Below are 52,645 nucleotides of genomic sequence, written 5' to 3'. Positions count from 1 at the left end.
GGCCAGCCGACCTGGTCGTACGCGCTGGCCGGCCGGCTGGTCGAGCTCGGCCGGGCCGCGCTCGCCGGGCGGGCCCCGGCCGGGGTCTACCACGGCACCGCGAGCGGCCGCACCACCTGGTGCGGGCTGGCCCGCGAGACCTACGCGCTGAGCGGCCTGGACCCGGAGCGGATCCGTCCGACCACCTCGGAGGCCTTCGTCCGCCCGGCCGTCCGGCCCGCCTTCAGCGTGCTGGCCCACGACCGCTGGGCGGCCGCCGGGCTGGCACCGCTGCCCGAGTGGCGGGCCATGCTGGCCGAGGCCCTGGGCCGGCCCGTCTTCGCCGAACTGGCCGCCACGGCCCGGACCACGGAGAGCGACAGACCTCGGTGAAGAAAGCACTGACGAAGGTGGCTGCCGCGCTACCGCCGGGAACCCTGGCGGTAGCCGGCGGCACCGTCGTACTGGGCGCCGCCTCCTACATCCACCTCGGAGTGGCGGGCCACAGCCTGTCCGTCGAGGACATGGCGAACGTCTCACTGCTGTGGACGATCGTGATGTCCGTCGGCATCGGCGTCTTCTTCCCGATCGAGCAGGAGCTCACCCGGATCGTCGCGGCGCGCGCGGCGCTCGGCCACGGCGCCGCCCCGGTGCTGCGCCGGGCGACCCTGCTGACCGGCGGCATCCTCGCGGTGGTCCTGGCCGTCCTCGGCGCCGCCTCCGGCCCGATCGCCGACAAGGTGTTCCACGGCGACCGCTCGCTGGTGCTGGCGCTCGGCGGCGCCTTCCTCGGCATGGCCGTCTGCTACCTCACCCGCGGCGTCCTGGCCGGCCTCGGCCGCTTCGGCGCGTACGGCACCCAGCTCGGTCTGGACGGTGGCCTGCGGATCGGACTGGCCTTCGGCTGCGCGGTGGCCGGGGTGCACTCCGCGCTCGCGTTCAGCCTGATCCTGGCCGTCGCGCCGGTCCTCGCGACGATCGTCACGCTGCCGCCGCTGCTGCGCGCGGTCAGGCCGGGCCCGAAGGTCCCCTGGCCCGAGCTCTACTCCGGGCTCGGCCTGCTGATCCTCTCCACCCTGCTGTCCCAGCTCGTGGTCAACGCCGCGGTGATGAGCACCAAGCTGCTCGCCCCGACCGAGTCCGCGCTGATCGCGGCGCTGCTCAACGCGCTGGTCCTGGCCCGGGTGCCGCTGTTCGTCTTCGGCTCGCTCCAGGCCTCGCTGCTCAGCGGCCTCTCCAAGGCGATCGCGATGGGGGACCGGGCCGCGTTCACCGGGATGCTCACCCGGATCGGCGCCGTGGTGGGCCTGCTCGGCGTGGCGGGCGGGATCCCCGCCACCCTGCTCGGCCCCTGGCTGATCCAGGTGCTCTTCGGAGCCGCGCCGGTGCTCGGCCGCCTCGACTTCTTCTGGTTGTCCCTCGGCACCGTGGCGTACATGTTCGCGATGGTCCTCGGCCAGGCGCTGATGGTATTCAAGCGGCACAACCTCCAACTGCTCTGCTGGGCGGTGGGCAGCGCCGTGCTGGCGGGGGTCACGTTCATGCCGGGCGAGGTGTCCACCCGCGTGATCCTGGCCTACGTGGCGGGTTCGGTGGCCACCGTCATCGGTATGCTGGCCGCACTCCGGCTGAGCTTCGCCCGTTCGGTGACGAACTCCGCCGGGCCTGCCCGGCAGCAGGGGGACGAGGCCGTCGCTGTGCTGAGCAGCCGGACGGCCGACGAATGACCGTGCCCGCCCCCCATCCGCAGGACACCGCGCACGAGCGCGGGCCAGACCCCATCCATGGAGCCTCCGTGTCCCAGTACGACGATGTTTGGCTGGTGATCCCGGCCTACAACGAGGGCCAGGTGATCGCCGACGTTGTGGAGGGGGCGCGAAAGACGTTCCCGAACATCGTGGTGGTCGATGACGGCAGCGGCGACGACTCGGCCAAGCACATCATGGAGACCGGTGCGCACCTGGTGCGCCACCCGGTCAACCTCGGCCAGGGCGCGGCCCTCCAGACCGGCCTCGCCTACGCCCTGGCCCAGCCGGGCGCCAAGTACTTCGCCACCTTCGACGCGGACGGTCAGCACCAGACCGCGGACGTCGAGAAGATGGTGGCGCTGCTCCGGGAGGGCGACACGGACGTCGTCCTCGGCTCGCGCTTCATCGAGCAGAACGGGCAGGTGCCGTGGATCAAGCGGGTCGTCCTGCGTACCGCGGCGACCGTCAGCCCGACCGCGCGCAAGCTCAAGCTGACCGACTCCCACAACGGCCTGCGGGTGCTGACCCGCGAGGCCGCGGGCCGGCTGCGGATCACCATGAACGGCATGGCGCACGCGTCGGAGATCGTCAGCTTCCTCGCCGGCTCCGACCTCCGGGTCGCCGAGCTCCCGGTGGACATCCTGTACACCGACTACTCACGCGCCAAGGGTCAGTCCCTGATCAACGGCGTCAACATCATCTTCGACATCTCGCTGCGGGAGCGTAGCCGCCGATGAAATTCTTCTGGATCCAGCTGGTTCTCATTCTCGGCTCGGTCACTCTCGCCTTCATGTTCATCCGGCGTTGGGACCGTGCCAACACCCGCGCCTGGAAGCGCATCGCGTTCTCGGTCTTCGTGCTGGTGAACATCTACGCGGTGCTGCGTCCCACCGACGTGACCTGGCTGGCCCACCAGCTCGGCGTCGGCCGGGGCACCGACCTGGTGCTGTACGTGATGGTGCTGGCGATGGGCTTCCTGACCCTGAACACCTTCCTGCGCTTCCGCTCCCTGGAGAAGAAGCTCACCGACCTGGCGCGCACCGTGGCGATCAACGAGGGCGCCAGGCTGAACGAGGAGCGCTTCGACCTGGACCTGCCGGTCTCGGCTCCGGTCGACCGCAGCAAGGCCTGATCCCGTGGCGACCTTCGAGTTCATGCTGCCGTACTACGGCGACGTGGCACTGATGCAGGCCGCGGTGCGGAGCATCCTCGCGCAGACCGACCGGGACTTCCGGCTGACCGTCATCGACGACGGCCAGGAGCCGGACGTCCCCGGCTGGTTCGCCTCGCTCGGCGACGACCGGGTGAGCTACCTGCGCAACGAGCAGAACCTCGGCATCACCAGGAACTTCCAGAAGTGCGTGGAGCTGTCCACGGCCGACCACGTGGTCATCATGGGCTGCGACGACCTGTTGCACCCGCACTACCTGGAGACCGTCCGGGAGATCGTCAGGGTCAACCCGGACCTGGGCATGGTGCAGCCGGGCGTCGAGGTCATCGACGGCGCCGGCGAGGTCAGCCGCTCCGGCCTGGCGGACAACGTCAAGGAGAAGATCTACGCGCCGACCGTCAAGGGCCGGCGGCTGATGGGCGGGGAGGAGCTGGCCGCGAGCGTGCTGCGCGGCAACTGGCTCTACTTCCCGTCGATCTGCTGGCGGGGCGAGGCGCTGCGCGCGGTCAGCTTCCGTGACGAGTACTCGGTGATCCAGGACCTGGCCCTGGTCGTCGACCTGCTGGAGCGCGGCGAGCAGATGATGGTGGACAACACGACCGTCGTCTTCCAGTACCGCCGGCACGCCGTCAGCGAGTCCTCGGTGCAGGCCTTCTCCGGCACCCGGTTCACCGAGGCGGAACGGTACTTCAACGCGGTGGCCGAGCGGATGGACGCCCGCGGCTGGCCGAAGGCCGCCCGCGCGGCCCGGTTCCGCAGCGCCTCCCGCCTGCACGCGCTGACCATGCTGCCAGGCGCGCTGAAGCGCGGCCAGCGGGGCGGGGCCAAGGTCCTGGTCCGGCACGCGCTGACCGGCGGGCAGCGGCACGAAGGCTGAGCCACCCCCACGACCGGCTCCGACGCGGTGACACCTGAGGGTGAACCGCCGTTTCGGAGCCGGTCGTTGTGGTCTGTGAAGGGTGAACGCGCTGGATGCGCGGGATCGGCGCGTGGCAGACTTCCGGTGCGATCCGAGGACCGACGGGACGAGCCCGGGCCCGTGACGCCGCCGCTTGCCGGCCGTGACGAGATCGTCAATTCACACAAGTAGGGAAGTGTCCCGAGTGCAGCCGCTGATCGACTCTGCCCACACCTCCGACGGGCAAGGCCGGAGTGAGGACGGCGGCGGGAACGCGCCCGACAGCCCGGCCCCGGCGGTGCCCGCCCGGCTGCGGGAGCTGGCCGCCCACCGCTGGTTCTGGCCGGTGGCCCTGCTGCTCGGGTACGGCGCGCAGGTGGCCTTCCGCCTGGTGCTGTCGATCCACAACTACTTCCCGTCGGTGCACGCCGACGAGGACTCGTACCTGGTGATCGCGCGGGTGCTGGCCGGCCGGCCGACCACCGAGATGCCGGTCGGCGTGGTGATCCCCGGCGGGTACCCGCTGCTGATCTCGCCGGCCCTGCGGATCGCCGACAACCCGGCGACCGCGTACCACCTGGTCATGGGCATCAACGCGGTGCTCAACGCGCTGGTGTTCCCGCTCGTCGTGGTCGCGGCGCGCCGGCTGGGCCTGTCCCGGCCGCAGGCGTACCTGGTGGGCACCGCCGTGGCGCTGGTGCCGCCGGTGATCTTCTACTCCCAGTTCGTCATGTCGGACACCGTGCTCCCGGTGCTCCTGCTGGTCTGGGTGATCGCGATGCACGGCTGGCTCTCGCCCGGCTCGCCCCGCCGCCGCGCGCTGTACGCGGCGGCGATGGGCCTGGCGGCCGGCTACACGATGGCCACCCACGACCGCGGCGGCGTGGTGGTGGCGCTGACCGCGCTGGTCCTGCTCGTGGTGCTGGCCGTCGGCTGGGCGCCGCGGCTCGCCTCGCTGGCCGGCGTCGGTGCCCTCGGCGTGACGTACCTGGGCGCGAAGCTGCTGGCGCGCTTCGTCGAGGCCCAGTTCAAGGACGTGCCGCCGAGCACCGTCGGCAACAAGGTCTTCGAGAACCTCGAGGACAGCAAGTACATCGGCACGATCATCGCCAGGACCTTCGGGCAGCTCTGGTACTTCATGACCTCCACGTACGGCTTCGGGGCGATCGCCTTCGTGCTGTGCGTGGTGGCCCTGTTCCACCGCCGCTTCTCGGTGGCCGACCGGGTGGTCGCGTTCTGCATGACCGCCATGCTGTTCGGCACCGCGCTCGCCTCCGCGGCGGGCCTGGCGGACACCGAGCGCGTCGACAACTGGGTGTACGCCCGGTACTGCGCGGTGCTGGTGCCGCTGTTCCTGCTGGTGGGCCTGGTCGCGCTGTTCCGGGCCGGGGTCCGCACGCTGCTGTGGGCGGCGCTGGCCGGCGCGGTGGTGATCGGGATCATCCAGGTGTCCGTCAGCGGGTACGCCGGCTCCGCGCTGAAGGAGTGGGCCGTCCCGTGGACCGTTCCGGACGCGATGTTCCTGGCCTCGTCCTGGGACAACCTGCACATGGCCCGCACGACCGTCGGCGCGCTGGCGGTGCTGGCCGCCTGTCTGCTGCTGCGGGTGGCCGGCGGGCGGCGGATCGTCGCCGCGGTGGTGGGCTGCGTGACGGTCTTCGCCGCGTACGCGACCGTCACGATCACCGACAACGTCGCCGAGCCGCACTCCAGGACCCGGTCGTACGAGGCCGTGGGCCTGGTGAAGGAGGCCGGCCTGCACAAGGGCGACAACCTGATCCTGGACTGGGACTTCGACTGGGGCGCCCGGATGGCGCTGGCCTACGAGGTCTACTGGGGCCGGGTCTGGACGGACAACGTCAAGGGCGGCAACACCCCGCCGGAGACGGCCACCGCGATGCTGCTGAAGCTCGGCGAGGGCGCCGCGCCGGAGGCCACCTGGCCGAAGCCGGAGCCCGGCTGGCACGTCGCGAAGTACAGCCGGGCGCACGGCTGGGTCCTCTGGCGCAAGGGCTGATCCGCGGATCCACCCCATCGGGGCCGGTGAGGAGCACCTCACCGGCCCCGATTGGCATCCGGGCTGCTCCCTGTGGCAGTATGTCCAAGTTGCTCGGTTGAGTTGCCGATGCTGCGCGCCTCCCGCCGGGAGGACCGGAAGCGAGTCCCACGTACTCGTCGTTCCCGTGATGGCCGTCAAGCGTGAGTTCTACGCCACGGCAGCTGCGGGGCGAAAGTACGGGAATCTTCCGGGAAGCGTGAGCGGGGCCTCGACCCGGCGCCCCCACCCCGAAAGTTCGAAACCGACGAAGTGATTCGTTGGTTTTTTGCAAGCGCGAGTGCGACACGCCCGAGCGCGGGGGTCGGAGGGTGGTCGCGCAGTGACTAAGGACAAAGGACTACTGAGTAGCCATGGCGGGACAGAAGATCCGCATCCGGCTCAAGGCCTACGACCACGAGGTCATCGACTCTTCGGCGAAGAAGATCGTCGAGACGGTGATCCGTACTGGTGCGCAGGTCGCGGGCCCGGTGCCGCTGCCCACTGAGAAGAACGTGTACTGCGTCATCCGCTCGCCGCACAAGTACAAGGACTCGCGCGAGCACTTCGAGATGCGTACTCACAAGCGTCTGATCGACATCCTCGACCCCACGCCGAAGACGGTTGACTCGCTGATGCGTCTCGACCTGCCGGCTGGCGTCGACATCGAGATCAAGCTCTGAGAGGCGCACCGAAGATGGCTAAGCAGATTAAGGGCATCCTGGGCGAGAAGCTCGGCATGACCCAGGTCTGGGACGAGAACAACCGGGTCGTCCCGGTGACCGTCGTCAAGGCTGGGCCCAATGTCGTGACCCAGGTCCACACCGCCGACAGCGCGGCCGGCTACGACGCCGTCCAGATCGGCTTCGGCGAGATCGACCCCCGCAAGGTGAACAAGCCCCTCGCGGGCCACTTCGCCAAGGCCGGTGTCACCCCGCGCCGCCACCTGGTCGAGCTCCGTACCGCGGACGCGTCCGAGTACACCCTCGGCCAGGAGATCACCGCCGAGCTGTTCGAGGCGGGTGTCAAGGTCGATGTGACCGGCACCTCCAAGGGCAAGGGCTTCGCCGGTGTCATGAAGCGTCACAACTTCAAGGGCCTCGGCGCCGGTCACGGCGTGCAGCGCAAGCACCGTTCGCCCGGTTCCATCGGTGGCTGCGCCACCCCGGGCCGCGTGTTCAAGGGCCTGAAGATGGCCGGCCGGATGGGTCACGAGCGTGTGACCACCCAGAACCTGACCGTGCACGCGGTTGACGCGGAGAAGGGTCTGCTCCTTATCAAGGGTGCGATCCCGGGCCCGAACGGTGGCCTCGTCCTCGTCCGCACCGCGGCGAAGGGGCTGTGAAGGATATGAGCACCATTGACATCCTGTCGCCCTCGGGTGACAAGACCGGCAGCCTCGAGCTGCCGGCCGAGATCTTCGACGCGAAGGTCAGCGTTCCGCTGATGCACCAGGTCGTCGTGGCGCAGCTCGCTGCGGCCCGTCAGGGCACCCACAAGACCAAGACTCGTGGCGAGGTCCGCGGCGGCGGCAAGAAGCCGTACCGCCAGAAGGGCACCGGCCGCGCCCGTCAGGGCTCGACCCGTGCGCCGCAGTTCGCCGGCGGTGGCGTCGTGCACGGTCCCGTGCCGCGCGACTACTCGCAGCGGACCCCGAAGAAGATGATCGCCGCCGCCCTGCGCGGTGCGCTCACCGACCGGGCCCGCCACAACCGCATCCACGTCATCACCGACGTGACCGCGACCGAGGCGCCGTCGACCAAGGCCGCCAAGGGCCTCTTCGGCAAGATCACCGAGCGCAAGAACGTCCTCCTGGTCGTCGAGCGCGAGGACGAGCTGGGCCTTAAGTCCGCTCGCAACCTGCCGAACGTGCACATCCTGGACGCCGGTCAGCTGAACACCTACGACGTGCTCGTCTCCGACGATGTGGTCTTCACCCAGGCCGCCTTCGAGCGTTTCGTGGCCGGTCCGGCCGCGTCCGCCAAGGCCGTGGCTGCTGAGGGCGAGCTCGAAGGGAGCGCCGCCTGATGGCTGCGGAGATCACGAGCAAGACGTTCACGGACCCCCGTGACGTCCTGGTGAAGCCGGTCATCTCGGAGAAGAGCTACTCGCTCCTCGACGAGAACAAGTACACGTTCGTCGTGTCGCCCGGTGCCAACAAGACCCAGATCAAGCAGGCCGTCGAGGCGGTCTTCTCGGTCAAGGTCGAGTCCGTCAACACGCTCAACCGTCAGGGCAAGCGCAAGCGCTCCAAGACGGGCTTTGGCAAGCGCAAGGACACCAAGCGCGCCATCGTGACGCTGGCTGAGGGCAACCGCATCGACATCTTCGGTGGTCCGGTCTCCTAACGGAGATCGTGATCGTCGATAAGGACGAGGACGAGAGAGCCAAATGGGCATCCGCAAGTACAAGCCGACTACGCCGGGCCGTCGTGGCTCCAGCGTGGCCGACTTCGTAGAGATCACGCGGTCCACGCCGGAGAAGTCGCTGGTTCGCCCCCTGCACAGCAAGGGCGGCCGTAACAACGCCGGTCGGATCACCGCTCGCCACCAGGGTGGCGGCCACAAGCGCGCCTACCGCGTGATCGACTTCCGTCGTCACGACAAGGACGGCGTGCCGGCCAAGGTCGCGCACATCGAGTACGACCCGAACCGCACCGCGCGCATCGCGCTCCTGCACTACGCGGACGGCGAGAAGCGCTACATCATCGCGCCGCGCGGCATCGCGCAGGGTGACCGGATCGAGAACGGCGCTGGCGCCGACATCAAGCCGGGCAACAACCTGCCGCTGCGCAACATCCCGGTCGGTACCACCATCCACGCGGTGGAGCTGCGTCCCGGCGGCGGTGCCAAGCTGGCCCGCTCGGCCGGCTCCGGCATCCAGCTGCTGGCGCGTGAGGGCAAGATGGCGCACCTGCGCATGCCCTCCGGCGAGATCCGCCTGGTCGACGCGCGCTGCCGCGCGACCGTCGGCGAGGTCGGCAACGCCGAGCAGTCGAACATCAACTGGGGCAAGGCCGGCCGTATGCGCTGGAAGGGCGTCCGCCCGACCGTGCGTGGTGTGGCCATGAACCCGATCGACCACCCGCACGGTGGTGGTGAGGGTAAGACCTCCGGTGGTCGCCACCCGGTCTCGCCGTGGGGTAAGCCCGAGGGCCGTACCCGTCGCCCGAACAAGGCGTCGGACAAGCTCATCGTGCGCCGCCGCAAGACCAACAAGAAGCGCTAGGAGCAGGTCAGATGCCGCGCAGTCTCAAGAAGGGCCCCTTCATCGACGGCCACCTTCTCAAGAAGGTGGACGCGCAGAACGAGGCGGGTACCCAGAACGTCATCAAGACCTGGTCCCGTCGCTCCGTGATCTTCCCGGCCATGCTCGGCCACACGATCGCGGTGCACGATGGCCGTAAGCACGTCCCGGTGTTCGTCACCGAGTCGATGGTCGGCCACAAGCTCGGCGAGTTCGCGCCGACGCGCACGTTCCGCGGTCACGTCAAGGACGACCGCAAGTCGAAGCGTCGCTAGTCGCCAGCGAGATTACCGACTCAATGACTTACACCAGCAAGGGGACAACCATGGAAGCCAGGGCCCAGGCGCGGTACATCCGCGTCACGCCCATGAAGGCCCGCCGCGTGGTGGACCTCATCCGTGGCCTGAACGCCACGGAGGCCCAGGCGGTCCTGCGTTTCGCTCCGCAGGCCGCCACCGTGCCGGTCGGCAAGGTGCTCGACAGCGCCATCGCCAACGCCGTGCACAACTACAACCACAACAACGTGGACGACCTCGTCATCAGCGAGGCGTACGTTGACGAGGGCCCGACCCTGAAGCGGTTCCGTCCGCGCGCCCAGGGCCGTGCCTACCGGATCCGCAAGCGGACCAGCCACATCACCGTGGTCGTCAGCAGCAAGGAAGGGACCCGGTAATGGGCCAGAAGGTTAACCCGCACGGGTTCCGCCTCGGCATCAGCACGGACTTCAAGTCCCGCTGGTACGCCGACAAGCTGTACAAGGACTACGTCAAGGAAGACGTTGCCATTCGTCGCATGATGACGAAGGGCATGGAGCGCGCCGGCATCTCCAAGGTCGAGATCGAGCGCACCCGCGACCGCGTCCGCGTCGACATCCACACCGCGCGCCCCGGCATCGTCATCGGTCGCCGTGGCACCGAGGCCGACCGCATCCGCGGCGACCTCGAGAAGCTGACCGGCAAGCAGGTCCAGCTGAACATCCTCGAGGTCAAGAACCCCGAGCTGGACGCCCAGCTCGTGGCTCAGGGCGTCGCGGAGCAGCTGTCCTCGCGCGTCTCCTTCCGCCGTGCCATGCGCAAGTCGATGCAGGGCACCATGAAGTCCGGCGCCAAGGGCATCAAGGTCCAGTGCTCCGGTCGTCTCGGCGGCGCCGAGATGAGCCGTTCGGAGTTCTACCGCGAGGGCCGTGTGCCGCTGCACACCCTGCGCGCGAACGTCGACTACGGCTTCTTCGAGGCCAAGACGACCTTCGGCCGCATCGGCGTGAAGGTCTGGATCTACAAGGGCGACGTCAAGAACATCGCCGAGGTCCGCGCTGAGAACGCCGCTGCCCGCTCGGGCAACCGCCCGGCCCGTCCCGAGGGTGGTCGTCCCGCCCGCGGTGGCGAGCGCCGTGGTGGCGAGCGCGGTGGCCGTGGCCGTCGTCCCGCCGCTGCCGAGGCCCCCGTGGCCGCGGCCGCCGAGGCGCCGGCTGCCGAGAACACCGGAACGGAGGCCTGACTCCAATGCTGATCCCCCGTCGGGTCAAGCACCGCAAGCAGCACCACCCGAAGCGCCGCGGCGCTGCGAAGGGTGGCACCGAGCTCGCCTTCGGCGAGTACGGCATCCAGGCCGTCACCCCGGCCTACGTGACGAACCGGCAGATCGAGTCCGCTCGTATCGCCGTCACCCGTCACATCAAGCGTGGCGGCAAGGTCTGGATCAACATCTACCCGGACCGTCCGCTCACCAAGAAGCCGGCCGAGACCCGCATGGGTTCCGGTAAGGGTTCGCCCGAGTGGTGGATCGCGAACGTGCACCCGGGTCGGGTCATGTTCGAGCTGTCGTACCCCAACGAGAAGGTGGCTCGTGAGGCGCTGACCCGCGCAGCTCACAAGCTCCCGATGAAGTGCCGGATCATCCGGCGCGAGGCAGGTGAGAGCTGATGTCGGCCGGCACCAAGGCTGCTGACCTCCGCGAGCTGGACAACGAGGGTCTCGTTGCCAAGCTCCGTGAGGCCAAGGAGGAGCTGTTCAACCTCCGCTTCCAGGCGGCGACCGGGCAGCTCGACAACCACGGACGGCTCAAGCTCGTCCGTAAGGACATCGCGCGGATCTACACCCTGATGCGCGAGCGCGAGCTGGGCATCGAGACGGTGGAGAGCGCCTGATGACTGAGAACACCAACGAGACGCGCGGTTTCCGCAAGACCCGTGAGGGTCTCGTCGTCAGCGACAAGATGGACAAGACCGTCGTCGTCGCCGTCGAGGACCGCGTCAAGCACGCTCTGTACGGCAAGGTCATCCGCCGTACGAACAAGCTGAAGGCGCACGACGAGGCGAACGCCTGCGGCATCGGCGACCGGGTCCTCCTCGCGGAGACCCGCCCGCTGTCCGCGACGAAGCGCTGGCGCGTCGTCGAGATCCTCGAGAAGGCCAAGTAACGAAGTTGATGCGGTACGGCCGTATGTGCACCAGGCCCCTCGTGGGCGCTGGTGTGAGCAGCGGCCGGCCCGTCAGCTCTCGTTGACGATCAGGAGAAAGCTGTGATCCAGCAGGAGTCGCGACTGCGTGTCGCCGACAACACGGGCGCGAAGGAAATCCTTTGCATCCGCGTTCTCGGTGGTTCCGGTCGCCGCTACGCCGGTATCGGGGACGTCATCGTCGCGACCGTCAAGGACGCGATCCCCGGCGGTTCGGTGAAGAAGGGTGACGTCGTCAAGTGCGTCGTCGTCCGTACCGTGAAGTCGCGTCGTCGTCCGGATGGCTCGTACATCCGCTTCGACGAGAACGCCGCGGTCGTTCTGAAGAACACCGATGGTGACCCCCGTGGTACCCGCATCTTCGGCCCGGTGGGCCGCGAGCTGCGTGACAAGAAGTTCATGAAGATCATCTCGCTTGCGCCGGAGGTGCTCTAACCCATGGCGAACAGCATGAAGATCAAGAAGGGTGACCTGGTTCAGGTCATCACCGGCAAGGACCGCGGCAAGCAGGGCAAGGTCATCCTGGCCATGCCCGCCGAGAACAAGGTCCTGGTCGAGGGTGTGAACCGGGTCAAGAAGCACACCAAGCCGGGCCCGGGCACTCAGGGTGGCATTGTCACCGTCGAGGCCCCGGTGCACGTCTCCAACGTCCAGCTGGTCGTGGAGAAGGACGGCAAGAAGGTCGTCACCCGCGTTGGCTACCGCTTCGATGACGAGGGCAACAAGATCCGCGTTGCCAAGCGAACCGGTGAGGACATCTGATGTCTGAGACGACTGTTGAGAAGGTGACCCCCCGTCTCAAGGAGCGTTACAACTCCGAGATCAAGGGTCAGCTGCAGGAGCAGTTCTCGTACGAGAACGTCATGCTGACGCCCGGCCTGGTCAAGGTCGTCGTCAACATGGGTGTCGGCGAGGCCGCCCGTGACAGCAAGCTGATCGAGGGCGCGATCCGCGACCTGACCGCGATCACCGGTCAGAAGCCGGCCGTGACCAAGGCTCGCAAGTCCATCGCGCAGTTCAAGCTGCGCGAGGGCCAGCCGATCGGCACCCACGTCACCCTCCGTGGTGACCGCATGTGGGAGTTCCTGGACCGTCTGGTGTCGCTGGCCCTGCCGCGTATCCGTGACTTCCGTGGCCTCTCCCCGAAGCAGTTCGACGGCCGTGGCAACTACACCTTCGGTCTGACCGAGCAGGTCATGTTCCACGAGATCGACCAGGACAAGGTCGACCGTCAGCGCGGTATGGACATCACCGTCGTGACCACCGCTCAGACCGACGACGAGGGCCGGGCGCTCCTGCGCGCTCTGGGCTTCCCGTTCAAGGAGGCGTGAGCCAATGGCGAAGAAGTCCCTCATCGCGAAGTCCGAGCGCAAGCCGAAGTTCGGCGTCCGGGCCTACACCCGGTGCCAGCGCTGCGGCCGTCCGCACTCGGTGTACCGCAAGTTCGGCCTGTGCCGTGTCTGCCTCCGTGAGATGGCGCACCGCGGCGAGCTGCCCGGCGTGACCAAGAGCTCCTGGTAATCAGGGCGCTTTAGGGCACCCAGCGACGCAGAGGTGCCCGATCCCACACCGGCCCGTTTTGGGCCTGCCGTACGGATTCCCGTAAGGTAGTGGGGTCGGGCCCCCTGCCGCGGCTTCCCCATGGATGTCCGTGGCCCTCCTTCGAGAGGGCTCGCACCCAGTCTTACTACGTCGTAGGTCCCCTGTGCTTGTGCCCCTGACGAACTCGGAAGAGTGCGGCAGGGGGACCTGGTGCGGAGAAACCACGGCGAGAGAGGCCTGAGGCCATCATGACCATGACCGACCCCATCGCAGACATGCTCACGCGTCTGCGTAACGCGAACTCGGCGTACCACGACACCGTGGCGATGCCGGCCAGCAAGATCAAGGCGCACGTCGCCCAGATCCTGCAGCAGGAGGGGTACATCTCCTCCTACAAGGTTGAGGAGCCCACTGAGGGCGAGGTCGGCAAGAAGCTGACCATCGAGCTCAAGTTCGGCCCCAACCGTGAGCGCTCCATCGCCGGCATCAAGCGCATCAGCAAGCCGGGTCTGCGCGTTTACGCAAAGTCCACCAACCTGCCGAAGGTTCTCGGCGGCCTGGGCGTGGCGATCATCTCCACGTCCTCCGGCCTCCTGACCGACAAGCAGGCCGCCAAGAAGGGCGTAGGCGGAGAAGTTCTCGCCTACGTCTGGTAATTCGGGAAACGGAGGTACAGCAATGTCGCGCATTGGACGGCTGCCCATCCAGGTCCCCGCTGGCGTGGACGTCACCATCGATGGCCAGGCGGTCTCGGTGAAGGGCCCGAAGGGCACCCTCACCCACGTCGTCGCCGCGCCGATCGAGATCGGCAAGGGCGAGGACGGCACTCTGGCTGTCACCCGCCCCAACGACGAGCGTCTGTCGAAGGCCCTGCACGGCCTGACCCGCACGCTGGTGGCGAACATGATCACCGGCGTGACCACGGGCTACCGCAAGTCGCTGGAGATCAGCGGTGTCGGCTACCGAGTTCTGGCGAAGGGCTCCGACATGGAGTTCCAGCTGGGCTACAGCCACCCGATCCTCGTCGAGGCGCCCGAGGGCATCTCCTTCGTCGTCGAGTCGGCCACCAAGTTCCACGTGGACGGCATCGACAAGCAGAAGGTCGGCGAGGTCGCTGCGAAGATCCGCAAGCTGCGCAAGCCCGACCCGTACAAGGCCAAGGGCGTCAAGTACGCGGGCGAGGTCATCCGCCGCAAGGTCGGAAAGAGTGGTAAGTAAGCGATGAGCGTCTCTGTCAAGATCGGCAAGGGCAACGCCTACAAGAGCGCCGCTCGCAAGCGCCGCGCGATCCGCGTTCGTAAGCGCGTCGTCGGCACCGAGGTGCGTCCGCGTCTCGTCGTGACGCGCTCGAACCGCCACATGGTCGCCCAGGTCATCGACGACGCCAAGGGTCACACCCTGGCGTCGGCGTCCACCCTCGACGTGTCCATCAAGGGCGCCGAGGGCGACAAGACCGAGCTGGCCAAGAAGGTCGGGAGCCTGGTCGCCGAGCGCGCCAAGGCCGCCGGCATCGAGTCGGTCGTCTTCGACCGCGCGGGCAACCGGTACGCCGGCCGCATCGCCGCCCTGGCGGACGCGGCCCGCGAGGCCGGGCTCGACTTCTAAGCCGCTCGTCGACTCTGTCGGCGGACGTAAACGAGAGAGGTAAATCCAATGGCTGGACCCCAGCGCCGCGGTAGCGGCGCCGGTGGCGGCACCGGTGGCGAGCGGCGCGACCGTAAGCGTGACGACCGGGGCAACGCCCAGGTCGTCGAGAAGACCGCTTACGTCGAGCGCGTCGTCGCGATCAACCGTGTCGCCAAGGTTGTCAAGGGTGGTCGTCGTTTCTCCTTCACCGCGCTGGTCGTGGTGGGCGATGGCGATGGCACCGTGGGTGTCGGTTACGGGAAGGCGAAGGAGGTTCCGGCCGCCATCGCCAAGGGTGTTGAGGAGGCCAAGAAGAACTTCTTCAAGGTCCCCCGTATCCAGGGCACCATCCCGCACCCGATCCAGGGTGAGAAGGCCGCCGGCGTCGTGCTGCTGAAGCCCGCCGCCCCCGGTACCGGTGTTATCGCCGGTGGTCCGGTGCGCGCCGTCCTGGAGTGCGCCGGCATCCACGACATCCTGTCGAAGTCGCTCGGCTCGGACAACGCGATCAACATCGTGCACGCCACCGTGGCCGCTCTGAAGGGCCTCGTGCGCCCCGAGGAGATCGCCGCGCGTCGTGGCCTGCCGCTGGAGGACGTGGCCCCCGCCGCTCTGCTGCGGGCGCGTGCTGCTGGGGTGAGCGCCTGATGGCTCGCCTGAAGATCACGCAGACCAAGTCGTACATCGGCAGCAAGCAGAACCACCGTGACACCCTGCGTACGCTTGGTCTCAAGCGCATGCACGACGTCGTGGTGAAGGAGGACCGTCCCGAGATCCGCGGGATGGCCCAGACGGTCCGTCACCTGGTGACGGTTGAGGAGGTGGACTGATCATGGGCGAGAACCCGATCAAGATCCACAACCTGCGTCCCGCCCCGGGTGCCAAGACCGACAAGATCCGTGTGGGTCGTGGTGAGGCCTCCAAGGGTAAGACTGCCGGTCGTGGTACCAAGGGCACGAAGGCCCGCTACCAGGTTCCGCAGCGCTTCGAGGGTGGCCAGATGCCGCTCCACATGCGCCTGCCGAAGCTGAAGGGTTTCAAGAACCCGTTCAAGATCACCTTCCAGGTCGTCAACCTCGACAAGCTGGCCGAGCTCTACCCGCAGGGTGGCGCCGTCACGGTCGAGGACCTGGTCGCCAAGGGCGCGGTTCGCAAGAACTCGCTCGTCAAGGTGCTCGGCACCGGCGAGGTCTCGGTCGCCCTCCAGGTGACGGTGGACGCCGTCTCCGGTTCGGCCGCCGAGAAGATCAAGGCCGCCGGCGGTACGGTCACCGAGCTCGTCTGAGCCCGCTGACTCCGGCTTACGGGCCCCGCACCTCCTTCGGGAGGTGCGGGGCCCGTTCCGTTTCCCCGGCCGCGAAAGGCGCTCGTTCTTTTGTGTGGCAAACCCGGGCATCCCGTACCCCGTGAGTGGGGGAGCGGCCGTACGCGCTTCTTCCGAGTGGCTGCGCACTGTTAGAGTCCGTGGAGTTCCCTTGTAGGCTGCGCGTAGGCTCGCCTGTGCCGTCTGTACGGGAGCCCGTACCGCAAACTCCCCATTCAGGACCGACCCTCCCGCCGACGACGTGCGGGAGGCGCAGGAGGCACCGTGCTCAGTGCGTTCGCGCGGGCGTTCCAGACGCCCGACCTGCGCAAGAAGCTGCTGTTCACGCTGGGCATCATGGTGCTGTTCCGGCTGGGCTCGCACATTCCGATGCCGGGCGTGAGCTTCACGGCCGTGAACGAGTGTGTGAAGGACACGAAGAACAGCGGCCTCTTCGGACTCGTCAACCTGTTCAGCGGGGGCGCGCTCCTCCAGCTGACGATCTTCGCCCTCGGCATCATGCCGTACATCACGGCGAGCATCATCCTCCAGCTCCTCACCGTCGTGATCCCGCGACTGGAGATGCTGAAGAAGGAGGGACAGGCCGGCCAGGCGAAGATCACCCAGTACACCCGCTACCTGACGATCGCGCTCGCCGTGCTCCAGGGCACCGGCATCGTGGCGACGGCCTCCAGCGGCGCGCTGTTCGCCGGCTGCCCGCTGGCCAACCAGATCGTGCCGGACACCGGCGTGTTCCGGATCGCGGTCATGGTGCTCACCATGACCGCCGGCACCACGGTCATCATGTGGCTGGGCGAGCTGATCACCGACCGCGGCATCGGCAACGGCATGTCGCTGCTGATCTTCACCTCGATCGCGGCGCAGTTCCCCTCCAGCATGTGGAACATCAAGACCACCGGCACCATCGGCGGCGGCTGGGTCGAGTTCCTCTCCGTGGTCGCGGTCGGCGTCATCGTCGTGATGCTGGTCATCTTCGTCGAGCAGGCCCAGCGCCGGATCCCGGTCCAGTACGCGAAGCGGATGATCGGCCGCCGGGCGTTCGGCGGCACCTCGACCTACATCCCGCTCAAGGTGAACCAGGCCGGTGTCATCCCGGTCATCTTCGCCTCGTCGCTGCTGTACATCCCGGCACTGGTGGTCCAGCTGACCAACAGCCAGGCGGGCTGGGCCACCTGGATCAGGACGAACTTCGTCAAGGGTGACCACCCGATCTACATGGCCACCTACTTCCTGCTGATCGTCTTCTTCGCCTTCTTCTACGTCGCCATCTCCTTCAACCCCGAAGAAGTTGCCGACAACATGAAGAAGTATGGTGGGTTCATCCCGGGTATCCGGGCCGGCCGCCCGACGGCCGAGTACCTGAACTACGTGCTGACCCGAATCACGTGGCCGGGTTCGCTCTACCTGGGCCTGATCGCGTTGATCCCGATGATCGCCCTGGTCGCCTTCGGACAGCAGACCAACTTCCCGTTCGGCGGCACCAGCGTGCTCATCGTCGTCGGCGTCGGACTCGAAACTGTGAAGCAGATCGAGAGCCAGCTCCAGCAGCGCAATTACGAAGGGTTCCTCCGCTGATGCGTATCGTCCTCGTTGGTCCTCCCGGGGCCGGGAAGGGTACTCAGGCGCACCTGCTCGCCAAGACCCTGTCCATCCCCCATATCTCTACCGGTGACCTGTTCCGCGCGAACATCAGCCAGGGCACCCCGCTGGGGCTCGAGGCCAAGAGCTACATGGACGCGGGACACCTGGTACCGGACGAGGTCACCATCGGGATGGCCAAGGACCGGATGCTCCAGGAGGACGCCGTCCGCGGCTTCCTGCTCGACGGCTTCCCCCGCAACCTGGGGCAGGCCAAGGCGCTGGACGAGTTCCTCGCCGAGCAGGGCATCAAGCTGGACGGCGTGCTGGACCTGGAGGTCCCGGAGGACGAGGTCGTCCGCCGGATCGCCGGCCGTCGCCTGTGCCGCAACGACGGGGGCCACGTCTTCCACGTGGACTACAACCCGCCGAAGGCCGAGGGCGTCTGCGACGAGTGCGGCGGCGAGCTGTACCAGCGCTCCGACGACACCGAGGAGAAGGTGCGGACGCGCCTGGAGGTCTACCACACGGAGACCGAGCCGATCATCGACTACTACGCCCAGCAGGGCCTGGTGGCGACGATCTCGGCCCTCGGCAAGGTGGACGAGGTCACCGCCCGCTCGATCGAGGCGCTGAAGCAGGACAGCTGAGTCTCTCGGCGAACGTACGACGGCACGGCCGGATCGCCCGCCCAGCGCGGGTGGCCCGGCCGTTTCGGCGTCGTACGGTGGTAGCAGTGGTAATCCGGACTTGGAAGGCGTGACCAGATGGTGGAGATCAAGACCCCCGAGCAGATCGCGAAGATGCGAGCGGCCGGGCTGGTCGTCGCCGAGGCCCTGAAGGCCTGTCGCGAGGCGGTCGCCCCCGGGGTGACCACCCAGGAGCTCAACGACATCGCGGACAAGGTCATCACCGGCCACGGCGCCACCTCGAACTTCCGGGCCGACCACGGCGGGCTCTGGTTCCCCGGTGTGATCTGCGCCTCGGTGAACAACGAGGTCGTGCACGGCATCCCGGGTGAGCGGGTGCTCCAGGAGGGCGACGTCATCTCGATCGACTGCGGCGCCATCCTGGACGGCTGGCACGGCGACGCGGCCATCACCGTGGCGGTCGGCGAGGTCCGCCCCGAGGTCGAGATGCTGAGCCGGGTCACCGAGGGCTCGATGTGGGCCGGCATCGCCCAGATGAAGAAGAACAACCGCCTGGTGGACGTCTCGAAGGCGATCGAGGGCTACATCCGCCGGCAGCCGCTGCCGCCGAAGGGCAAGTGGGGCATCACCGAGGGCTACGGCGGCCACGGCATCGGCACCGCGATGCACATGGAGCCGCACGTGCTGAACTACGTCGAGCGCGGCCGCGGCAAGGGCCCGAAGCTGGTCCCCGGCACCGTGCTGGCGATCGAGCCGATGGTCTCGCTGGGCACCCCGCACACCGCCGTGCTGGAGGACGACTGGACGGTCGTCACCAACGACGGCACCTGGGCCTCGCACTGGGAGCACTCGGTGGCCGTCACCGAGCAGGGCCCGCTGGTGCTGACCGCCTTCGACGGTGGCAGGGCGGAACTGGCCAAGCTGGGCATCACCGCAGCTCCGGACCCCCTCGCGTAGTCCCGGCGGCGCCCAACTGCCGTCGCTGACAAGGGATCAGAGCCCTGGAGGTTTGGACCTCCAGGGCTTTTGTCCTATTTTTATGCGCTGGCAGTGGTCAGTAGTGGCTTTACGAGCAGCAGGAGAGAACGTGCTCAAGGGATTCCGCGACTTCATGATGCGCGGCAACGTCGTCGACATGGCGGTCGGTGTCGTCATCGGGGCCGCGTTCACCGCGGTGGTGACCGGTTTCGTGTCCGCCTTCCTCACCCCGCTGGTCGGCGTGGTGGTCGGCGCGGCCGGCGACTTCAGCTCGTACCAGGCGCACATCGCGGGGGTGACCTTCCCGTACGGGCAGTTCCTCAACGTGCTGATCGCGTTCCTGATGACCGCGGCGGTGCTGTACTTCTGCGTGGTGCTGCCGATCACCAAGGCGACCGCGCGCTACATGCCGAAGGCGCCGAAGACGCCGAAGCGCCCGTGCCCGGAGTGCCTGACCGAGATCCCCCTGGCCGCCCGCCGCTGCGCGGCCTGCACCGCCCACGTGGACCCGCTGACGGCCACCGTCGGGGCCTGACGTAGCAGATGTGACGGCGACCGCCTTCCGGGGCCCCGTTTTGGTCCGCCGGACGCGCTGGCGTAGGATGGACCGTCGGCTCACTCGTAGCGTGCTTCAGCACGCCCTCTTCCCCTCGGGGGCGGGGTGAACCCAGGTTCGCACGAGCGTTCCGCATACGGTAGCCGGTCCCGGAAGGTGGATCTCGCAGTTCATGGCTAAGAAGCAAGGCGCCATTGAGATCGAGGGCACCGTGATCGAGTCTCTTCCGAACGCGATGTTCAAGGTCGAGCTGCAGAACGGTCACAAGGTCCTCGCGCACATCAGTGGCAAGATGCGCATGCACTACATCCGCATCCTGCCGGACGACCGGGTCGTCGTGGAGCTCAGCCCCTACGACCTCACGCGCGGCCGGATCGTCTACCGCTACAAGTAAGAACGTCAGATCTAGACCCGGAGAACCTGAAACATGAAGGTCAAGCCGAGCGTCAAGAAGATCTGCGACAAGTGCAAGGTGATCCGCCGTCACGGCCGGGTCATGGTGATCTGCGACAACCTGCGCCACAAGCAGCGCCAGGGCTGATCGCCCCCAGCATTTCTCGTAGTACTTCGCGCGACGCGAAAACGTCATAAGCGGGCTGCCCGATCCGTCCCACAGGGAACGGACTGCCACCCCCGGTCAGAGGCCGGGGCTCCCTCACCGTGAGGTGTCGGAGTAGGCAGCACGCAAGACCTCTGAAAAAGCACAGGAGCCTTGAATGGCACGCCTCGCCGGCGTTGATCTCCCCCGTGAGAAGCGGATCGAGATCGCCCTTACCTACGTGTACGGCATCGGCCGTACCCGCGCCCAGCAGACCCTGGTCGAGACCGGTGTCAACCCGGATGTCCGCGTTCGCGACATCTCCGAGGAAGACCTCGTGAAGCTGGGCCAGTACATCGACGCCAACTACACGGTCGAGGGTGACCTCCGCCGTGAGGTGGCCGCCGACATCCGCCGCAAGGTCGAGATCGGCTGCTACGAGGGTCTGCGTCACCGTCGCGGCCTGCCGGTCCGCGGCCAGCGCACCCACACCAACGCGCGTACCCGCAAGGGCCCGCGTCGCGCGATCGCCGGCAAGAAGAAGCCGGGCAAGAAGTAGTCCGTCCCGTAACCGGACATCCCTCCGGCCCGCGGGTCAGCGGACCGACCACCTCAGTAGGAGAACAGACTTATGCCCCCCAAGGGTCGTCAGGCTGCCGGCGCGAAGAAGATCCGCCGCAAGGAAAAGAAGAACGTCGCTCACGGCCACGCGCACATCAAGAGCACGTTCAACAACACCATCGTTTCGATCACCGACCCCGCGGGCAACGTGATCTCCTGGGCCTCCGCCGGCCACGTCGGCTTCAAGGGCTCGCGCAAGTCCACCCCGTTCGCCGCGCAGATGGCCGCCGAGGCCGCTGCCCGTCGCGCGCAGGAGCACGGCATGCGCAAGGTCGACGTCTTCGTGAAGGGTCCGGGCTCCGGCCGCGAGACCGCGATCCGTTCGCTCCAGGCCACCGGCCTGGAGGTCGGCTCGATCCAGGACGTCACCCCCACCCCGCACAACGGCTGCCGTCCGCCGAAGCGCCGCCGCGTCTGACGCAGCGCCTTCGGGCACGCAGTTCTGCTCAACCTCGTACGGGGTCCCACGCAGTGATTCGTCGCTGCCTGCGGGACCCCGTACGCTTGGTCCTGTCGGCATCAAATAGTGGGTGCCGAAGACAACTGGAGGGTTCTTCCCCATGCTTATCGCTCAGCGTCCCTCGCTGACCGAAGAGGTCGTCGACGAGTTCCGCTCGCGGTTCGTGATCGAGCCGCTGGAGCCGGGCTTCGGCTACACCCTCGGCAACTCCCTGCGCCGCACGCTCCTGTCGTCGATCCCGGGTGCCGCTGTCACCAGCATCCGCATCGACGGCGTCCTGCACGAGTTCACCACCGTGCCGGGCGTCAAGGAGGACGTGACCGACCTCATCCTCAACATCAAGCAGCTGGTCGTCTCCTCGGAGCACGACGAGCCGGTCGTGATGTACCTGCGCAAGCAGGGCCCGGGCGTCGTGACCGCCGCCGACATCGCCCCGCCGGCGGGTGTCGAGGTGCACAACCCCGAGCTGGTCCTCGCCACCCTGAACGGCAAGGGCAAGCTGGAGATGGAGCTGACCGTCGAGCGCGGTCGCGGCTACGTCTCCGCCGTCCAGAACAAGGCCTCCGGCCAGGAGATCGGCCGCATCCCGGTCGACTCGATCTACAGCCCCGTGCTGAAGGTCACCTACAAGGTCGAGGCCACCCGTGTCGAGCAGCGGACCGACTTCGACAAGCTGATCGTCGACGTCGAGACCAAGCCCGCCATGCGTCCGCGCGACGCCATGGCCTCGGCCGGCAAGACCCTGGTGGAGCTGTTCGGCCTCGCCCGCGAGCTGAACATCGACGCCGAGGGCATCGACATGGGCCCGTCCCCGACGGACGCCGCCCTGGCCGCCGACCTGGCGCTGCCGATCGAGGAGCTGGAGCTCACGGTCCGCTCCTACAACTGCCTCAAGCGCGAGGGCATCCACACCGTGGGTGAGCTCGTCGCCCGCTCCGAGGCGGACCTGCTCGACATCCGCAACTTCGGTGCGAAGTCGATCGACGAGGTCAAGGCGAAGCTGGCCGGCATGGGCCTGGCCCTCAAGGACAGCCCGCCCGGGTTCGACCCGACCGCTGCCGCCGACGCCTTCGGCGCCGACGACCTCGACGACTCGCACTTCGCCGAGACCGAGCAGTACTGAGAGACTTGACCGCGGGGGCGGTTCTCCGGAACCGCCTCCGTCGTCGTGAAAGTCGTGCGGGCACAGTGCCCGTACGCCCGCTGTGGTACCTGGTACGGCCGCAGTCGGAGATTCGAGGAGTAATTCCATGCCGCGTCCCACCAAGGGTGCCCGCCTCGGCGGCGGCCCGCACCACGAGCCGCTGCTGCTCGCCGGTCTGTGCCGGGAGCTGTTCCAGTACGGCCGCATCACCACGACCGAGGCCAAGGCCCGTCGGATGCGCCCGCTGGCGGAGAAGCTGATCACCAAGGCGAAGAAGGGCGACATCCACAACCGTCGCCTGGTGCGCAAGACGATCACCGACATCGCCGTGCTGCACACCCTCTTCACCGAGATCGCGCCGCGCTACGAGAACCGCCCGGGTGGTTACACCCGTATCACCAAGATCGGTCCCCGTCGTGGCGACAACGCCCCGATGGCCGTGATCGAGCTGGTCGAGTCGCTGACCGTCGCGCAGACCGCCGTCGGCGAGGCCGAGGGCGCCACCAAGCGTGCCGTCAAGGAGGCCGAGGCCAAGGCCGAGGCCCCCAAGGCCGACGAGGCCGAGGCCGAGCAGGCCTGACACCTCCAAGGTGTTCGCGGGCCCGTTTCCCCACTACCGGGGGAGCGGGCCCGTTCCCGTCCCCTTGGCCGACCAGAGCAGTCCGGGAGAAGAGAAGCAGTGGTCAACGATTGCGCCGAGCAGCCCCCGGTGAAGGACGGCCCGGCCGACGGGTACGTCCGGGTCCGGCTCGACCTCGCCTACCAGGGCGCCGAGTTCTCCGGCTGGGCCCGCCAGAAGGGCGGCCGCCGGACGGTCCAGGAGGAGATCGAGACCGCGCTGCAGATCGTCACGCGCAGCTCCGAGGCGTTCCCGCTGACCGTGGCCGGCCGCACCGACGCCGGGGTGCACGCCCGCGGCCAGGTCGCCCACGTCGACCTGCCCGCCGAGCTGTGGGCGGCGCACCGGGAGAAGCTGCTGCGCCGGCTGGCCGGCCGGCTGCCAGGGGACGTCCGGATCTACCGGGTCGGCGAGGCGCCGGCCGGCTTCGACGCCCGCTTCTCGGCGATCTGGCGCCGGTACGCGTACCGGGTCGCCGACCACCAGGGCGGGGTGGACCCGCTGCTACGCGGCCACGTGCTCTGGCACGACCGGCCGTTGGACCTGGACCGGATGAACGCGGCGGCGAAGCTGCTGCTCGGCGAGCACGACTTCGCCGCGTACTGCAAGAAGCGCGAGGGCGCGACCACCATCCGCACCCTGCTGGAGCTGCACTGGGACCGCGTCCCGGTGGACCCGTACGCCGCCCAGGAGGGCTCGCTCGCGGTCGCCACCGTCCGGGCCGACGCGTTCTGCCACAACATGGTCAGGGCGCTGGTCGGCGCGATGCTGCTGGTCGGCGACGGGCACCGGCCGGTGGAGTTCCCCGGGGAGGTGCTGGCCGGCGGGGTGCGCAACTCCGCCGTCAACGTGATCAGGCCGTACGGGCTCACGCTGGAGGAGGTCGGCTACCCGCCGGACGACAAGCTGGCCGAGCGCAACCGGCTGGCCCGCCGGATGCGCACCCTGCCCGGGCAGCCGGTGGCCACCGGGGATTACGGAGTCGAGGGCTAAATCCGTTTTGGTCGGGCGCGTCCGCTTGGGACAATCGTTCCCATGGGACACGTCGAGATTTCGCACCTGGAGTACTACCTGCCGGACGGGCGCGTGTTGTTCGACGACGCGTCCTTCCGGGTCGGCGAGGGCGCCGCGGTCGCCCTGGTCGGCGCGAACGGGGCCGGCAAGACCACCCTGCTGAGGATGATCGCGGGGGACCTCCAGTCGCACGGCGGCTCGGTGACGATCAGCGGCGGGCTCGGCGTGATGCGCCAGTTCGTCGGCACCACCGGCCGCGAGGACCAGCAGGCCACCCCGGGCGCGCTGCCGGCCGACGCCTCGGTGCGCGACCTGCTGGTCTCCGTCGCCCCCGAGCGGATCGCCAAGGCGGCCCGCGCGGTGGACGCCGCGGAGCTGGCGATGATCGCCCAGGACGACGAGAAGACGCAGATGGCCTACGCCCAGGCGCTCTCCGACTGGGCCGACGTCGGCGGCTACGACTACGAGACCGACTGGGACGTCTGCACCATGGCGGCCCTCGGCACGCCCTTCGACAAGGCCCAGTGGCGCGGCCTGAACACCCTCTCCGGCGGCGAACAGAAGCGGCTCGTCCTGGAGGCGCTGCTGCGCGGCCCGGAGGAGGTCCTGCTCCTCGACGAGCCGGACAACTACCTGGACGTCCCGGCCAAGCGCTGGCTGGAGGAGGCGATCAAGGCCACTCCGAAGACCGTCCTGTTCATCTCGCACGACCGCGAGCTGCTCTCGAAGACCGCCGACAAGATCATCAGCGTCGAGACCGGCGCGGCCGGCAGCAGCGTCTGGGTGCACGGCGGCGGCTTCGACAGCTTCCACGAGGCCCGCAAGGCCAGGTTCGAGCGCTTCGAGGAGCTGGGCCGCCGCTGGGACGAGGAGCACGCCAAGCTCAAGAAGCTGGTCGTCACCCTGCGTCAGGCCGCGGCCGTCAGCCACGCCCTGGCCACCCGCTACGCCGCCGCGCAGACCCGGCTGAAGAAGTTCGAGGAGGCCGGGCGGCCGGAGGAGCCCCCGCGCGAGCAGAGCATCTCCATGCGGCTCAAGGGCGGACGCACCGGCGTGCGCGCCTTCACCCTGGAGCGGCTGGAGCTCACCGGCCTGATGCGGCCCTTCGACCTGGAGGTCTTCTACGGCGAGCGGGTCGCGGTGCTGGGCGCCAACGGCGCCGGCAAGTCGCACCTGCTGCGGCTGCTGGCGGGCGACGAGACGGTCGCGCACGGCGGCAGCTGGAAGCTGGGCGCCCGGGTCGTGCCCGGCCACTTCCGGCAGACCCACGCCCACCCGGAGCTGTTCGGCCGTACCGTCCGTTCGATCGTCGAGGAGGAGCACGCGCTCAGCCGCGGCGCCGCGATGGGCGCACTGCGCCGGTACGAGCTGGACCGCCAGGAGGAGCAGAAGTTCGAGTCGCTGTCCGGTGGGCAGCAGGCCCGGCTGATGATCCTCAAGCTCGAACTCTCCGGTGTGACGGCCCTGTTGCTCGACGAGCCGACCGACAACCTGGACCTGGAGAGCGCCGAGGCCCTGCAGACCGGCCTGGAGGCCTTCGAGGGCACCGTGCTGTGCGTCACCCACGACCGCTGGTTCGCCAAGACCTTCGACCGTTTCCTGGTGTTCGGCGCGGACGGCCGGGTGTACGAGTCGTCCGAACCGGTCTGGGACGTGACCCGGGTGGAGCGCGAACGCTGAGTGACGACCCGGGGGGTTCCCGGCGATTTTTGACCGCTCCGGGTCGTGCCGGTAATCTGGACGCTTGATGTGCGTATTGGCTCGCTCTATCTCACGTGAGAGGTCGGTACGCCGGAGACATCAGGTCGTCGACCAGCGGTCCCCCTTGAATTGCGTCCAAGGTTGGCCAGGCTGATCTTCCGTCCCGGTGCTCCTGTCAGGACTCACTCACTGAAAAGCGAAGGCTACGACCGTGCGTACGTACAGCCCCAAGCCCGGCGACGTCCAGCGTCAGTGGCACGTCATCGACGCGAACGACGTCGTGCTCGGCCGCCTGGCCTCCCAGGCCGCCAACCTCCTCCGGGGGAAGCACAAGGCGATCTACGCGCCGCACGTTGACACTGGTGACTTCGTCATCATCATCAACGCCGACAAGGTGCACCTGTCCGGCAACAAGAAGACCCAGAAGCTGGCCTACCGCCACTCGGGCTTCCCGGGCGGTCTGCGCTCGGTGCGCTACGACGACCTGCTGGCGAACAACCCGGAGAAGGCCGTCGAGAAGGCCATCAAGGGCATGATCCCCAAGAACAGCCTGGGCCGCCAGATGCTCTCCAAGCTGAAGGTCTACTCGGGCGACCAGCACCCGCACGCTGCCCAGCAGCCGGTGCCGTTCGAGATCACCCAGGTCGCGCAGTAATTCGGCCACCAAGCCCCCCAACACTGAAAAGAGCTGAGGAACACCGTGGCCGAGACCACTGAAACCCTTGAGGTCGAGTTCGACGACGCCGTTGAGGCCGTCGAGGGCGAGTACACCTCCGAGGAGAGCTACACCTCCGAGTCCCTGGCCGGCCGCTTCGGCGAGGCCGTCCCCGGCGCCGGCCTCGGCCGTCGCAAGGAGGCGATCGCCCGCGTGCGCATCGTCCCCGGCACCGGCCAGTGGAAGATCAACGGCCGCACCCTCGAGGGCTACTTCCCCAACAAGGTGCACCAGCAGACCGTGAACGAGCCCTTCAAGCTCCTCGAGCTGGACGGCCGTTACGACGTCGTCGCCCGCATCAGCGGTGGTGGCACCTCCGGCCAGGCCTACGCGCTGCGCCTCGGCGTCGCCCGTGCCCTGAACGAGGCCGACGTGGACAACAACCGCGCCGCCCTGAAGAAGGCCGGCTTCCTGATGCGTGACGCCCGCGCCGTCGAGCGCAAGAAGGCCGGTCTCAAGAAGGCCCGCAAGGCGCCGCAGTACAGCAAGCGCTAATCGCCTCCCCGGGGGTGCGGCCCGCCCTGGCGGCGCACCCCCTGGTTGCGCGAAACCGTCGCCCCGGAGTACCCCGTGTACTCCGGGGCGACGTGTTCCCCGGCTACTGTGCGGCGGCCGGGATCATCGGTTGGGTTCCGAGCAGTGGTGATGGAGGAACGGGACAGTGGGACGACTCTTCGGTACGGACGGCGTGCGCGGGGTGGCCAACGAGGGCCTGACGGCGGAGCTGGCGCTCGGCCTGTCGGTCGCGGCGGCCCATGTGCTCGGCGAGGCCGGCGCCTTCGAGGGCCACCGGCCGGTCGCGGTGGTCGGCCGTGACCCGCGCGCCTCGGGCGAGTTCCTGGAGGCCGCCGTCATCGCCGGTCTGGCGAGCGCCGGCGTCGACGTCCTGCGGGTCGGTGTCCTGCCCACCCCGGCCGTGGCCTACCTCACCGGCGCGCTCGGCGCCGACTTCGGCGTGATGCTGTCCGCCAGCCACAACGCCATGCCGGACAACGGCATCAAGTTCCTCGCCCGCGGCGGCCACAAGCTGGACGACCGCATCGAGGACGCGATCGAGACCCACTACCGCAAGCACACGCTCGGCGACGAGGACTGGAACCGCCCGACCGGCGCGGCCGTCGGCCGGGTGCGCGAGTACACCGAGGGCTTCGACAAGTACGTCGCCCACCTGATCGGCGTGCTGCCCAACCGCCTGGACGGCATCAGGGTGGTCATCGACGGCGCCCACGGCGCGGCCGCCTACGTCGCCCCCGAGGCCTTCGCCCGGGCCGGCGCCGAGGTGGTCCACACCCTGGGGGCCGAGCCCACCGGCCTCAACATCAACGACGGCGTCGGCTCCACCCACCTGGACCGGCTGCGCGTCGCGATGCAGGAGCACCGGGCCGACCTGGGCATCGCCCTGGACGGCGACGCCGACCGCTGCCTGGCCGCCGACGCGGAGGGCAACGAGGTGGACGGCGACCAGATCATCGCCATCCTCGCGGTCGCCATGAAGGAGGCCGGCACCCTGCGCGGCAACACCGCGGTGGCCACCGTGATGTCCAACCTGGGATTCAAGCTGGCGATGGAGCGCGAGGGCGTCGAGCTGGTGGAGACCTCCGTCGGCGACCGCTACGTGCTGGAGGCGATGAAGGAGCGGGGCTTCGCGCTGGGCGGCGAGCAGTCCGGCCACGTGATCCTGCTGGACCACGCCACCACCGGCGACGGCACCCTGACCGGCCTGATGCTGGGCGCCAGGCTGGCCGCCACCAAGCAGCCGCTGGCCGACCTGGCCGCCGTGATGACCCGGCTGCCGCAGGTGCTGATCAACGTCAAGGGCGTCGACAAGTCCCGGGTGAGGACCAGCACCGAGCTGGCCGCCGCGGTCGCCGAGGCCGAGGCCGAGCTGGGCTCCACCGGCCGGGTGCTGCTGCGCCCGTCGGGCACCGAGCCGCTGGTCCGGGTGATGGTCGAGGCCGCCGACCCGGCGCAGGCCGAGACGGTCGGGCAGCGGCTGGCCGAGGCGGTGCGCGCCCACCTGGGCTGAGCCCCGGACTCGCCGAAGGGCCCCCGCGACGCGGGGGCCCTTCGGCGTGCGGTCAGAGCTTGCGCAGCAGCGCCCGGCGGACCTTGTGGTCCGCGCCCTTCTGGAGGATCAGGGTGGCCCGGCCGCGGGTCGGCAGCACGTTCTCCAGCAGGTTGGGCTTGTTGATGGTGCGCCAGACCTGCCGGCCGTACTCCATCGCCTCCTCCTCCGGCACCTCGGTGAAGCGGCGGAAGTAGGAGCTCGGGTCCTGGAAGGCGGTCTGCCGCAGCTTGCGGAAGCGGTCCAGGTACCAGTGCTCGATGTCGTCGGTCCTGGCGTCGACGTAGATCGAGAAGTCGAAGTAGTCGGCCACCGCGAGGCGGGTGCGGCCGTCGGTGCCCGGCAGGGCCGGCTGGAGCACGTTCAGGCCCTCGACGATCAGGATGTCCGGTCGCTCCACGGTGAGCCGCCGGTCCGGCACGATGTCGTACACCAGGTGCGAGTAGACCGGCGCGCTGACCCGCTCCTTGCCCGCCTTCACGTCCGCGACGAAGCGCGTCAGCGCCCGGCGGTCGTACGACTCCGGGAAGCCCTTGCGGGCCATCAGACCGCGGCGGCGCAGCTCGGCGTTGGGCAGCAGGAAGCCGTCGGTGGTGACCAGTTCGACCCGGGGGTGCTCCGGCCAGCGGGCGAGCAGCTCCTGGAGCAGGCGGGCGGTCGTGGACTTGCCGACCGCGACGGAGCCGGCCACGCCGATGATGAACGGCGTGCGGGTGCGCTCGGTGTCCGGGGTGTCCAGGAAGGTGCCCAGCGTGCCGCGCAGCTCGTGCGTGGCGTGGATGTACAGGTTCAGCAGCCGGGACAGGGGCAGGTAGACGTCGCGGACCTCGTCCAGGTCGAGGGCGGTACCGAGGCCGCGCAACTGCTCCACCTCCTCGGCGGTCAGCGGCAGCGGCGTACGCTCGCGCAGCGCGCTCCACTCGGCCCGGCTGAGGTCCACGTAGGGAGACGGTGACGGGCCGGGCGTGGCGGCGCCCCGCGTACAGAGTTCGGTCAGCACATGCTCCATTGTGAGCCGTCGCGGCGTTCACGGTGGTTGTGGTGTCGGTCACGCAGCGTTCCCGCGAGGCGGGAAAACGGCCACAGAACCGCCCTTATGCTGGCACGCATGTGCGGAATTGTTGGATACGTGGGCGCTCAGGCCGCCCTCGACGTAGTAATCGCAGGCCTGCAGCGCCTGGAATACCGGGGTTACGACTCGGCCGGTGTCGCGGTGCAGGTCCAGGACTCCGACGGGCAGTGGAGTCTGGCCACCGACAAGCGGGCCGGCAAGCTCGCCAACCTGGAGAAGTCGCTCGCCGAGTCCCCTCTGCCCGGCGGCACCACCGGCATCGGCCACACCCGCTGGGCCACCCACGGCGGCCCGACGGACGCCAACGCCCACCCCCACCTGGACGACCGGCAGCGGGTGGCCGTGGTGCACAACGGCATCATCGAGAACTTCGCCCAGCTGCGCGCCGAGATCGCCGAGCGCGGCCACACCCTCCGGTCCGAGACCGACACCGAGGTCGTCGCCCACCTGCTGGGCGAGGCCTACGCGGGCGACCTCGCCGAGGCCATGCGGGTGGTCTGCCGTCAGCTGGAGGGCGCCTTCACCCTGGTCGCCGTGCACGCCGACGCGCCGGACGTGGTCGTGGGCGCGCGCCGCAACTCGCCGCTGGTGGTCGGCCGCGGCGAGGGCGAGAACTTCCTCGCCTCCGACGTCGCCGCCTTCATCGCGCACACCCGCGAGGCGATCGAGCTGGGCCAGGACCAGGTGGTCGAGCTGCGCCGGGAGGGCGTGACCGTCACGAACTTCGACGGCACCCCGGCCGACGTGCGCGAGTACCACGTCGACTGGGACGCCTCCGCCGCCGAGAAGGGCGGCTACGACTACTTCATGCTCAAGGAGATCGCCGAGCAGCCGAAGGCCGTCGCCGACACCCTGCTCGGCCGGATCGGCACCGACGGCCGGCTCACCCTGGACGAGCTGCGGATCTCCGACGCCGACCTGCGCTCGGTCGACAAGGTCGTCATCGTGGCCTGCGGCACCGCGTTCCACGCGGGCATGATCGCCAAGTACGCGATCGAGCACTGGACCCGCATCCCCTGCGAGGTCGAGGTCGCCTCCGAGTTCCGCTACCGCGACCCGATCATGGGCCCGGGCACGCTGGTCATCGCCATCTCGCAGTCCGGCGAGACCATGGACACCCTGATGGCCCTGCGTCACGCCCGTGAGCAGGGCGCCAAGGTGCTGGCGATCTGCAACACCAACGGCTCGACCATCCCGCGCGAGTCGGACGCGGTGCTGTACACCCACGCCGGTCCCGAGGTCGCGGTCGCGTCCACCAAGGCGTTCCTGACCCAGCTGGTCGCCTGCTACCTGGTCGCCCTGTACCTGGGCCAGGTGCGCGGCACCAAGTGGGGCGACGAGATCTTCGCCGTCATCAAGGAGCTCGGCGACGCGCCGAAGCAGGTCGAGCAGGTCCTGGAGACCATGGAGCCGGTGCGCGAGCTGGCCCGCTCGCTGGCCGACGCCCGCTCGGTGCTGTTCCTCGGCCGCCACGTCGGCTTCCCGGTGGCCCTGGAGGGCGCGCTCAAGCTCAAGGAGCTGGCGTACATGCACGCCGAGGGCTTCGCGGCGGGCGAACTCAAGCACGGTCCGATCGCGCTGATCGAGGAGGGGCTGCCGGTCGTGGTGGTCGTGCCCTCGCCGCGCGGGCGGTCGATCCTGCACGACAAGATCGTCTCCAACATCCAGGAGATCCGGGCCCGCGGCGCCCGCACGATCGTGATCGCGGAGGAGGGCGACGAGGCCGTCGTCCCGTACGCGGACCACCTGATCCGCATCCCGGCCACCCCGGTGCTGCTCCAGCCGCTGGTCGCCACCGTCCCGCTCCAGGTCTTCGCCTGCGAGCTGGCCACGGCCAAGGGCCACGAGGTCGACCAGCCGCGCAACCTGGCGAAGTCGGTCACCGTCGAGTAGTCCGGCGCTCGTCGGCGACGGCGCCCCTGCGGTGGCTGCGACCTACCGCAGGGGCGCCGTGTCGAGCGTGAAGGAGAACGGGGCGGGGAGGTCGATCGGCTTGCCGAACGGGACCGGCTCCTTCTCGCTGTAGTCGTCGCCCTCGGGGGCGGTGAACAGCGTGACCGTACCGGCGCTGCGGTCCACCAGCAGGTAGCACGGGATACCGGCGGCGGCGTAGCCACGGCGCTTCTGTTCCCGGTCTCGGCGCGGATTGGTGGACGTGACTTCGAAGACCAGCAGGACGCCGGCGGCTTCCGCCCATGAGTCGGCGTTCAGGAAGTGTCCGACCGGGCTGACGGTGCCGTCGGGGATGAACCGGCCCGTCGGCACGATCAGACCCTTGTTGCCGGAGAGGTCGAGGTCGGTCGCGGCCTTGCGGAAGAACTGCTTGGCCAGCAGGGAGAACGCGGCTTCGTGCTCTCCGTCCGGCGGTGGTGTCACGACGATTTCCCCTTCGATGAGCTCTGCCTTGTAGCCGGGCGGCGTGTCCAGCTCCAGGAACGCCTGGAGGAGGTTGCCCCGGCCCAGCGGGCCCTCGACAGCTGGCATGGCGACCATGGCCCTTCTCCCTCCTGTGGGTCCGTGCCGAGCCACAAGGTAGGCGTACGGACCGACACCGGCGGGGAATCGAAGTGGTTGTCACTCGAAAGTGTGCCGCAGGCCCGGCTCCCGCGGGGCGGAGACGCGGGCTAGCGTCGGTGACAGCCGACCGCTGAAGGAGCTCCCGCATGCGTCATGCACACCGTGTGGACACCGTCCGGGCCGCCGAGGCCGCGTTGATGGCGCGGCTGCCGGAGGGCGTACTGATGCAGCGGGCGGCCGCGGGGCTGGCCGCGACCTGTGCGCGGCTGCTGACCCGGCGTCGGGGGCGGGTGTACGGCAGCCGGGTGACGGTGCTCGCGGGCAGCGGGGACAACGGGGGTGACGCCCTGTACGCCGGGGCCGCCCTGGCCCGGCGCGGGGCGCGGGTGACGGCGGTGCTGCTGGCGCCGGAGAAGACGCACCCGGGCGGGCTGGCCGCGCTGCGGGCCGCCGGCGGGCGGGTGACGGTGGAGCAGGAAGTCGGCCTGGCCGACTTCTCGCGCGCCGACCTGGTGCTGGACGGCATCGTCGGCATCGGCGGCCGGGGCGGGCTGCGCCCCGGGGCCCGGCCGTACGCGCGGGCCGGGCGGTCCGGGACCGTGGTGGCGGTGGACCTGCCGAGCGGGGTGGACGCCGACACCGGCGAGGTGCCCGGCGCGGCGCTGCGCGCGGACGTCACGGTCTGCTTCGGCACCTACAAGCCCGGACTGCTGGTCGACCCGGGGGCCTCGTACGCGGGCGCCGTACAGCTGGTCGGCATCGGTCTCGAACCGCCCGCGGCGGAGGTGACGGCGCTCCAGCACGCGGACGTGGCGGCGCTGCTGCCGCAGCCGGGCGCGGAGAGCGACAAGTACCGCCGCGGCGTGGTCGGGGTGGCGGCCGGTTCGGCGACGTACCCGGGGGCGGCGCTGCTGGCGGTGGCCGGGGCACTGCACGGCGGCGCGGGCGCCGTCCGGTACGTGGGCACGGCGGCCGAGGAGGTGGTGCGGCGCTTCCCCGAGGTGCTGGTCACCGAGGGCGGGCCGGCCGGGGCCGGGCGGGTGCAGGCCTGGGTGGTCGGTCCCGGCGGTGGCGAGGGGGCACGGCAGTCGCTGACCGAGGCGCTGGCGAGCGACGTCCCGGTGCTGGTGGACGCGGACGGGCTGACCGAGCTGGGCCGGCTCGGCCCGGACGCGCTGGCCGGCCGCACCGCGCCCACCCTGCTCACCCCGCACACCGGCGAGGCCGCCCGGCTGCTCGCGGGCGCCGAGGGCGGCCCGCCGCCGGCCGCCGACGACCTGGCCGCGGCCCGGCTGGCCACCGCCCGCCGGCTGGCGGCCGCCTATCGCGCGACGGTGCTGCTGAAGGGCTCCACCACGGTGGTCGCCGATCCGGGCGGGGCCGTCCGGGTGAACCCCACCGGCACCTCCTGGCTGGCCACCGCCGGCAGCGGCGACGTCCTGGCCGGGTTGGCCGGCTCCCTCCTGGCGGCGGGCCTCGCGCCGCTGGACGCCGCGTCGGCGGCCGCCTACCTGCACGGCCTGGCCGGCCGCGAGGCGGCGGGCCGGCCGGGCGCCCCGACCACGGCGCTCGCGGTGGCCGGGGCGCTGCCGGCGGTGTGGCGGGCGGTCCGCGAGGGGTGACCGACGGAACCGGACCATCCGGTCAGGGCGTCCTGGACAGGGTGAACGGGCGGTCCGCCGCAGGCCGGCGCGTCGTGGGGGGCCGCCGCGCCGACGGGCCGTTCGGCGAGGACTCCGGGACGTCTGGGAGACTGACCCTGATGACAACTGCGAACACGACCGGCACGGCCACCCTCACCGAAGGCGTACGGGCCGAGGCGACCATCGATCTCGCCGCCCTGCGCGGCAACCTCGCGGCCCTGCGCGAGCGCGTCGGCAGCGCGGCGGTGATGCTCGCGGTCAAGGCGAACGCCTACGGCCACGGCGCGGTGGAGTGCGCCCGGGAGGCGGTCGCGAACGGGGTCGGCTGGCTCGGCTGCGCGACGCCGGACGAGGCGCTGGCGCTGCGGGCCGCGGGCATCCGCCCGGAGCAGGCCCGCGTCCTGTGCTGGCTGTGGACGCCGGGCGGGCCGTGGCGCGAGGCGCTGCGCGCGGACCTGGACGTCTCGGTCAGCGGGCAGTGGGCGCTGGACGAGCTGCTGCCGGCCGTCCGCGAGACCGGCATCCCGGCCCGGGTGCACCTGAAGGCCGACACCGGTCTGGGCCGCAACGGCTGCCAGCCGCACGACTGGCCGCGACTGGTGGCGGACGCCCGCCGGGCCGAGGCCGAGGGGCTGCTGAGGGTCGTCGGCGTCTGGTCGCACTTCGCCGCGGCGGACGAGCCCGGCCACCCGTCGATCCAGGCCCAGCTGGACTCCTACCGGGCCGCGCTGGCCGTGGCCGAGGCGGCCGGGCTGCGCCCCGAGGTCCGCCACCTGGCGAACTCCCCGGCCACCCTGCTGCTGCCCGAGTCGCACTTCGACCTGGTCCGCACCGGCCTGGCCGCGTACGGGCTGTCGCCGGTGCCCGAGGTGGGTTCGCCGGCCGACTTCGGGCTGCGCCCGGTGATGGCGCTGACCGCGAGGCTGGCGCTGGTCAAACACGTCCCCGGCGGGCACGGGGTCAGCTACGGCCACCACTACACGACACCGGGCGAGACCACCCTGGGCCTGGTCCCGGTCGGCTACGGCGACGGCATCCCGCGGCACGCCAGCGGTACCGGCCCGGTGCAGATCGACGGCAAGTGGCGCACGGTGGCCGGCCGGGTCGCGATGGACCAGTTCGTGGTGGACCTGGGCGGCGACACCCCGGCGATCGGCGACGAGGTGCTGCTGTTCGGCAACGGCGAGCACGGCGAGCCCACCGCCGAGGACTGGGCCCGTGCCTGCGGCACCATCTCGTACGAGATCATCACCCGGATCGGTGCCCGGGTGCCCCGCCGCTACCTGGGCGGCAGCCACGCCGAGGGCCCGACGGCATGACCGACGCGCCGGCCGAGGGCAACCCGGTCGCGGCGGTGGCCAGGGTGGCCGGCGCCGCCTCCGGGGTGAGCCGGGCCGGTGTGATCGGGATCTCCGTCGGTGTGCTGGCGGCCGGAGCGGCCGCGGGCGTGGCGATCGAGCGGCTGACCGTCGGCCGGGCGATGCGCCGCCGGGCCCGGGCCGAGCTGGACGCGAAGGCCCCGTTCGGCTCGCTGCGCGGGCGCCCGAGGAGGGTGGCCGCACCGGACGGCACCGAGCTGTACGTGGAGCTGGACGGCACCGGCTGGGACGAGCCGGACGGCGCCGGCCCGGGGGCGGACGGTCTTCGTCCCGGAGGCGGGCGGGCGGTTGACGGCGCCGGGCCGCTGACCGTGGTGTTCTGCCACGGCTACTGCCTCAACCAGGACAGCTGGCACTTCCAGCGGGCCGCGCTGCGCGAGGGCATGCGGCTGGTCTTCTGGGACCAGCGCAGCCACGGCCGCTCCGAGCGCTCCCGCTCCTACCTGGCGGGCGAGCCGGCCGGCATCGACCAGCTGGGCGGCGACCTCAAGGCGGTGATCGACGTCGTCGCCCCGACCGGGCCGCTGGTGCTGGTGGGCCACTCGATGGGCGGCATGACGGTGATGGCGCTGGCCGACCAGCACCCGGAGCTGTTCCGCGAGCGCGTCGCCGGGGTCGCGCTGATCGGCACCCTCGCCGGGGACTGGAACGAGGTCAGCCTCGGCCTGCCGAGGGCCGGCGCGAAGCTGTTCAAGAAGGTCGCACCCGGGGTGGTGAAGCTGCTGGGCCGCCAGGTCGACCTGGTCGAGGCGACCAGGCGGCTGGGCTCGGACGTGGCCGCCGTCTTCTACCGGAGGTTCTCCTTCGGCGGCCGGGACGTCGACCCCGGTGTGGTGCGCTTCGCCGAGCAGCTGCTGGACGCGACCCCGATCGACGTGGTCGCCGAGTTCTACCCGGTGTTCGGCGCGCACGAGAAGTACGAGGCGCTCGCCGCCCTGCGCGGCCTGCCCGCGTTGGTACTGGCCGGGACGAAGGACCTGCTGACGCCCTCGACGCACAGCGAGGCGATGGCCGAGCGGCTGCCGGGCGCCGAGCTGGTGCTGGCCGAGGGCGCCGGGCACCTGGTGATGCTGGAGCGCCCCGAGCTGGTCGACCACGAGCTGGCGCGGCTGCTGCGCCGGGCCGCCGGCTTCGCGGGGGCGGCGCCGCTGCCCGCGGCCGTCCTCGACCTGGCGGGCCGACGGCCCCGGGACCCTGACCCCGCCCTCGACCCGGCGGCCGATCCGGCCTGAGCCTCCGTGGGGCCCCGCCCGCCGCAGCGGGGCGCGCCGATGTGGCACGGTAGCGGTGGCGGCCGGTGGTCGGTGCGCCGGTACGGACCGAAGGGCAAGACACGCGCATGGGCTCGCACGCCACTCTCACCGTCCCCACCCCGGAGCGGATGGGCCGGCTCGGCCGGGAGCTGGCCGCGTTGCTGCGGCCGGGTGACCTGGTGCTGCTCTCCGGCGAGCTGGGGGCGGGGAAGACCACGCTGACCCGGGGCCTGGGGGAGGGCCTGCAGGTCCGCGGGGCGGTGACCTCGCCGACCTTCGTGATCGCCCGGGTGCACCCCTCGCTGGTCGGCGGCCCGGCGCTGGTGCACGTGGACGCGTACCGGCTGGGCGGGGACCTGGACGAGATGGAGGACCTCGACCTGGACGTCTCGCTGCCCGAGTCGGTGGTCGTGGTCGAGTGGGGCGAGGGCAAGGTCGAGCGGCTCTCCGAGGACCGGCTGGAGGTCCGGATCGAGCGCGCCATCGGCGACACCGCGGACGGGGACGACCAGGACCCGCGCCGGGTGCTGCTGACCGGCATCGGCCCGCGCTGGGCGGACGTGCCGCTGGCGGACCTCGGGTAGCGGCCGCGCCGGGTCGCCGGCATCTTGCCGACAGGCTGTCGGGAAGGTGTTGCGGGCGGGGCGCCGGGCGTGGTGGGATGGGTGCTGCGGTTAGGTCTGCCTAACTAGGGAGGCGCCATGTCGAGCACCACCCCCGCCCCGCAGCGGCCGGTCCGCGCCGCCGGGGCCGGAGAGTCCGCCCACCGCGCTCCGGGAGAGCCGATGCGGGCGCTGCTGGCCGCCCGCGCGGCCGCCGAGGCGGTGTCCACCCCGCCCGAACCGCGGCCCGGGCACGACGAACGGCCCGAGGCGCAGGCGCCCCGGGCCGCGTGAGGCCGGTTCTTCCGGGCCCGGAACCACCTGGGCGGTTCAGGGCCGTCCCGGATCAGGCGACCACGACCACCTTGGTGTCCTTCGGCGCGAAGTCCCAGAGCAGCTGCCCCTCGGCGCGGCCGCTGCGGATGCCGCCGGTCTTCGCGCTCGGGTCGGTGGTCGGCGTCGCGCCGTCCACCGCGGCGCTGAAGCCGAACACCACGCCGTTCTGCTGCGCGAAGCGCACCACGTGCTCGATCTGCTTGCCGTCCGTCCCGGTGGTGGTCGGGGTGCGGCTGTACACCGCGTAGCTGCCCGGAGTCGGCTCGACCGAGCCCGGGGTGACCGGGAAGGCGGCCGCGACCTGCGGGTTCTTCTTCGGGTCGACCAGCCAGACGTAGTGGCTGCCGATCGAGTAGACCACCCGGGGGCCGGTGCCCGTGGTGGTCGGCACCGGCGGGACGGTCGGGGTGGCCGAGGCGGTCGGCGCCGCGGTGGTGGCCGTGCCGGTCGCGCTGGTGGTCACGGTGGGCTTGGCGCCGCCCGCCCGGTCCTGGGCGCCGTTCGCCTGGAAGGCCAACAGGCTCACCACCGCCAGGGCCCCCAGGGTCAACCCCGTGACCACCACTCCAGGACCCATCTTCGCCACGTTGCCGCTCCCGCCGCCGTCCCTTTACGTACGGCCCCATCGTGCCAGGTTCATCCTGTCGGGTCGCAGCGCCTCGGATGTGTGTTCCCGGGTGGTACACCCGGCCGATCGGCCGGTCGGCCCAACGTCGGTCTAACCTTGACCCCGTGCTGCTGCTCGCGTTCGACACCGCTACCCCCGCCGTCACCGCCGCCGTCCACGACGGCACGGCTGTCCTCGCCGAGACCCACCAGGTCGACGCCAGGCGCCACGGCGAACTGCTGCTGCCCACGATCGACCAGGTGCTGCGGGCCGCCGGTGTGGACAAGCACCGGCTGACCGGCATCGCGGTCGGCGTCGGCCCGGGCCCGTACACCGGCCTCCGGGTCGGCCTGGTGACCGCCGCCGCGCTCGGCCACGCCCTCGGGCTGCCGGTGCACGGCGTCTGCACCCTGGACGCGATCGCCTTCCAGGCCCGCGCCGAGGGCCTGGCCGGCCGGCCGTTCACGGTGGCCACCGACGCGCGCCGCAAGGAGGTCTACTGGGCCTCGTACGATGCCGAGGGCCGCCGCACCGAGGGCCCCGGCGTGGACCGTCCGGCCGAGCTGACCCCGCGGGAGCGCTCCGTCGGCGCCGGCGCGGTGCTCTACCCCGAGGCGTTCCCCGGCGCGCACGGCCCCGAGCACGTCTCGGCCGGCGCCCTGGCCGGCTTCGCCGCCGCCGAGCTGACCGCCGGGCGCGAGCTGCTGCCGAACGTCCCGCTGTACCTGCGCCGCCCGGACGCCCAGGTCCCGGCGGGCTACAAGGCGGTGCTCCCCGCGTGAACCACGGCACCACCCTGCGCCCGATGCGCTGGTGGGACATCGCCCCGGTGCTGGAGCTGGAGCTGCGGCTCTTCCCGGAGGACGCCTGGTCCGCCGGGATGTTCTGGTCCGAGCTGGCCGAGTCCCATCCCGGCGGCACCCGCCACTACACCGTCGCGGCCGCCCCGGACGGCGCGATCGTCGGCTACGCCGGGCTGATGGTGATCGCGGGCGAGGGCGACGTCCAGACCATCGCCGTCGACGACCGCCACCAGGGCGGCGGCCTCGGCACGGCGCTGCTCACCGACCTGATCCGGGAGGCCGCCCGGCGCGAGTGCGCCGAGCTGCTGCTGGAGGTGCGGGTGGACAACCCGCGCGCCCAGCGGCTGTACGAGCGCCACGGCTTCGAACCGGTGGGCATCCGGCGCGGCTACTACCAGCCCGCCAACGTCGACGCGCTGGTGATGCGCCTCGACCACCCGAGCACTGACAGCACTGACCCGAAGGACATTGAGGACACCCGCCATGGCTGACGAACCGCTCGTCCTCGGCATCGAGACCTCCTGCGACGAGACCGGCGTCGGCATCGTGCGCGGCACCACGCTGCTGGCCGACGCGGTCGCCTCCAGCGTCAACGACCACGCCCGCTTCGGCGGCGTCGTCCCCGAGATCGCCAGCCGCGCGCACCTGGAGGCGATGGTCCCGACCATCCAGCGCGCCCTGGACACCGCCGGGGTCAAGGCGAGCGACCTGGACGGCATCGCCGTCACCGCGGGCCCCGGCCTGGCCGGCGCGCTGCTGGTCGGCGTCAGCGCCGCCAAGGCGTACGCCTGGGCGCTGGACAAGCCGCTGTACGGGGTCAACCACCTCGCCTCGCACATCTGCGTCGACCAGCTGGAGCACGGCCGGCTGCCCTCGCCGACGATGGCCCTGCTGGTCTCCGGCGGGCACTCCTCGCTGCTGCTCAGCGAGGACATCACCAGCGACGTCCGCCCGCTCGGCGCGACCATCGACGACGCGGCCGGTGAGGCCTTCGACAAGGTCGCACGGGTGCTCGGCCTGGGCTTCCCCGGCGGTCCGATCGTCGACCGCACGGCCCGCGAGGGCGACCCGAAGGCGATCGCCTTCCCGCGCGGCCTGAGCGGCAGGAACGACCCGGCGTACGACTTCTCCTTCTCCGGCCTGAAGACCGCCGTCGCCCGCTGGGTGGAGGCCAAGCGCCGGGCCGGCGAGGAGGTGCCGATCGCCGACGTGGCGGCGTCCTTCCAGGAGGCGGTCACCGACGTGCTCACCCGCAAGGCCGTCAAGGCGTGCCGGGACAGCGGCGTCGACCACCTGATGATCGGCGGCGGCGTGGCGGCCAACTCGCGGCTGCGCGAGATGGCCCAGCAGCGCTGCGACCGGGCCGGCATCCGGCTGCGGGTGCCCCGGCCCGGCCTGTGCACCGACAACGGCGCGATGGTCGCGGCGCTGGGCGCAGAGATGGTGTGGCGCGACCGCGCGCCGTCCTCGCTCGACCTGTCGGCGGACTCCTCGCTGCCGGTGACCGACGTCCACGTCCCGGCCGCACACCTGGAGCACGGCGACGTCCACGGCCAGGCCTACCAGGCCCTCGGCGGCGGCGCCTGATGACCGTCGCCGCGATGTGGGAGGCCCGGGCCGCGGCCGGCCGTGGGGCCGAACTCGCCGCCTGGGCAAGGGAGTCGGCGCTGCCCGCGCTGCGCGGAGCGGCCGGTCTCGAACGCCTCGAACTGCTCACGGCCGCGGGGGAGCGGGTGCTGCTGATCAGCTGGTGGAGCGGCGAGCCCCGGCCCGTCGCCGACCCGCCGGCCGAGCTGCTCGGCCGACCGGTGCACCGCTGGTCCTTCAGCAGCGAACACGTCGAGTAACCCCGGATCGGGAACCGCGGCGGCAGCCGTTACCGTGCATAGCCGAGAGAGCTGGACGGGAACCGGGAGCGCGCTGCGGTGATCAGGGACGGGCGGAGCAGGACCAGGACGTACGCGGTGGGGGCGCTGGCCCTGCTGGCCTTCGCCACCGCCTGCGGCGACGGCGGAGGCGGTGGCAGCGCCGCCCCGGCCACCACGGCTGCCACGACCGGGCCGGGCACGCCCCCGCCCACCGGGGCCGCGCCGGCCGGCGCCGCCCCGACCACCCCCGCCCCGGCCGGCGCCGGCGCGGCGGCCTGGGCCAAGTGGAACCTCACCCCGCTCGCCCCCGCTCCCGCGCCGCCCGCCGACAAGCCCGTCAAGCTCGAACGGACCGGCCCGGTACCGGTGTTCAGCGAGGTGAAGACGAACGACAAGGTCGTCTTCATCACCATCGACGACGGTGCCGAGAAGGACCCGAAGTTCGTCGAGATGCTGACCGACCTCAAGGTGCCGATCTCGATGTTCCTGACCCGGGACATCGTCAAGAACGACTACGGCTACTTCAAGCCGCTCCAGGCGCTGGGCAACCACGTCCAGAACCACACCGTGGACCACCCGGTGATGAGCAAGATCCCGGCGGAGAAGCAGAAGTCCGAGATCTGCGACGCGCAGTCCGCGCTCACCCAGCAGTACGGCACCGCCCCGCTGCTGTTCCGGCCGCCCTTCGGCGACGGCGCCAGCACCCCGACGCTCAACACCTCGGTCCAGCAGTGCGGCCCGCGCGCGATGGTGCTGTGGCGCGAGTCGATGCAGATCCACGACATGCAGTACCAGTCGGGGGACAAGAAGCTGAAGTCCGGCGACATCATCCTGGCGCACTTCCGCGGCCCCAAGGAGCTCAAGGGCGCCACGATGACCCAGATGTTCGGCGACCTGCTGGCCCGGATCCAGGAGCAGGGCTTCTCGGTGGCCCGGCTGGAGGACTACATCCAGGCGCCCGCGTCGTAGCTCAGACCGGCTGCCCCAGCATCATCAGCGGGCCGTGGTCGGTCCGGCTGAGGATCACCGTGACGGTGTTCGGCCCGGAGGGCTTGAGCTGGCGGCGCAGCTCCTCCGGGGTGATCGCCATCCCGCGCTTCTTGATCACCACCGTGCCGACCGCCCGCTCGCGCAGCAGCGCCTTCAGCTTCTTGATGCCGAACGGGAGCACGTCGGTCAGCTCGAAGGCGTGCGCGTACGGGGTGGCGACCAGCTCGTCCGAGGTCAGGTAGGCGATCTTCGGGTCGATCAGCCGGCCGCCGACCTGCCCGGCCACCTCGGCCACCAGGTGGGCCCGGATCACCGCGCCGTCCGGCTCGTACAGGTAGCGCCCGACCGGGCCGGCCGGCGGGTCGGGCAGGTCGCCCCCGGTCAGGCCGGCGCCCTGCGGCAGCAGGGTGGCGCGGTGCGGGTGCGCGGCCCGGGTGCCGAACCAGAGCACCGCCTCCTTGACGTCGCCGTGGTCGGAGACCCACTCGGCCTCGGCGTCCCGCGGCACGGCCTCGTGCGGGATGCCGGGGGCGACCTTCAGGGCGCCGACCGGGGTCCGCCGGGCGGCCTCGATCGCCCAGGAGAGCGGCGGGGCGTACGCTTCCGGGTCGAACACCCGGCCGCGCGAGGTGCGCCTGGCCGGGTCGGTGAACACCGCGTCGTAGCCGGTGACGTCCACCTCGGCGACGTCCGCGCAGCGCACCTCCACCAGCTCGGCCAGCCCCAGCGCGGCGGCGTTGGCCGCGGTGGCCGCGCAGGCCGCCGGGTCCTTGTCGACGGCCAGCACCTCGATGCCCGCCCGGGCCAGCGCCAGCACGTCCCCGCCGATGCCGCAGCACAGGTCCGCCAGCCGCCGTACGCCCAGCCCGGCGAACCGCTGCGCCCGCCACTCGGCCACGCTGCGCCTGGTGGACTGCTCGACCCCGTTGGGCGTGAAGTACATCAGGTCGGCGTCCGCCCCGAACTTCGCCCGGGCCCGCTGCCGCAGCCGCGCCTGCCCGAACGCCGCGGACACCAGCTCCGCCGGGTACTCCCGGCGCAACCGGGTCGCCAGCGCCAGCTCCTCCTCGGGGGTGAACTCGCGCAGCTCGGCGAGCAGGGCCTGGCCCTCGGGCGTCAGCAGGGGCTGGAGGTTCTCGGTGTCCACGGGGCCATTCTCGCGGGCAGCGGCCGGTTCACCGCCACAGGACGCCCGAGGAGAGGACCACGGGCAGCGCGAACGGGGAGAGCGCGGCCGCGAACGGCAGGAGCCGGTAGCCGGACCGCCGGCTGCGGAAGGCGACCACCAGGCCCGCCGCCAGGGCGACGACCGGGGCGGCCAGCATCCCGATGCCGAGGAAGGCCCACCCGAGTCCGTCCCCGTCGTCCCCGTGGCCGGGGCCGTTGCCGAGGGAGGCGACGACGAAGAAGGCGACGAACGGCAGTGCGGCTCCCAGGAGGGGCAGCGACAGTACGGCGAGGGCCGCGTCCTTGAGCCGGGACGGGCCGATGCGGGCCGGGATCGGAGTCATGGCAGGGAGTCTGTCCGGGCCGGGACCGGCCGCACATGAGTACGACTACTCATCCCGGAACCAGGGATCTCAGGGCGCGCCGTTGGCACTCTGGTTGACTGAGTGCTAACCCGGCCCTATGGTCGTCCTTGGCACTCCCCACCGGGAGAGTGCTAATGCGACGACGTGTGTCTGACCCCCGCGACGGCAGGCCCGCAGGATCGCCCTACCCGTTAGAAAACCCCGTAATCTCCGAAGGGGAGCTCGGACGTGACCACCAGCAGCAAGGTTGCCATCAAGCCGCTCGAGGACCGCATCGTGGTCCAGCCGCTCGACGCCGAGACCACCACGGCCTCCGGCCTGGTTATCCCGGACACCGCCAAGGAGAAGCCCCAGGAGGGCGTCGTCCTGGCCGTCGGACCGGGCCGCTTCGAGGACGGCCAGCGTCTGCCGCTCGACGTCGCCGTCGGTGACATCGTCCTGTACTCGAAGTACGGCGGCACCGAGGTGAAGTACCAGGGCGAGGAGTACCTCGTCCTCTCGGCTCGCGACGTTCTCGCCATCATCGAGAAGTAAACGCAGCATCGAGAAGTAAGTCGTTCCGACCCGCCCCGGATCCGTGTCCCAAGTGACAGGGGCCCGGGGCGTGGTTGTTGGTTCACGTAGTTCGGCGGCCGGTGGGCCGGCCGCAGCCCCGAGGGAATAGGGAACATGGCGAAGATCCTGCAGTTCGACGAGGACGCCCGCCGCTCGCTGGAGCGCGGTGTCAACAAGCTGGCCGACACCGTCAAGGTGACCATCGGCCCCAAGGGCCGCAACGTCGTCATCGACAAGAAGTTCGGCGCCCCGACCATCACCAACGACGGTGTCACCATCGCCCGCGAGGTCGAGCTGGACGACCCGTACGAGAACCTTGGCGCGCAGCTCGTCAAGGAGGTCGCCACCAAGACCAACGACGTCGCGGGTGACGGCACCACCACCGCCACCGTGCTGGCCCAGGCCCTGGTCAACGAGGGTCTGCGCAACGTCGCCGCCGGTGCCGGCCCGGCCGCCCTGAAGAAGGGCATCGACAAGGCCGTCGCCGCCGTCTCCGAGCACCTGCTGTCCGTCGCCCGCGAGATCGAGGGCAAGGACGACGTCGCCGCCGTCGCCTCCCTCTCCGCGCAGGACACCCAGGTCGGCGAGCTGATCGCCGAGGCGATCGACAAGGTCGGCAAGGACGGTGTCATCACCGTCGAGGAGTCGAACACCTTCGGCGTGGAGCTGGACTTCACCGAGGGCATGCAGTTCGACAAGGGCTACCTGTCGCCGTACTTCGTCACCGACGCGGAGCGGCAGGAGGCGGTCCTGGAGGACCCGTACATCCTGATCAACCAGGGCAAGATCTCCTCCATCCAGGAGCTGCTGCCGCTGCTGGAGAAGATCCTCCAGGGCGGTGCCTCCAAGCCGCTGCTGATCATCGCCGAGGACGTCGACGGCGAGGCGCTGTCGACCCTGGTCGTGAACAAGATCCGTGGCACCTTCAACGCCGTCGCCGTCAAGGCCCCGGGCTTCGGCGACCGCCGCAAGGCGATCCTCGGCGACCTGGCCACCCTGACCGGCGGCACGGTCATCTCCGAGGAGGTCGGCCTCAAGCTCGACCAGGTCGGCCTGGACGTGCTGGGCACCGCCCGCCGCGTGACCATCACCAAGGACGAGACCACCGTCGTCGACGGTGCCGGTGACGCCGAGGCCGTGGCCGGCCGCGTCGCCCAGATCAAGGGTGAGATCGCCGCCACCGACTCCGACTGGGACCGCGAGAAGCTGCAGGAGCGCCTGGCCAAGCTGGCCGGCGGCGTCTGCGTCATCAAGGTCGGCGCCGCCACCGAGGTGGAGCTGAAGGAGCGCAAGCACCGCCTGGAGGACGCCATCTCGGCGACCCGCGCCGCGGTCGAGGAGGGCATCGTCGCCGGTGGCGGGGCCTCCCTGGTCCACGCCGCCAAGGTGCTGGAGGACGGCCTGGGCCTGTCGGGTGACGAGGCCACCGGTGTCGCCGTGGTCCGCAAGGCGCTGCACGAGCCGCTGCGCTGGATCGCCCAGAACGCCGGCCTGGAGGGCTACGTCATCACCTCCAAGGTCTCCGAGCTGGAGATCGGCCAGGGCTACAACGCCGCCACCGGCGAGTACGGCGACCTGGTGAAGGCCGGCGTCATCGACCCGGTCAAGGTCACCCGTTCCGCCCTGGAGAACGCCGCCTCGATCGCCTCCCTGCTCCTCACCACCGAGACCCTCGTGGTGGAGAAGAAGGAAGAGGAGGCCGACAGCGGCCACGGCCACTCGCACGGCCACTCGCACTGAGGCCCCACCGCCTGACCGGAGGCCCGGTCCGCTCCCCTCGGGAGGCGGGCCGGGCCTCCGGCCGTTGCCGGCCCGGCCCGGTCCTCCGGTCCGGGCGGTGTGCCGACGGTCAGCTATCAGTAGAATTTTGCAGAATGCAAAGATTGCCTTATAACTGAGGCATGATCGAGGCCCGCCATCTGCGCGTCCTGCGTGCCGTCGCCCGCACCGGCTCCTTCTCCGCCGCCGCCCGTGAGCTGGGGTGTACCCAGCCCGCCATCAGCCAGCAGATGAAGGCCCTGGAGAAGTCGGTGGACACCCCGCTGGTGGTCCGTTCGGGCCGCGGGATGCAGCTCAGCGAGGCGGGCCGGGTCCTGCTCAAGCATGCCACCGGGATCCTGGCCGGGCTCTCCGCCGCCGAGGAGGAGGTGGCCGCGATCGCCGGGCTGCGGGCCGGACGGGTGCGGCTGGTCTCCTTCCCGACCGCCAGCTCCACCCTGGTGCCGCCCGCGGTCGCCCGGCTGCGGGACGGCCATCCGGGGGTGTGCGTGTCGCTGGTCGAGGCGGAGCCGCCGGAGTCGCTGGCGATGCTGCGCGGCGGCGAGTGCGAGATCGCGCTGGCCTTCCGCTACCCCAGGGCCGACGGCGGCGCCGCGCTCCCCGCGCCCGGCCACGGCACGCCGCGCGAGGCCAGGGCCGAGGCCAACCTGGAGGCGCAGCAGCTGACCGCCGGGACCGACTGGTCCGACCTGGTGGTCACCCCGCTGCTGGACGACCCGCTGGTGGGCCTGCTGCCCGCCGGCCACCCGCTGGCGGGGCGGGGCGGGGCGGTGGAGCTGGCCGAGCTGGCGCAGGAGCAGTGGATCGCCGGCTGCCCGCAGTGCCGGGGGCATCTGGTGGAGCTGTGCGCCGGGGCGGGCTTCGAGCCCCGGATCGACTTCGCGACGGACGACTACCCGGCGGTGGTCGGCCTGGTGGCGGCGGGGCTGGGGGTGGCGGTGCTGCCCGGGCTGGCGCTCCGCTCGGTGCGCCCTGACGGCGTGTCGACGGTGCCGGTGCGGACGGCCTCCGGAGCGTCCGCGGTGCGCCAGGTGGTCGCGCTGACCCTGCCGGACCTGGCCGAGGTGCCGGCCGTGGCGCTGATGCTGGAGCGGCTGGCGGGGGCGGCCGCCGACCGCTGACGGTGGGTGACCGGGGCGCGGTGGTCCGGAACTCGCCGTGAGCGAGCAGGCTGAAGCGCCGCGAAAAAACGTTTCCTCACGGCGCATCGGAAGACAGGGCTAGTGCTGGGCCACCGCGGGCGGGGCCAGCGGGACCTCGACCAGGCGGTGCCGCGAGCGCCCCAGCATCTCCTCGCGCTCGTCCTCGGTCATCCCGCCCCAGACGCCGTACGGCTCCCGGACCGCCAGCGCGTGCGCCGCGCACTCGGCGATCACCGGGCAGCGCATGCAGACCTCCTTGGCGCTGGCCTCGCGCGAACTGCGCGCGGCCCCGCGCTCGCCCTCGGGGTGGAAGAAGAGCGAGCTGTCCACGCCACGGCAGGCTGCGGAGAGCTGCCAGTCCCAGAGGTCCGCGTTGGGACCGGGGAGGCGGGAGAAATCTGCCATGGCTCATTCCCTTCAGAGGCTGTCGGCCGTCCGCCGGGCGTTCGGCGGGGCTGCTGCCGAGCGGTGCGGCGGGGCTTCGATGCACTGGTGTGGACACCTGGAAATATGACTTAAGGCAACTCCATGGACAAGTCACCCACACACTGGCACAACAGTCAATGACCATACGAAAGCTATAAAAACGGGCATAGTGGGCAAGGGCTCCGCCCGGCGCGGGCGTGGCAATCGGGTGGCCGCCGGGCGCGCGACGCGGCGAATCGGTGTGCGGGTCGTGCGCCCACCGCGCGCGAGCTGCGGAAAAGTGCGGCGTGTGCACCGCGATGCGGCTGATCGGTAATGGGTTGGCCACGTACAGTGGTGGAGATGGCCCCGAAGGCCGTAACTCATTCGAGTGACGGTCGTTGGAAGTGCGGAGGCGGTTAGCGGGCGCCGGACGTCGGGAAAGATCGCGGGCAGGTTGGGGCGATCAGCACGGAGTCTGTCGCCGATCGGCCGTGTCGGAGAGGTTCGTACCAGCCAGGAGGCTCAACGTGACGCGGATCAGCTGCGGAGGACGACGGTCATGACTTCCGTTCTCGTTTGCGACGATTCCCCGCTTGCCCGCGAGGCGCTTCGCCGCGCGGTCGCGACCGTACCCGGTGTGGACCGGGTCACCACCGCGACGAACGGGGAGGAGGTCCTCCGCCGTTGGGTGGCAGACCGCTCCGATCTCGTTCTGATGGACGTCCGGATGCCCGGCCTCGGCGGGGTCGAGACGGTCCGGCGACTGCTGTCCGCCGACCCGGGCGCGCGGATCATCATGCTCACCGTCGCCGAGGACCTCGACGGTGTCGCGCTCGCGGTGGCCGCGGGTGCCCGCGGATACCTGCACAAGGACGCCTCGCGCGCCGAGCTGCGGGCCACCGTCACCCAGGCCCTCGCCGACCCGACCTGGCGGCTCGCCCCGCGCCGGCTGCGCAGCCCCGACATGGGTGCGGCGCCGACGCTGACGGCGCGTGAGATCCAGGTGCTGGAGGGCATGAGCCACGGTCGCAGCAACGCCGAGATCGGTCGCGAGCTGTTCCTCTCCGAGGACACCGTCAAGACCCACGCCCGGCGGCTGTTCAAGAAGCTCGGTGCCTCCGACCGGGCGCACGCGGTGGCGCTGGGTTTCCGCTGGGGCCTGGTCCGCTGACCACCGGCGGCGCCGCCGGGTGCGGCGTGCCGCCGGCGGTTCCCGGAGCGGCTGCCGCACGGGCGTGTGACGTTACGGTCCCGAGGTTGCACCATGGAGGAGTGGAGCACCTCGGGGACCAGCGGACAGGCACTGCGGCGGACCACGCAGCCGCAGGACACTCGGCGGACGGCGCGACGGACGGGACCACCACCGACGGCGACGGGGCGGGAGGCGGCACGGTGCAGGAGGGGCCGGTGGTGCGCGGCACGTCGCACGGTGCCGCAGCGCATAACGTTCCGGTGCACAACTCCGGACGCGGTGCCGCGTTTTCCCGCTCGACCAGGCACCATGGACCGATGCGCGACGACGTCGCCGGTGCGCCCGGCCAGGCGGACCCGGTGGAGGCCGAGCCCTCCGGCCCGGGCCACGATCCGTCGTACGCGGAACCCGGCGACTCCGCCGGCCAGGCGGGGCCAGGCCGCCCGCCGGTGCTCGGCACGGGCGGCTCGCCGCTGGTGGGCGAGCTGGTCGCGGCCGCGGTGCGCGGCGAGGGCCCGGCGATCGACGCGCTGCTCGCCTACGTCCACCCGCTGGCACAGCGGTACTGCCGCGCCAGGCTGGTCCGGCTGCCCGGCGGTGCCAGGCACCACGTGGACGACGTCGCCCAGGAGGTCTGCGTCGCGGTGCTCTGCGCGCTGCCCAGGTACAAGGACCAGGGGCGTCCGTTCGAGGCCTTCGTGTACGGGATCGCCGCGCACAAGATCGCCGACCTCCAGCGGGCCGCGATGCGCGGGCCCGGCTCGACGGTCGTGCCCCAGGACGACCTGCCCGAGGTGCCGGACGAGGCGCTCGGCCCCGAGGAGCAGGCGCTGCTGAGCAGCGACGCGGCCTGGGCGAAGGAGCTGCTCTCCAACCTGCCGGCCCGTCAGCGCGAGCTGGTACTGCTGCGGGTGGCCGCGGGGCTGTCGGCGGAGGAGACCGGCGAGGTGCTCGGGATGTCACCGGGTGCCGTCCGGGTGGCCCAGCACCGGGCGCTCAGCCGGCTGCGGGCGCTCGCGGAGGAGTCCTCCTGATCCGTGCCGTTTCCGCCGATTGTGGAGGAATGATCCACGGGGTGGGGTTGTTGTCAAGGGCACACGAGGACACATTCGCGGTGCCAGTACCATGGGGTATCGGCGCCTGGGCGGGTCACCAAAGTTTGACGGGTGCGCGCGGGGTCCCCTTGGAGGATCCTCCCATTGCACCCGGCTTCGGCGGTCTGCGCGAGTGAGCGATGAATGCGCCCCCACCCTCAGGGCGTGAGCGGATTAGGCCGGCCACGGAAGGTACCCCCCAAATGTCTTACAACGCCGCAGGCGTACCCGAGAAGTTCGCCATGCTCGGGCTCACGTACGACGACGTCCTGCTGCTGCCCGGGGCCTCCGAGGTGCTGCCGAACCAGGTGGACACCTCCTCGCGGGTCTCCCGGAACGTGCGCGTCAACATCCCGCTGCTCTCCGCGGCGATGGACAAGGTCACCGAGTCGCGAATGGCCATCGCGATGGCGCGCCAGGGCGGCGTCGGCGTGCTGCACCGCAACCTGTCGGTCGAGGACCAGGCCAACCAGGTCGACCTGGTGAAGCGCTCCGAGTCCGGCATGGTCACCGACCCGATCACGGTCGGCCCGGAGACCACCCTGGCCGAGGCCGACGCGCTGTGCGCCAAGTTCCGCATCTCCGGCGTGCCGATCGCCGACGAGGCGGGCAAGCTGCTCGGCATCGTCACCAACCGCGACATGGCCTTCGAGTCGGACCGCAGCCGCCAGGTCCGCGAGATCATGACCCCGATGCCGCTGATCACCGGCAGGGTCGGCATCTCCGGCGTGGACGCGATGGCCCTGCTGCGCCGCCACAAGATCGAGAAGCTGCCGCTGGTCGACGACGAGGGCCGGATCAAGGGCCTGATCACCGTCAAGGACTTCGTCAAGGCCGAGCAGTACCCGAACGCCGCCAAGGACTCCGAGGGCCGGCTGCTGGTCGGCGCCGCCGTCGGTGCCAGCGCCGAGGCGTTCGACCGGGCCCAGGCCCTGGTCGAGGCCGGTGCGGACTTCCTGGTGGTGGACACCTCGCACGGCCACAGCCACAACGCGCTGGCCTGGATCGCGAAGATCAGGTCGGCCGTCAAGGTCGACGTGGTCGGCGGCAACGTCGCCACCCGCGACGGCGCCCAGGCGCTGATCGACGCCGGCGTGGACGGCGTCAAGGTCGGCGTCGGCCCCGGCTCCATCTGCACCACCCGCGTGGTCGCCGGCATCGGCGTGCCGCAGATCACCGCCATCTACGAGGCCGCGGTGGCCTGCCAGGCGGCCGGCGTGCCGGTCATCGGCGACGGTGGCCTCCAGTACTCGGGCGACATCGGCAAGGCGCTGGCCGCCGGTGCCGACACCGTGATGCTCGGCTCGCTGCTGGCCGGCTGCGAGGAGTCGCCGGGTGAGCTGATGTTCATCAACGGCAAGCAGTTCAAGTCCTACCGCGGCATGGGCTCGCTGGGCGCCATGCAGTCCCGCGGCCAGGGCCGCTCGTACTCCAAGGACCGCTACTTCCAGGCCGAGGTGGCCTCGGACGACAAGCTCGTCCCCGAGGGCATCGAGGGCCAGGTGCCCTACCGCGGCCCGCTGTCGGCCGTGCTGCACCAGCTGGTCGGCGGCCTGCGCCAGACCATGGGCTACGTCGGCGCCGCCACCGTCGCCGAGATGGAGAGCAAGGGCCGCTTCGTCCGGATCACCTCGGCGGGGCTCAAGGAGAGCCACCCGCACGACATCCAGATGACCGTCGAGGCGCCGAACTACTCGACCCGCTGATCCGCTGAACCCCGGAGGGCCCGCCGACGCGGGCCCTCCTCGCGTGTCCGGACCCTCCGCGGGTACGGGCCCGGCCGTCGGGGCCGGGTACGGGCCGTCGGGGCGGGACCAGCGGCAGTACGGGATACTGGGGTGCGGCCGGGGTGACCCGGCGGGCATGAGCAACACAGCAGAAGGGCTCGAAGTGACCGAGATCGAGATCGGGCGTGGCAAGCGCGGCCGCCGGGCGTACGCCTTCGACGACATCGCCGTCGTCCCCAGCCGTCGTACCCGGGACCCGAAGGAGGTCTCGATCGCCTGGCAGATCGACGCCTACCGCTTCGAGCTGCCGTTCCTGGCGGCCCCCATGGACAGCGTGGTCTCGCCGGAGCAGGCCATCAAGATCGGCCGCCTCGGCGGTCTGGGCGTGCTGAACCTCGAAGGCCTGTGGACCCGCTACGAGGACCCGCAGCCGCTGCTGGACGAGATCGCCGCGATCACCGACCCGTCCACCGCGACCCGCCGGCTCCAGGAGATCTACGCCGCGCCGATCCGCGCCGAGCTGATCAAGCAGCGGATCCAGGAGGTCCGCGACTCCGGTGTGGTCACCGCCGCCGCGCTCTCGCCGCAGCGCACCGCCGAGTTCTCCAAGGCCGTGGTGGACGCCGGGGTCGACGTCTTCGTCATCCGTGGCACCACCGTCTCGGCCGAGCACGTCTCCAGTGCCGCCGAGCCGCTCAACCTCAAGCAGTTCATCTACGAGCTGGACGTTCCGGTGATCGTCGGCGGCTGTGCCACGTACACCGCGGCGCTGCACCTGATGCGGACCGGCGCCGCCGGGGTGCTGGTCGGGTTCGGTGGGGGCGCGGCCCACACCACCCGCAACGTGCTGGGCATCCAGGTGCCGATGGCCACGGCCGTGGCCGACGTGGCGGCCGCCCGTCGCGACTACATGGACGAGTCCGGTGGGCGCTACGTGCACGTGATCGCGGACGGTGGCGTCGGCTACAGCGGCGACATCCCGAAGGCGGTCGCCTGTGGGGCGGACGCGGTGATGATCGGCGCCGCGCTGGCCCGGGCGACGGATGCGCCGGGCAAGGGGTTCCACTGGGGGATGGAGGCCGTCCACGAGGAGCTGCCGCGGGGCAAGCGGGTGGACCTCGGGACGGTCGGCACCACCGAGGAGATCCTGACCGGGCCCTCGTACACGCCGGACGGGACGATGAACCTGTTCGGGGCGCTTCGGCGGGCGATGGCCACCACGGGGTACACGGAGCTCAAGGAGTTCCAGCGGGTCGAGGTGACGGTGAATCCGGCGCTTGATCACCGCTGAGGTGAGTGTTGACGAGGGCCCCTGCCGGGAACGGTGGGGGCCCTCGGGGTTTCTGTGGTTGTCGGGGGGCTTTCGGGAGGGTGGGGTGGCGGGGGGGGGGGCCGGGGGGGGGGCGGGGGGGGGGGGGGGGGTTGTTTGTGTGCGAGTTCGTGGGGTGGGGGGCCCGACGCCGGCGGCGGGGGGAGCAAAA

At 70.7% G+C, this 52,645-nt stretch carries 66 protein-coding genes (1 of these 66 cut by a window edge); 60 read left to right on the top strand and 6 right to left on the bottom strand.

Features of this window, described 5'->3' with window-relative positions; translation table 11 throughout:
- The 42 genes from rfbD to glmM all read left to right on the top strand — a co-directional run.
- Nucleotides 1-372 carry the 3' portion of a dTDP-4-dehydrorhamnose reductase gene (rfbD, locus tag ACIQOW_RS05045; protein ID WP_401079896.1) on the top strand. It extends 564 nt beyond the left edge of the window, so the window shows 372 of its 936 coding nt (coding positions 565-936); its start codon lies off the left edge, out of view; it ends in the stop codon at nt 370-372.
- Nucleotides 369-1,706, top strand: coding sequence for a lipopolysaccharide biosynthesis protein (locus ACIQOW_RS05040; RefSeq protein WP_401079895.1), 1,338 nt, complete (start codon nt 369-371; stop codon nt 1,704-1,706). Before rfbD ends, ACIQOW_RS05040 begins: the two co-directional genes overlap by 4 nt.
- 68 nt (nt 1,707-1,774) lie before the next feature.
- On the top strand, nt 1,775-2,464 hold the full coding sequence (locus ACIQOW_RS05035) for a glycosyltransferase family 2 protein (RefSeq protein WP_317620517.1): 690 nt from the start codon (nt 1,775-1,777) through the stop codon (nt 2,462-2,464).
- Nucleotides 2,461-2,859, top strand: a complete 399-nt coding sequence (locus ACIQOW_RS05030) for a DUF2304 domain-containing protein (protein WP_188301641.1) — start codon at nt 2,461-2,463, stop codon at nt 2,857-2,859. The genes ACIQOW_RS05035 and ACIQOW_RS05030 overlap by 4 nt, the downstream gene beginning before the upstream one ends.
- A gap of 4 nt (nt 2,860-2,863) precedes the next feature.
- Nucleotides 2,864-3,775, top strand: coding sequence for a glycosyltransferase family 2 protein (locus tag ACIQOW_RS05025; RefSeq protein ID WP_401079892.1), 912 nt, complete (start codon nt 2,864-2,866; stop codon nt 3,773-3,775).
- A gap of 217 nt (nt 3,776-3,992) precedes the next feature.
- The gene (locus tag ACIQOW_RS05020) at nt 3,993-5,813 is read left to right on the top strand and encodes a hypothetical protein (protein ID WP_401079890.1); all 1,821 of its coding nucleotides are present in this window, start codon (nt 3,993-3,995) and stop codon (nt 5,811-5,813) included.
- 392 nt (nt 5,814-6,205) lie between these two features.
- Nucleotides 6,206-6,514 (top strand): 30S ribosomal protein S10, encoded by a 309-nt coding sequence (gene rpsJ / locus ACIQOW_RS05015; protein WP_012785157.1) that lies wholly within the window; start codon nt 6,206-6,208, stop codon nt 6,512-6,514.
- A 14-nt stretch (nt 6,515-6,528) separates the two neighbouring features.
- On the top strand, nt 6,529-7,176 hold the full coding sequence (gene rplC, locus ACIQOW_RS05010; protein ID WP_188301639.1) for a 50S ribosomal protein L3: 648 nt from the start codon (nt 6,529-6,531) through the stop codon (nt 7,174-7,176).
- Nucleotides 7,177-7,181: 5 nt separating this feature from the next.
- The gene (gene rplD / locus ACIQOW_RS05005; RefSeq protein ID WP_401079887.1) at nt 7,182-7,859 is read left to right on the top strand and encodes a 50S ribosomal protein L4; all 678 of its coding nucleotides are present in this window, start codon (nt 7,182-7,184) and stop codon (nt 7,857-7,859) included.
- Nucleotides 7,859-8,179 (top strand): 50S ribosomal protein L23, encoded by a 321-nt coding sequence (rplW, locus tag ACIQOW_RS05000; protein WP_063348967.1) that lies wholly within the window; start codon nt 7,859-7,861, stop codon nt 8,177-8,179. Before rplD ends, rplW begins: the two co-directional genes overlap by 1 nt.
- Nucleotides 8,180-8,222: 43 nt before the next feature.
- Nucleotides 8,223-9,059, top strand: coding sequence for a 50S ribosomal protein L2 (gene rplB, locus ACIQOW_RS04995; RefSeq protein WP_188301637.1), 837 nt, complete (start codon nt 8,223-8,225; stop codon nt 9,057-9,059).
- Between the two features lie 11 nt (nt 9,060-9,070).
- Nucleotides 9,071-9,352: a 30S ribosomal protein S19 gene (gene rpsS / locus ACIQOW_RS04990; protein WP_030055821.1), complete on the top strand. Its 282-nt coding sequence runs from the start codon at nt 9,071-9,073 to the stop codon at nt 9,350-9,352.
- Between the two features lie 50 nt (nt 9,353-9,402).
- Nucleotides 9,403-9,750 (top strand): 50S ribosomal protein L22, encoded by a 348-nt coding sequence (gene rplV / locus ACIQOW_RS04985; RefSeq protein WP_033824229.1) that lies wholly within the window; start codon nt 9,403-9,405, stop codon nt 9,748-9,750.
- Nucleotides 9,750-10,574, top strand: a complete 825-nt coding sequence (gene rpsC, locus ACIQOW_RS04980; protein ID WP_401079884.1) for a 30S ribosomal protein S3 — start codon at nt 9,750-9,752, stop codon at nt 10,572-10,574. Before rplV ends, rpsC begins: the two co-directional genes overlap by 1 nt.
- Before the next feature lie 5 nt (nt 10,575-10,579).
- Nucleotides 10,580-10,999 (top strand): 50S ribosomal protein L16, encoded by a 420-nt coding sequence (gene rplP, locus ACIQOW_RS04975; protein ID WP_030055824.1) that lies wholly within the window; start codon nt 10,580-10,582, stop codon nt 10,997-10,999.
- The gene (rpmC, locus tag ACIQOW_RS04970) at nt 10,999-11,223 is read left to right on the top strand and encodes a 50S ribosomal protein L29 (protein ID WP_049649042.1); all 225 of its coding nucleotides are present in this window, start codon (nt 10,999-11,001) and stop codon (nt 11,221-11,223) included. Before rplP ends, rpmC begins: the two co-directional genes overlap by 1 nt.
- The gene (gene rpsQ, locus ACIQOW_RS04965; RefSeq protein WP_030055826.1) at nt 11,223-11,495 is read left to right on the top strand and encodes a 30S ribosomal protein S17; all 273 of its coding nucleotides are present in this window, start codon (nt 11,223-11,225) and stop codon (nt 11,493-11,495) included. The genes rpmC and rpsQ overlap by 1 nt, the downstream gene beginning before the upstream one ends.
- 102 nt (nt 11,496-11,597) lie before the next feature.
- Nucleotides 11,598-11,969 carry a 50S ribosomal protein L14 gene (gene rplN, locus ACIQOW_RS04960; protein WP_030393301.1) on the top strand — a complete coding sequence of 124 codons (372 nt, stop codon included), beginning with the start codon at nt 11,598-11,600 and terminating at the stop codon, nt 11,967-11,969.
- A gap of 15 nt (nt 11,970-11,984) precedes the next feature.
- Nucleotides 11,985-12,296 (top strand): 50S ribosomal protein L24, encoded by a 312-nt coding sequence (rplX, locus tag ACIQOW_RS04955; RefSeq protein ID WP_188301656.1) that lies wholly within the window; start codon nt 11,985-11,987, stop codon nt 12,294-12,296.
- Complete coding sequence (gene rplE, locus ACIQOW_RS04950; protein WP_030393302.1) at nt 12,296-12,865, top strand: 50S ribosomal protein L5; 570 nt, start codon at nt 12,296-12,298, stop codon at nt 12,863-12,865. The genes rplX and rplE overlap by 1 nt, the downstream gene beginning before the upstream one ends.
- Nucleotides 12,866-12,869: 4 nt before the next feature.
- On the top strand, nt 12,870-13,055 hold the full coding sequence (locus ACIQOW_RS04945) for a type Z 30S ribosomal protein S14 (protein WP_030055830.1): 186 nt from the start codon (nt 12,870-12,872) through the stop codon (nt 13,053-13,055).
- A 269-nt stretch (nt 13,056-13,324) separates the two neighbouring features.
- A complete protein-coding gene (gene rpsH, locus ACIQOW_RS04940) occupies nt 13,325-13,732 on the top strand; it encodes a 30S ribosomal protein S8 (RefSeq protein ID WP_188301635.1) in 408 nt (135 codons plus the stop codon).
- Nucleotides 13,733-13,754: 22 nt separating this feature from the next.
- Complete coding sequence (rplF, locus tag ACIQOW_RS04935; RefSeq protein WP_401079882.1) at nt 13,755-14,294, top strand: 50S ribosomal protein L6; 540 nt, start codon at nt 13,755-13,757, stop codon at nt 14,292-14,294.
- A 3-nt stretch (nt 14,295-14,297) separates the two neighbouring features.
- Nucleotides 14,298-14,681: a 50S ribosomal protein L18 gene (gene rplR / locus ACIQOW_RS04930; RefSeq protein ID WP_030280785.1), complete on the top strand. Its 384-nt coding sequence runs from the start codon at nt 14,298-14,300 to the stop codon at nt 14,679-14,681.
- Nucleotides 14,682-14,729: 48 nt separating this feature from the next.
- A complete protein-coding gene (gene rpsE / locus ACIQOW_RS04925) occupies nt 14,730-15,350 on the top strand; it encodes a 30S ribosomal protein S5 (RefSeq protein WP_188301633.1) in 621 nt (206 codons plus the stop codon).
- Complete coding sequence (gene rpmD, locus ACIQOW_RS04920) at nt 15,350-15,532, top strand: 50S ribosomal protein L30 (protein ID WP_188301632.1); 183 nt, start codon at nt 15,350-15,352, stop codon at nt 15,530-15,532. Before rpsE ends, rpmD begins: the two co-directional genes overlap by 1 nt.
- Nucleotides 15,533-15,534: 2 nt before the next feature.
- Nucleotides 15,535-15,987, top strand: a complete 453-nt coding sequence (gene rplO / locus ACIQOW_RS04915) for a 50S ribosomal protein L15 (protein ID WP_188301631.1) — start codon at nt 15,535-15,537, stop codon at nt 15,985-15,987.
- 303 nt (nt 15,988-16,290) lie between these two features.
- Nucleotides 16,291-17,601, top strand: a complete 1,311-nt coding sequence (secY, locus tag ACIQOW_RS04910; RefSeq protein ID WP_188301630.1) for a preprotein translocase subunit SecY — start codon at nt 16,291-16,293, stop codon at nt 17,599-17,601.
- Nucleotides 17,601-18,254, top strand: a complete 654-nt coding sequence (locus ACIQOW_RS04905; protein WP_188301629.1) for an adenylate kinase — start codon at nt 17,601-17,603, stop codon at nt 18,252-18,254. The genes secY and ACIQOW_RS04905 overlap by 1 nt, the downstream gene beginning before the upstream one ends.
- A gap of 117 nt (nt 18,255-18,371) precedes the next feature.
- Nucleotides 18,372-19,211 (top strand): type I methionyl aminopeptidase, encoded by an 840-nt coding sequence (map, locus tag ACIQOW_RS04900; RefSeq protein ID WP_188301628.1) that lies wholly within the window; start codon nt 18,372-18,374, stop codon nt 19,209-19,211.
- Between the two features lie 130 nt (nt 19,212-19,341).
- Nucleotides 19,342-19,767: a large conductance mechanosensitive channel protein MscL gene (gene mscL / locus ACIQOW_RS04895; RefSeq protein ID WP_401079877.1), complete on the top strand. Its 426-nt coding sequence runs from the start codon at nt 19,342-19,344 to the stop codon at nt 19,765-19,767.
- Between the two features lie 193 nt (nt 19,768-19,960).
- Nucleotides 19,961-20,182, top strand: a complete 222-nt coding sequence (infA, locus tag ACIQOW_RS04890; RefSeq protein WP_003956442.1) for a translation initiation factor IF-1 — start codon at nt 19,961-19,963, stop codon at nt 20,180-20,182.
- A gap of 33 nt (nt 20,183-20,215) precedes the next feature.
- Entirely contained in the window at nt 20,216-20,329 is a 114-nt protein-coding gene (gene rpmJ, locus ACIQOW_RS04885) for a 50S ribosomal protein L36 (protein ID WP_003956441.1), read from the top strand.
- 175 nt (nt 20,330-20,504) lie between these two features.
- Nucleotides 20,505-20,885, top strand: a complete 381-nt coding sequence (gene rpsM, locus ACIQOW_RS04880; RefSeq protein WP_063348977.1) for a 30S ribosomal protein S13 — start codon at nt 20,505-20,507, stop codon at nt 20,883-20,885.
- Between the two features lie 72 nt (nt 20,886-20,957).
- Nucleotides 20,958-21,365 carry a 30S ribosomal protein S11 gene (rpsK, locus tag ACIQOW_RS04875; RefSeq protein WP_030232513.1) on the top strand — a complete coding sequence of 136 codons (408 nt, stop codon included), beginning with the start codon at nt 20,958-20,960 and terminating at the stop codon, nt 21,363-21,365.
- A gap of 142 nt (nt 21,366-21,507) precedes the next feature.
- A complete protein-coding gene (locus tag ACIQOW_RS04870; protein ID WP_049649049.1) occupies nt 21,508-22,530 on the top strand; it encodes a DNA-directed RNA polymerase subunit alpha in 1,023 nt (340 codons plus the stop codon).
- 127 nt (nt 22,531-22,657) lie between these two features.
- Nucleotides 22,658-23,131: a 50S ribosomal protein L17 gene (rplQ, locus tag ACIQOW_RS04865; RefSeq protein ID WP_188301626.1), complete on the top strand. Its 474-nt coding sequence runs from the start codon at nt 22,658-22,660 to the stop codon at nt 23,129-23,131.
- A gap of 99 nt (nt 23,132-23,230) precedes the next feature.
- The gene (truA, locus tag ACIQOW_RS04860) at nt 23,231-24,163 is read left to right on the top strand and encodes a tRNA pseudouridine(38-40) synthase TruA (protein ID WP_401079874.1); all 933 of its coding nucleotides are present in this window, start codon (nt 23,231-23,233) and stop codon (nt 24,161-24,163) included.
- A gap of 42 nt (nt 24,164-24,205) precedes the next feature.
- Nucleotides 24,206-25,864, top strand: coding sequence for an ABC-F family ATP-binding cassette domain-containing protein (locus tag ACIQOW_RS04855; RefSeq protein ID WP_401079872.1), 1,659 nt, complete (start codon nt 24,206-24,208; stop codon nt 25,862-25,864).
- A 232-nt stretch (nt 25,865-26,096) separates the two neighbouring features.
- Nucleotides 26,097-26,540, top strand: a complete 444-nt coding sequence (gene rplM / locus ACIQOW_RS04850) for a 50S ribosomal protein L13 (protein WP_063348980.1) — start codon at nt 26,097-26,099, stop codon at nt 26,538-26,540.
- Nucleotides 26,541-26,585: 45 nt separating this feature from the next.
- Entirely contained in the window at nt 26,586-27,095 is a 510-nt protein-coding gene (gene rpsI / locus ACIQOW_RS04845) for a 30S ribosomal protein S9 (RefSeq protein ID WP_188301623.1), read from the top strand.
- Between the two features lie 166 nt (nt 27,096-27,261).
- Nucleotides 27,262-28,626: a phosphoglucosamine mutase gene (gene glmM, locus ACIQOW_RS04840; protein ID WP_401079869.1), complete on the top strand. Its 1,365-nt coding sequence runs from the start codon at nt 27,262-27,264 to the stop codon at nt 28,624-28,626.
- 52 nt (nt 28,627-28,678) lie between these two features.
- Here the strand turns inward: glmM and coaA are convergent, their stop codons facing one another.
- On the bottom strand, nt 28,679-29,674 hold the full coding sequence (gene coaA, locus ACIQOW_RS04835) for a type I pantothenate kinase (protein WP_188301621.1): 996 nt from the start codon (nt 29,672-29,674) through the stop codon (nt 28,679-28,681).
- Nucleotides 29,675-29,773: 99 nt separating this feature from the next.
- Between coaA and glmS the strand changes: the two genes are divergently transcribed.
- Nucleotides 29,774-31,630, top strand: coding sequence for a glutamine--fructose-6-phosphate transaminase (isomerizing) (gene glmS / locus ACIQOW_RS04830; protein ID WP_188301620.1), 1,857 nt, complete (start codon nt 29,774-29,776; stop codon nt 31,628-31,630).
- 42 nt (nt 31,631-31,672) lie between these two features.
- Here glmS and ACIQOW_RS04825 read toward each other — a convergent pair whose 3' ends face one another.
- The gene (locus ACIQOW_RS04825; RefSeq protein WP_401079868.1) at nt 31,673-32,230 is read right to left on the bottom strand and encodes a Uma2 family endonuclease; all 558 of its coding nucleotides are present in this window, start codon (nt 32,228-32,230) and stop codon (nt 31,673-31,675) included.
- A 170-nt stretch (nt 32,231-32,400) separates the two neighbouring features.
- Here ACIQOW_RS04825 and ACIQOW_RS04820 point away from each other — a divergent pair, with 170 nt between their 5' ends.
- From ACIQOW_RS04820 to ACIQOW_RS04800, 5 genes are all read left to right on the top strand, one after another.
- Entirely contained in the window at nt 32,401-33,876 is a 1,476-nt protein-coding gene (locus ACIQOW_RS04820; protein ID WP_401079866.1) for an NAD(P)H-hydrate dehydratase, read from the top strand.
- A 140-nt stretch (nt 33,877-34,016) separates the two neighbouring features.
- Nucleotides 34,017-35,216 carry an alanine racemase gene (alr, locus tag ACIQOW_RS04815; protein WP_401079864.1) on the top strand — a complete coding sequence of 400 codons (1,200 nt, stop codon included), beginning with the start codon at nt 34,017-34,019 and terminating at the stop codon, nt 35,214-35,216.
- Nucleotides 35,213-36,508 (top strand): alpha/beta fold hydrolase, encoded by a 1,296-nt coding sequence (locus tag ACIQOW_RS04810; RefSeq protein WP_401079862.1) that lies wholly within the window; start codon nt 35,213-35,215, stop codon nt 36,506-36,508. The genes alr and ACIQOW_RS04810 overlap by 4 nt, the downstream gene beginning before the upstream one ends.
- A 107-nt stretch (nt 36,509-36,615) precedes the next feature.
- Nucleotides 36,616-37,113, top strand: a complete 498-nt coding sequence (tsaE, locus tag ACIQOW_RS04805) for a tRNA (adenosine(37)-N6)-threonylcarbamoyltransferase complex ATPase subunit type 1 TsaE (protein WP_188297721.1) — start codon at nt 36,616-36,618, stop codon at nt 37,111-37,113.
- A gap of 117 nt (nt 37,114-37,230) precedes the next feature.
- Complete coding sequence (locus ACIQOW_RS04800) at nt 37,231-37,425, top strand: hypothetical protein (RefSeq protein ID WP_188297722.1); 195 nt, start codon at nt 37,231-37,233, stop codon at nt 37,423-37,425.
- Between the two features lie 52 nt (nt 37,426-37,477).
- On the opposite strand, the gene ACIQOW_RS04795 is transcribed toward ACIQOW_RS04800, so the two are convergent.
- Nucleotides 37,478-38,044, bottom strand: coding sequence for a hypothetical protein (locus ACIQOW_RS04795; protein ID WP_401081296.1), 567 nt, complete (start codon nt 38,042-38,044; stop codon nt 37,478-37,480).
- A 155-nt stretch (nt 38,045-38,199) separates the two neighbouring features.
- On the opposite strand from ACIQOW_RS04795, the gene tsaB reads away from it, so the two are divergent.
- The 5 genes from tsaB to ACIQOW_RS04770 all read left to right on the top strand — a co-directional run bounded on the left by tsaB (nt 38,200) and on the right by ACIQOW_RS04770 (nt 41,714).
- Nucleotides 38,200-38,856 carry a tRNA (adenosine(37)-N6)-threonylcarbamoyltransferase complex dimerization subunit type 1 TsaB gene (tsaB, locus tag ACIQOW_RS04790; RefSeq protein WP_401079859.1) on the top strand — a complete coding sequence of 219 codons (657 nt, stop codon included), beginning with the start codon at nt 38,200-38,202 and terminating at the stop codon, nt 38,854-38,856.
- Nucleotides 38,857-38,879: 23 nt separating this feature from the next.
- Nucleotides 38,880-39,368 carry a ribosomal protein S18-alanine N-acetyltransferase gene (gene rimI, locus ACIQOW_RS04785; protein WP_188297727.1) on the top strand — a complete coding sequence of 163 codons (489 nt, stop codon included), beginning with the start codon at nt 38,880-38,882 and terminating at the stop codon, nt 39,366-39,368.
- Nucleotides 39,361-40,464 carry a tRNA (adenosine(37)-N6)-threonylcarbamoyltransferase complex transferase subunit TsaD gene (gene tsaD / locus ACIQOW_RS04780; RefSeq protein ID WP_188297724.1) on the top strand — a complete coding sequence of 368 codons (1,104 nt, stop codon included), beginning with the start codon at nt 39,361-39,363 and terminating at the stop codon, nt 40,462-40,464. The genes rimI and tsaD overlap by 8 nt, the downstream gene beginning before the upstream one ends.
- Nucleotides 40,464-40,724, top strand: coding sequence for a hypothetical protein (locus ACIQOW_RS04775; protein ID WP_401079856.1), 261 nt, complete (start codon nt 40,464-40,466; stop codon nt 40,722-40,724). Before tsaD ends, ACIQOW_RS04775 begins: the two co-directional genes overlap by 1 nt.
- 78 nt (nt 40,725-40,802) lie before the next feature.
- Nucleotides 40,803-41,714: a polysaccharide deacetylase family protein gene (locus tag ACIQOW_RS04770; protein ID WP_401079854.1), complete on the top strand. Its 912-nt coding sequence runs from the start codon at nt 40,803-40,805 to the stop codon at nt 41,712-41,714.
- Between the two features lies 1 nt (nt 41,715).
- Here the strand turns inward: ACIQOW_RS04770 and ACIQOW_RS04765 are convergent, their stop codons facing one another.
- Entirely contained in the window at nt 41,716-42,882 is a 1,167-nt protein-coding gene (locus ACIQOW_RS04765) for an SAM-dependent methyltransferase (protein WP_401079852.1), read from the bottom strand.
- A 28-nt stretch (nt 42,883-42,910) separates the two neighbouring features.
- Nucleotides 42,911-43,246: a hypothetical protein gene (locus ACIQOW_RS04760; protein WP_401079850.1), complete on the bottom strand. Its 336-nt coding sequence runs from the start codon at nt 43,244-43,246 to the stop codon at nt 42,911-42,913.
- A 249-nt stretch (nt 43,247-43,495) separates the two neighbouring features.
- Between ACIQOW_RS04760 and groES the strand changes: the two genes are divergently transcribed.
- The 3 genes from groES to ACIQOW_RS04745 all read left to right on the top strand — a co-directional run bounded on the left by groES (nt 43,496) and on the right by ACIQOW_RS04745 (nt 46,722).
- On the top strand, nt 43,496-43,801 hold the full coding sequence (gene groES / locus ACIQOW_RS04755) for a co-chaperone GroES (protein WP_014136232.1): 306 nt from the start codon (nt 43,496-43,498) through the stop codon (nt 43,799-43,801).
- 135 nt (nt 43,802-43,936) lie between these two features.
- Nucleotides 43,937-45,562 (top strand): chaperonin GroEL, encoded by a 1,626-nt coding sequence (groL, locus tag ACIQOW_RS04750; RefSeq protein ID WP_188296849.1) that lies wholly within the window; start codon nt 43,937-43,939, stop codon nt 45,560-45,562.
- A gap of 161 nt (nt 45,563-45,723) precedes the next feature.
- Nucleotides 45,724-46,722, top strand: a complete 999-nt coding sequence (locus ACIQOW_RS04745) for a LysR family transcriptional regulator (RefSeq protein WP_401079847.1) — start codon at nt 45,724-45,726, stop codon at nt 46,720-46,722.
- Nucleotides 46,723-46,821: 99 nt separating this feature from the next.
- Here the strand turns inward: ACIQOW_RS04745 and ACIQOW_RS04740 are convergent, their stop codons facing one another.
- Nucleotides 46,822-47,148 carry a WhiB family transcriptional regulator gene (locus ACIQOW_RS04740; RefSeq protein WP_188296851.1) on the bottom strand — a complete coding sequence of 109 codons (327 nt, stop codon included), beginning with the start codon at nt 47,146-47,148 and terminating at the stop codon, nt 46,822-46,824.
- Nucleotides 47,149-47,710: 562 nt separating this feature from the next.
- Here ACIQOW_RS04740 and ACIQOW_RS04735 point away from each other — a divergent pair.
- The 4 genes from ACIQOW_RS04735 (at nt 47,711) to ACIQOW_RS04720 (ending at nt 52,455) form a co-directional block, all read left to right on the top strand.
- Nucleotides 47,711-48,322, top strand: a complete 612-nt coding sequence (locus tag ACIQOW_RS04735; protein ID WP_014136228.1) for a response regulator transcription factor — start codon at nt 47,711-47,713, stop codon at nt 48,320-48,322.
- A gap of 338 nt (nt 48,323-48,660) precedes the next feature.
- Complete coding sequence (gene shbA, locus ACIQOW_RS04730; protein WP_188296852.1) at nt 48,661-49,377, top strand: RNA polymerase sigma factor ShbA; 717 nt, start codon at nt 48,661-48,663, stop codon at nt 49,375-49,377.
- Nucleotides 49,378-49,640: 263 nt separating this feature from the next.
- Nucleotides 49,641-51,143: an IMP dehydrogenase gene (guaB, locus tag ACIQOW_RS04725; protein WP_188296853.1), complete on the top strand. Its 1,503-nt coding sequence runs from the start codon at nt 49,641-49,643 to the stop codon at nt 51,141-51,143.
- Nucleotides 51,144-51,327: 184 nt separating this feature from the next.
- Nucleotides 51,328-52,455 carry a GuaB3 family IMP dehydrogenase-related protein gene (locus ACIQOW_RS04720; RefSeq protein ID WP_401081293.1) on the top strand — a complete coding sequence of 376 codons (1,128 nt, stop codon included), beginning with the start codon at nt 51,328-51,330 and terminating at the stop codon, nt 52,453-52,455.
- Nucleotides 52,456-52,645: the final 190 nt, after the last annotated feature.

This window comes from Kitasatospora sp. NPDC091335, from assembly GCF_044757205.1.
GTDB lineage: Bacteria > Actinomycetota > Actinomycetes > Streptomycetales > Streptomycetaceae > Kitasatospora.
This window is presented reverse-complemented; position numbering and strand designations above follow the sequence as displayed.

What these genes read in the sequence shown, in the direction of transcription:
- ACIQOW_RS05030 (WP_188301641.1), top strand. Translation starts at nt 2,461, where the DNA reads ATGAAATTCTTCTGGATCCAGCTGGTTCTCATTCTCGGCTCGGTCACT.
- rpsJ (WP_012785157.1), top strand. Translation starts at nt 6,206, where the DNA reads ATGGCGGGACAGAAGATCCGCATCCGGCTCAAGGCCTACGACCACGAG.
- rplC (WP_188301639.1), top strand. Translation starts at nt 6,529, where the DNA reads ATGGCTAAGCAGATTAAGGGCATCCTGGGCGAGAAGCTCGGCATGACC.
- rplD (WP_401079887.1), top strand. Translation starts at nt 7,182, where the DNA reads ATGAGCACCATTGACATCCTGTCGCCCTCGGGTGACAAGACCGGCAGC.
- rplW (WP_063348967.1), top strand. Translation starts at nt 7,859, where the DNA reads ATGGCTGCGGAGATCACGAGCAAGACGTTCACGGACCCCCGTGACGTC.
- rplB (WP_188301637.1), top strand. Translation starts at nt 8,223, where the DNA reads ATGGGCATCCGCAAGTACAAGCCGACTACGCCGGGCCGTCGTGGCTCC.
- rpsS (WP_030055821.1), top strand. Translation starts at nt 9,071, where the DNA reads ATGCCGCGCAGTCTCAAGAAGGGCCCCTTCATCGACGGCCACCTTCTC.
- rplV (WP_033824229.1), top strand. Translation starts at nt 9,403, where the DNA reads ATGGAAGCCAGGGCCCAGGCGCGGTACATCCGCGTCACGCCCATGAAG.
- rpsC (WP_401079884.1), top strand. Translation starts at nt 9,750, where the DNA reads ATGGGCCAGAAGGTTAACCCGCACGGGTTCCGCCTCGGCATCAGCACG.
- rplP (WP_030055824.1), top strand. Translation starts at nt 10,580, where the DNA reads ATGCTGATCCCCCGTCGGGTCAAGCACCGCAAGCAGCACCACCCGAAG.
- rpmC (WP_049649042.1), top strand. Translation starts at nt 10,999, where the DNA reads ATGTCGGCCGGCACCAAGGCTGCTGACCTCCGCGAGCTGGACAACGAG.
- rpsQ (WP_030055826.1), top strand. Translation starts at nt 11,223, where the DNA reads ATGACTGAGAACACCAACGAGACGCGCGGTTTCCGCAAGACCCGTGAG.
- rplX (WP_188301656.1), top strand. Translation starts at nt 11,985, where the DNA reads ATGAAGATCAAGAAGGGTGACCTGGTTCAGGTCATCACCGGCAAGGAC.
- rplE (WP_030393302.1), top strand. Translation starts at nt 12,296, where the DNA reads ATGTCTGAGACGACTGTTGAGAAGGTGACCCCCCGTCTCAAGGAGCGT.
- ACIQOW_RS04945 (WP_030055830.1), top strand. Translation starts at nt 12,870, where the DNA reads ATGGCGAAGAAGTCCCTCATCGCGAAGTCCGAGCGCAAGCCGAAGTTC.
- rpsH (WP_188301635.1), top strand. Translation starts at nt 13,325, where the DNA reads ATGACCATGACCGACCCCATCGCAGACATGCTCACGCGTCTGCGTAAC.
- rplF (WP_401079882.1), top strand. Translation starts at nt 13,755, where the DNA reads ATGTCGCGCATTGGACGGCTGCCCATCCAGGTCCCCGCTGGCGTGGAC.
- rplR (WP_030280785.1), top strand. Translation starts at nt 14,298, where the DNA reads ATGAGCGTCTCTGTCAAGATCGGCAAGGGCAACGCCTACAAGAGCGCC.
- rpsE (WP_188301633.1), top strand. Translation starts at nt 14,730, where the DNA reads ATGGCTGGACCCCAGCGCCGCGGTAGCGGCGCCGGTGGCGGCACCGGT.
- rpmD (WP_188301632.1), top strand. Translation starts at nt 15,350, where the DNA reads ATGGCTCGCCTGAAGATCACGCAGACCAAGTCGTACATCGGCAGCAAG.
- rplO (WP_188301631.1), top strand. Translation starts at nt 15,535, where the DNA reads ATGGGCGAGAACCCGATCAAGATCCACAACCTGCGTCCCGCCCCGGGT.
- ACIQOW_RS04905 (WP_188301629.1), top strand. Translation starts at nt 17,601, where the DNA reads ATGCGTATCGTCCTCGTTGGTCCTCCCGGGGCCGGGAAGGGTACTCAG.
- map (WP_188301628.1), top strand. Translation starts at nt 18,372, where the DNA reads ATGGTGGAGATCAAGACCCCCGAGCAGATCGCGAAGATGCGAGCGGCC.
- infA (WP_003956442.1), top strand. Translation starts at nt 19,961, where the DNA reads ATGGCTAAGAAGCAAGGCGCCATTGAGATCGAGGGCACCGTGATCGAG.
- rpmJ (WP_003956441.1), top strand. Translation starts at nt 20,216, where the DNA reads ATGAAGGTCAAGCCGAGCGTCAAGAAGATCTGCGACAAGTGCAAGGTG.
- rpsM (WP_063348977.1), top strand. Translation starts at nt 20,505, where the DNA reads ATGGCACGCCTCGCCGGCGTTGATCTCCCCCGTGAGAAGCGGATCGAG.
- rpsK (WP_030232513.1), top strand. Translation starts at nt 20,958, where the DNA reads ATGCCCCCCAAGGGTCGTCAGGCTGCCGGCGCGAAGAAGATCCGCCGC.
- ACIQOW_RS04870 (WP_049649049.1), top strand. Translation starts at nt 21,508, where the DNA reads ATGCTTATCGCTCAGCGTCCCTCGCTGACCGAAGAGGTCGTCGACGAG.
- rplQ (WP_188301626.1), top strand. Translation starts at nt 22,658, where the DNA reads ATGCCGCGTCCCACCAAGGGTGCCCGCCTCGGCGGCGGCCCGCACCAC.
- ACIQOW_RS04855 (WP_401079872.1), top strand. Translation starts at nt 24,206, where the DNA reads ATGGGACACGTCGAGATTTCGCACCTGGAGTACTACCTGCCGGACGGG.
- coaA (WP_188301621.1), bottom strand. Translation starts at nt 29,674, where the DNA reads ATGGAGCATGTGCTGACCGAACTCTGTACGCGGGGCGCCGCCACGCCC.
- glmS (WP_188301620.1), top strand. Translation starts at nt 29,774, where the DNA reads ATGTGCGGAATTGTTGGATACGTGGGCGCTCAGGCCGCCCTCGACGTA.
- ACIQOW_RS04825 (WP_401079868.1), bottom strand. Translation starts at nt 32,230, where the DNA reads ATGGTCGCCATGCCAGCTGTCGAGGGCCCGCTGGGCCGGGGCAACCTC.
- ACIQOW_RS04820 (WP_401079866.1), top strand. Translation starts at nt 32,401, where the DNA reads ATGCGTCATGCACACCGTGTGGACACCGTCCGGGCCGCCGAGGCCGCG.
- alr (WP_401079864.1), top strand. Translation starts at nt 34,017, where the DNA reads ATGACAACTGCGAACACGACCGGCACGGCCACCCTCACCGAAGGCGTA.
- ACIQOW_RS04810 (WP_401079862.1), top strand. Translation starts at nt 35,213, where the DNA reads ATGACCGACGCGCCGGCCGAGGGCAACCCGGTCGCGGCGGTGGCCAGG.
- tsaE (WP_188297721.1), top strand. Translation starts at nt 36,616, where the DNA reads ATGGGCTCGCACGCCACTCTCACCGTCCCCACCCCGGAGCGGATGGGC.
- ACIQOW_RS04800 (WP_188297722.1), top strand. Translation starts at nt 37,231, where the DNA reads ATGTCGAGCACCACCCCCGCCCCGCAGCGGCCGGTCCGCGCCGCCGGG.
- ACIQOW_RS04795 (WP_401081296.1), bottom strand. Translation starts at nt 38,044, where the DNA reads ATGGGTCCTGGAGTGGTGGTCACGGGGTTGACCCTGGGGGCCCTGGCG.
- rimI (WP_188297727.1), top strand. Translation starts at nt 38,880, where the DNA reads ATGCGCTGGTGGGACATCGCCCCGGTGCTGGAGCTGGAGCTGCGGCTC.
- tsaD (WP_188297724.1), top strand. Translation starts at nt 39,361, where the DNA reads ATGGCTGACGAACCGCTCGTCCTCGGCATCGAGACCTCCTGCGACGAG.
- ACIQOW_RS04775 (WP_401079856.1), top strand. Translation starts at nt 40,464, where the DNA reads ATGACCGTCGCCGCGATGTGGGAGGCCCGGGCCGCGGCCGGCCGTGGG.
- ACIQOW_RS04760 (WP_401079850.1), bottom strand. Translation starts at nt 43,246, where the DNA reads ATGACTCCGATCCCGGCCCGCATCGGCCCGTCCCGGCTCAAGGACGCG.
- groL (WP_188296849.1), top strand. Translation starts at nt 43,937, where the DNA reads ATGGCGAAGATCCTGCAGTTCGACGAGGACGCCCGCCGCTCGCTGGAG.
- ACIQOW_RS04745 (WP_401079847.1), top strand. Translation starts at nt 45,724, where the DNA reads ATGATCGAGGCCCGCCATCTGCGCGTCCTGCGTGCCGTCGCCCGCACC.
- ACIQOW_RS04740 (WP_188296851.1), bottom strand. Translation starts at nt 47,148, where the DNA reads ATGGCAGATTTCTCCCGCCTCCCCGGTCCCAACGCGGACCTCTGGGAC.
- ACIQOW_RS04735 (WP_014136228.1), top strand. Translation starts at nt 47,711, where the DNA reads ATGACTTCCGTTCTCGTTTGCGACGATTCCCCGCTTGCCCGCGAGGCG.
- shbA (WP_188296852.1), top strand. Translation starts at nt 48,661, where the DNA reads ATGCGCGACGACGTCGCCGGTGCGCCCGGCCAGGCGGACCCGGTGGAG.
- guaB (WP_188296853.1), top strand. Translation starts at nt 49,641, where the DNA reads ATGTCTTACAACGCCGCAGGCGTACCCGAGAAGTTCGCCATGCTCGGG.